The organism is Tomitella biformata AHU 1821, from assembly GCF_000524475.1.
GTDB classification, from domain to species: domain Bacteria; phylum Actinomycetota; class Actinomycetes; order Mycobacteriales; family Mycobacteriaceae; genus Tomitella; species Tomitella biformata.
The window spans coordinates 1-56,801 of the sequence record NZ_BAVQ01000035.1 but is presented as its reverse complement, the minus strand read 5'-3'; the positions used below and the strand labels follow the sequence as shown (position 1 = coordinate 56,801).

51 protein-coding genes (1 of these 51 running past the window's edge) are annotated in these 56,801 nt (G+C 69.5%); 30 read left to right on the top strand and 21 right to left on the bottom strand.

Annotation, left to right across the window (positions count from 1 at the left end):
* Positions 1-279 carry the 3' end of a phosphatase PAP2 family protein gene (locus tag TBIF_RS23490; protein ID WP_051461492.1) on the top strand. The gene continues 513 nt to the left of window position 1, outside the view, so 279 of the gene's 792 nt are visible here — the last part of the coding sequence; the start codon falls outside the window, past its left edge; its stop codon occupies positions 277-279.
* Here TBIF_RS23490 and TBIF_RS11640 read toward each other — a convergent pair.
* The 3 genes from TBIF_RS11640 to abmR form a co-directional block, all read right to left on the bottom strand.
* Entirely contained in the window at positions 276-647 is a 372-nt protein-coding gene (locus TBIF_RS11640; protein WP_024794972.1) for a hypothetical protein, read from the bottom strand. The genes TBIF_RS23490 and TBIF_RS11640 overlap by 4 nt on opposite strands.
* Before the next feature lie 95 nt (positions 648-742).
* Positions 743-1,240 (bottom strand): SRPBCC family protein, encoded by a 498-nt coding sequence (locus tag TBIF_RS11635; RefSeq protein WP_024794971.1) that lies wholly within the window; start codon positions 1,238-1,240, stop codon positions 743-745.
* Positions 1,241-1,354: 114 nt separating this feature from the next.
* Positions 1,355-1,900 (bottom strand): ATP-binding transcription factor AbmR, encoded by a 546-nt coding sequence (gene abmR / locus TBIF_RS11630; RefSeq protein ID WP_024794970.1) that lies wholly within the window; start codon positions 1,898-1,900, stop codon positions 1,355-1,357.
* Between the two features lie 121 nt (positions 1,901-2,021).
* Here abmR and TBIF_RS11625 point away from each other — a divergent pair, with 121 nt between their 5' ends.
* The 5 genes from TBIF_RS11625 to TBIF_RS11605 all read left to right on the top strand — a co-directional run bounded on the left by TBIF_RS11625 (position 2,022) and on the right by TBIF_RS11605 (position 6,300).
* Positions 2,022-2,798 carry an enoyl-CoA hydratase gene (locus TBIF_RS11625; RefSeq protein WP_024794969.1) on the top strand — a complete coding sequence of 259 codons (777 nt, stop codon included), beginning with the start codon at positions 2,022-2,024 and terminating at the stop codon, positions 2,796-2,798.
* Positions 2,799-3,084: 286 nt separating this feature from the next.
* Positions 3,085-4,263, top strand: coding sequence for an alkane 1-monooxygenase (locus TBIF_RS11620; RefSeq protein ID WP_051461496.1), 1,179 nt, complete (start codon positions 3,085-3,087; stop codon positions 4,261-4,263).
* A gap of 1 nt (position 4,264) precedes the next feature.
* The gene (locus tag TBIF_RS11615; RefSeq protein ID WP_024794967.1) at positions 4,265-4,453 is read left to right on the top strand and encodes a rubredoxin; all 189 of its coding nucleotides are present in this window, start codon (positions 4,265-4,267) and stop codon (positions 4,451-4,453) included.
* Positions 4,453-5,613, top strand: coding sequence for an NAD(P)/FAD-dependent oxidoreductase (locus tag TBIF_RS11610; protein WP_024794966.1), 1,161 nt, complete (start codon positions 4,453-4,455; stop codon positions 5,611-5,613). The genes TBIF_RS11615 and TBIF_RS11610 overlap by 1 nt, the downstream gene beginning before the upstream one ends.
* 57 nt (positions 5,614-5,670) lie before the next feature.
* Entirely contained in the window at positions 5,671-6,300 is a 630-nt protein-coding gene (locus TBIF_RS11605) for a TetR/AcrR family transcriptional regulator (RefSeq protein ID WP_024794965.1), read from the top strand.
* A 10-nt stretch (positions 6,301-6,310) separates the two neighbouring features.
* On the opposite strand, the gene TBIF_RS11600 is transcribed toward TBIF_RS11605, so the two are convergent.
* Positions 6,311-7,573, bottom strand: coding sequence for a PucR family transcriptional regulator (locus TBIF_RS11600; RefSeq protein ID WP_024794964.1), 1,263 nt, complete (start codon positions 7,571-7,573; stop codon positions 6,311-6,313).
* Between the two features lie 250 nt (positions 7,574-7,823).
* On the opposite strand from TBIF_RS11600, the gene TBIF_RS26260 reads away from it, so the two are divergent.
* From TBIF_RS26260 to TBIF_RS11525, 15 genes are all read left to right on the top strand, one after another.
* Entirely contained in the window at positions 7,824-9,068 is a 1,245-nt protein-coding gene (locus TBIF_RS26260; RefSeq protein WP_024794963.1) for a PucR family transcriptional regulator, read from the top strand.
* A gap of 194 nt (positions 9,069-9,262) precedes the next feature.
* Positions 9,263-10,786 carry a long-chain-fatty-acid--CoA ligase gene (locus TBIF_RS11590; protein WP_024794962.1) on the top strand — a complete coding sequence of 508 codons (1,524 nt, stop codon included), beginning with the start codon at positions 9,263-9,265 and terminating at the stop codon, positions 10,784-10,786.
* The gene (locus TBIF_RS11585) at positions 10,783-12,384 is read left to right on the top strand and encodes a succinic semialdehyde dehydrogenase (protein WP_024794961.1); all 1,602 of its coding nucleotides are present in this window, start codon (positions 10,783-10,785) and stop codon (positions 12,382-12,384) included. Before TBIF_RS11590 ends, TBIF_RS11585 begins: the two co-directional genes overlap by 4 nt.
* Positions 12,381-14,111, top strand: coding sequence for a GMC oxidoreductase (locus TBIF_RS11580; RefSeq protein ID WP_024794960.1), 1,731 nt, complete (start codon positions 12,381-12,383; stop codon positions 14,109-14,111). Before TBIF_RS11585 ends, TBIF_RS11580 begins: the two co-directional genes overlap by 4 nt.
* Positions 14,112-14,190: 79 nt before the next feature.
* Positions 14,191-14,916: an MlaE family ABC transporter permease gene (locus tag TBIF_RS11575; protein ID WP_235174686.1), complete on the top strand. Its 726-nt coding sequence runs from the start codon at positions 14,191-14,193 to the stop codon at positions 14,914-14,916.
* 19 nt (positions 14,917-14,935) lie between these two features.
* Positions 14,936-15,769 (top strand): MlaE family ABC transporter permease, encoded by an 834-nt coding sequence (locus TBIF_RS11570; RefSeq protein ID WP_235174677.1) that lies wholly within the window; start codon positions 14,936-14,938, stop codon positions 15,767-15,769.
* A 4-nt stretch (positions 15,770-15,773) separates the two neighbouring features.
* Entirely contained in the window at positions 15,774-16,943 is a 1,170-nt protein-coding gene (locus TBIF_RS11565; protein WP_024794957.1) for an MCE family protein, read from the top strand.
* On the top strand, positions 16,943-17,956 hold the full coding sequence (locus TBIF_RS11560; protein ID WP_024794956.1) for an MCE family protein: 1,014 nt from the start codon (positions 16,943-16,945) through the stop codon (positions 17,954-17,956). Before TBIF_RS11565 ends, TBIF_RS11560 begins: the two co-directional genes overlap by 1 nt.
* A gap of 14 nt (positions 17,957-17,970) precedes the next feature.
* Positions 17,971-18,972 carry an MCE family protein gene (locus TBIF_RS11555; RefSeq protein WP_024794955.1) on the top strand — a complete coding sequence of 334 codons (1,002 nt, stop codon included), beginning with the start codon at positions 17,971-17,973 and terminating at the stop codon, positions 18,970-18,972.
* Complete coding sequence (locus tag TBIF_RS11550) at positions 18,969-20,111, top strand: MCE family protein (RefSeq protein WP_024794954.1); 1,143 nt, start codon at positions 18,969-18,971, stop codon at positions 20,109-20,111. The genes TBIF_RS11555 and TBIF_RS11550 overlap by 4 nt, the downstream gene beginning before the upstream one ends.
* Positions 20,108-21,220: an MCE family protein gene (locus TBIF_RS11545; RefSeq protein WP_024794953.1), complete on the top strand. Its 1,113-nt coding sequence runs from the start codon at positions 20,108-20,110 to the stop codon at positions 21,218-21,220. Before TBIF_RS11550 ends, TBIF_RS11545 begins: the two co-directional genes overlap by 4 nt.
* Positions 21,220-22,665 carry an MCE family protein gene (locus TBIF_RS11540; RefSeq protein ID WP_024794952.1) on the top strand — a complete coding sequence of 482 codons (1,446 nt, stop codon included), beginning with the start codon at positions 21,220-21,222 and terminating at the stop codon, positions 22,663-22,665. Before TBIF_RS11545 ends, TBIF_RS11540 begins: the two co-directional genes overlap by 1 nt.
* Positions 22,629-23,198, top strand: coding sequence for an Rv1363c family protein (locus tag TBIF_RS11535; protein WP_024794951.1), 570 nt, complete (start codon positions 22,629-22,631; stop codon positions 23,196-23,198). The genes TBIF_RS11540 and TBIF_RS11535 overlap by 37 nt, the downstream gene beginning before the upstream one ends.
* A complete protein-coding gene (locus TBIF_RS11530; RefSeq protein ID WP_024794950.1) occupies positions 23,195-23,737 on the top strand; it encodes a hypothetical protein in 543 nt (180 codons plus the stop codon). The genes TBIF_RS11535 and TBIF_RS11530 overlap by 4 nt, the downstream gene beginning before the upstream one ends.
* Before the next feature lie 66 nt (positions 23,738-23,803).
* Entirely contained in the window at positions 23,804-24,817 is a 1,014-nt protein-coding gene (locus TBIF_RS11525) for an ABC transporter ATP-binding protein (RefSeq protein WP_024794949.1), read from the top strand.
* A 10-nt stretch (positions 24,818-24,827) separates the two neighbouring features.
* Here TBIF_RS11525 and TBIF_RS23485 read toward each other — a convergent pair whose 3' ends face one another.
* A complete protein-coding gene (locus TBIF_RS23485) occupies positions 24,828-26,027 on the bottom strand; it encodes an esterase/lipase family protein (protein ID WP_024794948.1) in 1,200 nt (399 codons plus the stop codon).
* A 243-nt stretch (positions 26,028-26,270) separates the two neighbouring features.
* On the opposite strand from TBIF_RS23485, the gene TBIF_RS11515 reads away from it, so the two are divergent.
* Both TBIF_RS11515 and TBIF_RS11510 read left to right on the top strand, forming a co-directional pair.
* Positions 26,271-27,428: a N(5)-(carboxyethyl)ornithine synthase gene (locus TBIF_RS11515; RefSeq protein WP_024794947.1), complete on the top strand. Its 1,158-nt coding sequence runs from the start codon at positions 26,271-26,273 to the stop codon at positions 27,426-27,428.
* An 84-nt stretch (positions 27,429-27,512) separates the two neighbouring features.
* Positions 27,513-28,844, top strand: coding sequence for a lipase family protein (locus TBIF_RS11510; protein WP_024794946.1), 1,332 nt, complete (start codon positions 27,513-27,515; stop codon positions 28,842-28,844).
* 3 nt (positions 28,845-28,847) lie between these two features.
* Here TBIF_RS11510 and TBIF_RS11505 read toward each other — a convergent pair whose 3' ends face one another.
* On the bottom strand, positions 28,848-29,603 hold the full coding sequence (locus TBIF_RS11505; RefSeq protein ID WP_024794945.1) for an enoyl-CoA hydratase-related protein: 756 nt from the start codon (positions 29,601-29,603) through the stop codon (positions 28,848-28,850).
* Between the two features lie 36 nt (positions 29,604-29,639).
* Positions 29,640-31,691, bottom strand: coding sequence for a 3-hydroxyacyl-CoA dehydrogenase NAD-binding domain-containing protein (locus tag TBIF_RS11500; protein ID WP_024794944.1), 2,052 nt, complete (start codon positions 31,689-31,691; stop codon positions 29,640-29,642).
* Positions 31,692-31,914: 223 nt separating this feature from the next.
* Here TBIF_RS11500 and TBIF_RS11495 point away from each other — a divergent pair, with 223 nt between their 5' ends.
* The gene (locus TBIF_RS11495; protein ID WP_024794943.1) at positions 31,915-33,441 is read left to right on the top strand and encodes a class I adenylate-forming enzyme family protein; all 1,527 of its coding nucleotides are present in this window, start codon (positions 31,915-31,917) and stop codon (positions 33,439-33,441) included.
* Positions 33,442-34,059: 618 nt separating this feature from the next.
* Here the strand turns inward: TBIF_RS11495 and TBIF_RS11490 are convergent.
* On the bottom strand, positions 34,060-34,887 hold the full coding sequence (locus TBIF_RS11490) for an SDR family oxidoreductase (protein ID WP_024794942.1): 828 nt from the start codon (positions 34,885-34,887) through the stop codon (positions 34,060-34,062).
* A gap of 190 nt (positions 34,888-35,077) precedes the next feature.
* On the opposite strand from TBIF_RS11490, the gene TBIF_RS11485 reads away from it, so the two are divergent.
* Positions 35,078-36,343, top strand: coding sequence for a PucR family transcriptional regulator (locus TBIF_RS11485; protein WP_024794941.1), 1,266 nt, complete (start codon positions 35,078-35,080; stop codon positions 36,341-36,343).
* Between the two features lie 111 nt (positions 36,344-36,454).
* On the opposite strand, the gene TBIF_RS11480 is transcribed toward TBIF_RS11485, so the two are convergent.
* The 3 genes from TBIF_RS11480 to TBIF_RS11470 form a co-directional block, all read right to left on the bottom strand.
* Entirely contained in the window at positions 36,455-37,873 is a 1,419-nt protein-coding gene (locus TBIF_RS11480; protein WP_024794940.1) for a phytoene desaturase family protein, read from the bottom strand.
* The gene (locus TBIF_RS11475; protein ID WP_024794939.1) at positions 37,870-39,654 is read right to left on the bottom strand and encodes a DUF3556 domain-containing protein; all 1,785 of its coding nucleotides are present in this window, start codon (positions 39,652-39,654) and stop codon (positions 37,870-37,872) included. Before TBIF_RS11475 ends, TBIF_RS11480 begins: the two co-directional genes overlap by 4 nt.
* A gap of 70 nt (positions 39,655-39,724) precedes the next feature.
* Complete coding sequence (locus TBIF_RS11470) at positions 39,725-41,185, bottom strand: class I adenylate-forming enzyme family protein (RefSeq protein WP_024794938.1); 1,461 nt, start codon at positions 41,183-41,185, stop codon at positions 39,725-39,727.
* A 331-nt stretch (positions 41,186-41,516) separates the two neighbouring features.
* On the opposite strand from TBIF_RS11470, the gene TBIF_RS11465 reads away from it, so the two are divergent.
* Positions 41,517-42,911, top strand: a complete 1,395-nt coding sequence (locus TBIF_RS11465) for an MFS transporter (protein ID WP_024794937.1) — start codon at positions 41,517-41,519, stop codon at positions 42,909-42,911.
* Between the two features lie 22 nt (positions 42,912-42,933).
* Here TBIF_RS11465 and TBIF_RS11460 read toward each other — a convergent pair whose 3' ends face one another.
* A complete protein-coding gene (locus TBIF_RS11460) occupies positions 42,934-44,184 on the bottom strand; it encodes a saccharopine dehydrogenase family protein (RefSeq protein WP_024794936.1) in 1,251 nt (416 codons plus the stop codon).
* A gap of 30 nt (positions 44,185-44,214) precedes the next feature.
* Positions 44,215-46,719: an aminopeptidase N gene (gene pepN, locus TBIF_RS11455; RefSeq protein ID WP_024794935.1), complete on the bottom strand. Its 2,505-nt coding sequence runs from the start codon at positions 46,717-46,719 to the stop codon at positions 44,215-44,217.
* 163 nt (positions 46,720-46,882) lie between these two features.
* Here pepN and TBIF_RS11450 point away from each other — a divergent pair, with 163 nt between their 5' ends.
* Positions 46,883-47,323 carry a hypothetical protein gene (locus TBIF_RS11450; protein WP_024794934.1) on the top strand — a complete coding sequence of 147 codons (441 nt, stop codon included), beginning with the start codon at positions 46,883-46,885 and terminating at the stop codon, positions 47,321-47,323.
* On the opposite strand, the gene TBIF_RS11445 is transcribed toward TBIF_RS11450, so the two are convergent.
* The gene (locus TBIF_RS11445) at positions 47,320-48,375 is read right to left on the bottom strand and encodes an AraC family transcriptional regulator (RefSeq protein ID WP_024794933.1); all 1,056 of its coding nucleotides are present in this window, start codon (positions 48,373-48,375) and stop codon (positions 47,320-47,322) included. The two genes, TBIF_RS11450 and TBIF_RS11445, sit on opposite strands and share 4 nt — an antisense overlap.
* A gap of 124 nt (positions 48,376-48,499) precedes the next feature.
* Here TBIF_RS11445 and TBIF_RS11440 point away from each other — a divergent pair, with 124 nt between their 5' ends.
* The 3 genes from TBIF_RS11440 to TBIF_RS23480 are packed head-to-tail and all read left to right on the top strand — an operon-like array spanning position 48,500 to position 52,426.
* Positions 48,500-49,990, top strand: coding sequence for a flavin-containing monooxygenase (locus tag TBIF_RS11440; RefSeq protein WP_024794932.1), 1,491 nt, complete (start codon positions 48,500-48,502; stop codon positions 49,988-49,990).
* On the top strand, positions 49,987-51,750 hold the full coding sequence (locus TBIF_RS11435; RefSeq protein ID WP_024794931.1) for a GMC oxidoreductase: 1,764 nt from the start codon (positions 49,987-49,989) through the stop codon (positions 51,748-51,750). Before TBIF_RS11440 ends, TBIF_RS11435 begins: the two co-directional genes overlap by 4 nt.
* The gene (locus tag TBIF_RS23480) at positions 51,737-52,426 is read left to right on the top strand and encodes an acetoacetate decarboxylase family protein (RefSeq protein ID WP_024794930.1); all 690 of its coding nucleotides are present in this window, start codon (positions 51,737-51,739) and stop codon (positions 52,424-52,426) included. Before TBIF_RS11435 ends, TBIF_RS23480 begins: the two co-directional genes overlap by 14 nt.
* On the opposite strand, the gene TBIF_RS11425 is transcribed toward TBIF_RS23480, so the two are convergent.
* The 7 genes from TBIF_RS11425 to TBIF_RS11395 all read right to left on the bottom strand — a co-directional run bounded on the left by TBIF_RS11425 (position 52,423) and on the right by TBIF_RS11395 (position 56,575).
* On the bottom strand, positions 52,423-52,788 hold the full coding sequence (locus TBIF_RS11425; protein ID WP_024794929.1) for a zinc ribbon domain-containing protein YjdM: 366 nt from the start codon (positions 52,786-52,788) through the stop codon (positions 52,423-52,425). The two genes, TBIF_RS23480 and TBIF_RS11425, sit on opposite strands and share 4 nt — an antisense overlap.
* Positions 52,789-52,896: 108 nt before the next feature.
* Positions 52,897-53,307 (bottom strand): YccF domain-containing protein, encoded by a 411-nt coding sequence (locus tag TBIF_RS11420; RefSeq protein ID WP_024794928.1) that lies wholly within the window; start codon positions 53,305-53,307, stop codon positions 52,897-52,899.
* A 16-nt stretch (positions 53,308-53,323) separates the two neighbouring features.
* On the bottom strand, positions 53,324-54,073 hold the full coding sequence (locus tag TBIF_RS24460; RefSeq protein WP_024794927.1) for a (2Fe-2S)-binding protein: 750 nt from the start codon (positions 54,071-54,073) through the stop codon (positions 53,324-53,326).
* Between the two features lie 62 nt (positions 54,074-54,135).
* Complete coding sequence (locus TBIF_RS23470) at positions 54,136-54,528, bottom strand: arsenate reductase ArsC (protein WP_038170838.1); 393 nt, start codon at positions 54,526-54,528, stop codon at positions 54,136-54,138.
* Entirely contained in the window at positions 54,525-55,577 is a 1,053-nt protein-coding gene (gene arsB / locus TBIF_RS11405) for an ACR3 family arsenite efflux transporter (RefSeq protein WP_024794926.1), read from the bottom strand. Before arsB ends, TBIF_RS23470 begins: the two co-directional genes overlap by 4 nt.
* The gene (locus tag TBIF_RS11400) at positions 55,574-55,912 is read right to left on the bottom strand and encodes an ArsR/SmtB family transcription factor (RefSeq protein ID WP_024794925.1); all 339 of its coding nucleotides are present in this window, start codon (positions 55,910-55,912) and stop codon (positions 55,574-55,576) included. Before TBIF_RS11400 ends, arsB begins: the two co-directional genes overlap by 4 nt.
* Before the next feature lie 24 nt (positions 55,913-55,936).
* Positions 55,937-56,575 carry a phosphoribosyltransferase gene (locus tag TBIF_RS11395; RefSeq protein WP_024794924.1) on the bottom strand — a complete coding sequence of 213 codons (639 nt, stop codon included), beginning with the start codon at positions 56,573-56,575 and terminating at the stop codon, positions 55,937-55,939.
* Positions 56,576-56,801: the final 226 nt, after the last annotated feature.

Genomic DNA, 56,801 nt, shown 5'->3' with positions numbered 1-56,801 from the left:
GCGTTGGTCGGGGTGGTGCTGCTGGTCTATATCGCTGGCCGGCCGAGCCGGGTCCGAGCTGGGATCGCCGCCGCGGCGGCCGTGCTGGTCGTCGCCGTCGTGGCGCTGACGCGGCTATACCTCGGCGTGCACTGGCTCTCGGACACCCTCGGCGGCGCGCTGTTGGGGACCACTGTGGTGCTGGCCGTCGCGGCCGTCGTCACGTCGGCGCCGGCCCTCGACATCCGCGCTCGGGCTCGGCGGCCCGGCGCCAGCCAAGCCCTGGCCCCCGCCGGCTAGCGGCTGAGGACCAGCAGGAATCCGCCGCCGCCCGGCTCGATCTTGGCGCTCAGCGTCAGCTCCGGCGCGAGGCGGGCGAGCCGGTCCAGCAGCCAGTCGGAGGCCTGCTGCGCGTCGTCCTTGGTTGGGCAGCGCGCGACGGCGACCCGGCCCGGCTTGCGGGTGAGCTGCTCGACGACGCCGATGATCGGCGCGGGGTCCACCACGAACAGCTCGTCGGACCATGGCACGACGGGCCTGACCGCGCCCTTCTTCGTGTTGCAGCCGCGGTGGGCCAGGCGCTCGGGGCCGCCCTTGCCCTTCTTCGCCGTGTTGATGCTGTCGATGCTGGGCCCGCGCGAGTCGTTGACCGACATCTCCGGGTCCACGGGCTCGTCACAGAGCCAGCATCGCCAGTTCTCGCGCTCGCCCACCTCATCCAGCTTGCTTGTCCGCATGGCACGACGCTACCGGGCGGGCAGGCTCAGCCGTCCAGCGCGCCGAACCTCGTGGTGGTGTCGGCGCCCAGCGAGGCGAACAGCAGGTTGTTCACCGGCGCGCCGAGCTTGAGCGCGAGGCCGAAGCCCCGCCGCGGCGCGGAGGCGAAGGTCCAGGTGAAGCGGCTGCCGCCGGAGATCTCCTCGACGAGGTAGTCCTCAGCGAACGCCTGGAACAGCGGCACGTTGGCGGTGGCCGCGTGGAACGCGTAGCGGCGGCCAGCCTCGTCCCAGTGGAAGAAGCGCTCCTCCATCCGCATGGCCCCGCCGACCTCCACGTGCCGGAGCGCGCCCGCGCCGTACGGCGGCTCGCCCTCGAATCGCACACTTGTCAGCATCCGGCACCACGAGAGCGGCCGCGTCGCCGTCAACGCGGCCCAGACCTCGTCCGGGCCGGCCTTGAGCTCGCAGATCTGCCGCGACACGTGCGGCGCGGTGTGGAAGAACGTGAGGTCGACGGGGTCCAGCACGAACCTGTGGGCCATCAGAGATTCCTCACGTAGTGGGTGCCGTGTTGTGCGCCAGACTACGGTGCCGGCGCACGAACAGGCTCCGCACGCGCTCGGGCAGACCGCGACCCCGTCCCTCCGCTCCCAGAACTAGAGCTTGGGCCCCTGCGCGCGCAGGTCCTCCACCTCGCCCATCGCGTCCCGCAGCTGCGCCAGCCATTCCTCGGCGTGCTCCCCGACCAGCCGCACGGACCAGGCCAGGGCGTCCGCCCGGGAACGCGCGACCCCGGCGTCGACGAGCGTGTCGAGCACTCGGCGCTCGGGCTGCCGCAGCCTGGTCATGACGGGAACGGCCAAGTGGGTGAACAGGATCCGCTGCTCTCCCACCCGCACGCCCCAGGAGAAGGTGCGGCCGTAGCGGGCCTGGCCCTCGTCGGCGATCGCCATGCGGGCGGCGCGGGTCTCCTCGCGGAACCGGGACGCCCGGCCCTCGCCCTCCGCGGCCGAGGTGCCCGCCGGCAACGGCAGGGTCCCGACGATCACGATCTCCTCCTTGTCGACGGTCACCTCCGCCGGGCCGTCGAACCACTCGGACGGCAGCCGGCCGCTCAGCCAGTCGGCGGCGTCCGCGGCGTCCGGCATGTGCGCGCTCTGCCACCCGCCGGGCCGGCCGAACTTGTTGTGTTGGTTTCTCATCATGTGCCTCCTTGGATAATTACATGATTACTCCGTTTCATCGGGCGCGCCACAATGTCCGCCCACGGCCAAATCACCACAGGTAGCATCGGGCACTAAACAGCCCACTTGGAGGTACGTGATGAGCGCGGTCAAGAGCGAGTTCGACGCCGAGTCCGGCATCGGCACGATCACCCTCGACAACCCCGGCCAGCGCAACCCGCTGTCGCTGGCCGCGATGCGCGAGGTGACGGAGAAGGTGCGGGCCCTCGGCGCGGACCCCGCCGTGCGCGTCGTGATCCTCACCGCGGCCGGCCCCGTGTTCTCCGCGGGCCACAACCTGTCCGAGATCATCGACCGCACCCTCGAGGAGGAGCAGGAGATCTTCGAGGTGTGCACCGCGATGATGGACGCCGTCCAGGAGATCCCGCAGCCGGTGATCGCGGCGGTGCAGGGCCCGGCCATCGCCGCCGGCTGTCAGCTGGTGGCCACGTGCGACCTCGCCATCGCGGCGGACACCGCGGCCTTCGGCACCCCCGGCGTGCGCATCGGCCTATTCTGCTCCACGCCGATGGTGGCGGTCAGCCGTGCGATCGGCCGCAAGCGCGCGCTGCAGATGCTGCTCACCGGCGAGACCATCGACGCCGCGACGGCCGCAGACTGGGGCCTGATCAACTTCGCCGTCCCCGCGGAGCAGCTCGACACCGCGGCGCGGGGACTCGCCGCCCAGATCGCCAGCGCCAGCCCCCTGACCCTGGCCATCGGCAAGCAGGCGTTCTACCGGCAGATCGACCTGCCCCAAGACGAGGCCTACGAGCTCATGGGCGAGACCATGGCCGCCAACGCCGTCACCTGCGACGCGCAGGAGGGCATGAGCGCATTCCTCGCCAAGCGCCCGCCGGTGTGGCAGGGGAAGTAACCCCCGTCAGCATTCCCGGGCCTCCCGGCGGGCCCGCAAGCCGCCATTGACGGCGGGCCCTCCTCAGGCGACGTCGACACCGCTATCGGCATGCCATTTTGACGGCCGCACCCCTTGCACCCGAGCCCCACACCCTGGACATTGTGAGCTGCCTCATTCAAAACATTGACATACTGCGCCTCTCTGTCTAGATTTCAGATCACTAACGATTCAATGTCCATTGGCCGCTCGCGCAGCAGCGGCCCCCAGGAAGGCGATCACCGTGTCTGAACTCGCACCGACCAAGATTCCGCGGTTGACCTACACCACCCCCGACGGCACCACCGCCCGCTGGCGGGACCGCAAGCGCTACCTCTGGATCATCGCGCTGATCCCCGCCATCGCGGTCTTCATCGCGGTGGGCCTCGTGACCGCCACCGGCCTGAATATCTTCTGGTGGGCCGGACCCATCATCTTGTTCGGGATCGTCCCTCTCATCGACATCCTCGCCGGCGAGGACGGAAACAACCCGCCGGAGGAACTGGTCGAGGAGCTGGAGAACGACCGCTTCTACCGCTGGACCACCTACGCGTTCGTGCCCTTCCAGCTCGCCGCATTCGTCACTGCCTGCTACATCTGGGCCAATTGGGACCTGAGCCTGCTCTCCAACCTCGGCCTGGCCCTCACCGTCGGCGTCACGGGCGGCATCGGCATCAACACCGCCCACGAGTTGGGCCACAAGAAGGAGTCGGTGGAGCGCTGGCTGTCGAAGGTCGTCCTCGCCCAGTCCGGCTACGGGCACTTCTACGTCGAGCACAACCGCGGCCACCACGTCCGCGTCGCCACCCCCGAGGACGCCGCGTCCTCGCGCCTCGGCGAGAACTTCTACCTCTTCTGGCCGCGCACCGTGTGGGGCTCGCTCACCTCGGGCTGGGAGCTGGAGAAGTCGCGCCTGCAGAAGCAGGGCAAGACCCACTGGTCCATCAAGAACGAGGTCCTCAACGCCTGGCTGATGTCGGTCGTGCTCTTCGGCGCCATGCTGGCGATCTTCGGCATCGGCATCCTGCCGTGGCTGCTCATCCAGGCCGTGTTCGGATTCTCCCTGCTCGAGGTCGTCAACTACCTCGAGCACTACGGGCTCCAGCGACAGAAGCTGCCCAGCGGCCGGTATGAGCGCTGCACCCCGCGGCACAGCTGGAACAGCGACCGCATCACCACCAACGTCTTCCTCTACCACCTGCAGCGCCACAGCGACCACCACGCGAACCCCACCCGCCGCTACCAGGTCCTGCGCAGCTTCGAGGAGTCCCCGCAACTGCCGCTGGGCTACGGCACCATGATCGTCGTCGCCGCCATCCCGGCCCTGTGGCGCAAGGTGATGGACGACCGCGTCGTCGCCCACTACGGCGGGGACATCACCCTCGCCAACATCCAGCCCGCCAAGCGCGAGAAGTACCTCACCCGCTACGCCAACACGGGAGCCTGACATGACCACGACCACCGCGTACAAGCTCTTCGAGTGCATGCAGTGCGGCTTCGAGTACGACGAGGCGCTCGGCTGGCCCGAGGACGGCATCGAGCCCGGCACCCGCTGGGACGAGATCCCCGACGACTGGTCCTGCCCGGACTGCGGCGCCGCGAAGGCCGACTTCCAGATGGTCGAGGTAGCCCGGTAATGGCCGTCGGCCGGATCGTCATCGTCGGGACGGGGATCGCCGGCGCCACCGCCGCCGAGACCCTGCGCAAGGAGGGCTACGACGGCGAGGTGGTACTGATCGGCGCCGAGCCCGGGCTGCCCTACCGCCGCACGATGGCCTCCAAGGAACTCCTCGCCGGGGACGCGCGGGCGGAGCTCAAGTCCGCGCAGTTCTGGGTCGACGCCGGCGTCGACCTGCGCTCCGCGGTCGAGGTGACGGCGATCGACCCGGCCGCGCGCGTCGTCGCCACCGATGACGGCCAGACGCTGACCTACGACGCGTTGCTGCTCGCCACCGGCGGTCGCCCCCGAGAGTTGGCGCTGGCACCGGCTGGCGTGCACTACTTGCGCACCATGGGCGACGCGGAAAAGCTGCGTGATTCGTTGGCCGCCGCCCACTCGGTACTCATCGTCGGCGGCGGCCTCATCGGCTGCGAGGTCGCCGCCGCGGCGGCCGCGGGCCGCGCGGTCACCCTGCTCGAGGCGGGCGGATCGATCCTCGAAAGAGTCCTCCCACCGCAGGTTTCGGCGATGCTCGCGGGCCTCCACGAGGCCAACGGCGTCGACGTCCAGACCGGGGTCGCGCTGACCGGCATCGAACGCGGGCCGGACGGGCTCACCGCGATCGCCGCCGACGGGCGGTCCTGGACCGCGGACGCGGTGGTCGTCGCCGTAGGCATGGCCCCCAACACGGAGCTGGCGCAGGCCGCCGGGCTAGAGGTCGCGGACGGGATCGTGGTCGACGAGTTCTGCGCCACCTCGGCGCCCGGGATCTTCGCCGCGGGCGATGTCGCCCGGCTGCCGAACCCGATCATTGGCGGTTCCCACCGCGTCGAGCATTGGAACCACGCGCAGGCGCACGGGGCCGCGGCGGCCCGGGCGATGCTGGGGCTAGGCGCGGCGTACGCGGATGTGCCGTGGTGCTGGACCACTCAGTACGGCAAGAACGTGCAGATCACGGGCTGGCCCGGCGCGGCGCAGGAGTGGGCGGTCGACGGCAGCGTCGCGGGCCACGATTTCACGGCGCTCGCGACCCGCGCGGGCGCCCCCATCGGGGCCGTCTCGCTGGGCCGGCCGAAGGATGTACGAGCCGCGCGGGCGGAGATCGCCGCCGCGCATGCCGCGGTCTCAAGGGTCTAACTCATGTACACGGCGGCCGAAATGGCGCAATCGCCGCGGGCCGTAAACAATGGCCACATGGTCCAATCCCCTGCCTCGGCACCCGCCCCTCCAGCCCGCGGCCCCTACCAACGGGCCGCGCGGGAACTGCTGCGTCAGACCGTCCTCCAGACGACGCAGCAGCTGCTGTCGGAGCGAGACTGGAGCGAGGTGACGATGACGGACATCGCGACCGCGGCCGGCATGAGCCGACAAACGCTGTACAACGAGTTCAAGTCGCGGAACGGCGTCGCGCAGGCCTACGTGCTGCGCCTGGTCGATGGCTACGTGGACCTGTTCGGCGCGGCGGTCAGCGGACACCGCAACGATGTCCAGGGCGGCCTCGAGAGGGGCTTCGCGGACTTCCTGCTCGAAGCGGCCAGCGACCCGCTGGTGCAATCGGCCATCGCCGGCACGGCCAAGCTCGACGTGATGCGCCTCGTCACCAGCGACGGCGGGATGATCCTCGACGCCGCCTCCGTGCGCCTGGCGAAGATCGCAATGGCCGCCTGGGGGCTCCGGGACTACGAGGCCGCCGCCCGGCTCGGCCGGCTAGTGGTGCGGCAGGCGATGAGCTTCATCACGCTGCCGCCCAGGCCGGAGGAAGATCCAGCCGGCGACCTGAGCCGGATGCTCGCGCCGCTGATCGAGAGCCTGCGCGCGGGCTAGGCGGGCACGACTACCCCGCCTCGGTGCCCCGCAACACGGAATGGCCCAGCCAGTGGCAGGCCTGCAGCGCGATTTGGATGTTCCAGATCTCGTCGGGGTCGGCCAGGCTCAACCCGCCCACATCCAGCGCCTGGCCCACCCGGTACTGAATGGTGTTGCGGTGCACGTTCAATAGCGCGGACGCAGCCGCGAAGCTACGGCCATTCATCAAGAACGAGCACAGGGTCTCCCGCAGCCGAGCCGACCGCTCGGTGTCGGCGGCGAGATCCCCGAGCACGTCGGAGACGAACTCTCGCAGACGGATGATGTCGCCGGCCATCAAGGCCACAGAGGCTATCTGCGAATACGCGACGACCGGGCCGCTGTCCTCTTTTGCCGCGACGACGGCCAGCACCTGCCGCGCGCTCTTGTAGCTGCGGCGAAACCCGGGCGCCCCACCCGCCGGCTTGCCGAGGGCCAGCCGCACGTCCACGTTTGCCGCGACGACGCCCTGGGCGACCGCGGCTACGTCGAGCTCGAAGTCGCCCGGAACCGTGAACCACATCCAGGATTCGCCGATGGTCGAGTCGACCAGCAGGGGCGGCGCGGTCACCGTGATGTGCTTCAGCAGCAGATCCCGGGTGTGCCGCAGGACGCTCTCACGCGCGGCGGAGTCCCGTGCGCGGAGCCCGAGGCCGCCGATGTGCACGCACACCGCCAGATGCCGCGCGTCCAGCCGGTAGCCGAGCGCACGCTCCGCGGCGGCCACGTCGACCGAGTTCCCGTCCACCAGTTGCGAGACCCATCCCCACCGCAAGCCGCTCTGGCTGCCGGCCCATTGGTCCCGCTCGTGCATATACGCCTGCTCGACCTCCTTGCACACCTTGTCGATGTACTGCGCGGCACGGTTCACAATCTTGATGATCGTCAGGCTGCCGTCCACGAGCTGGAGCATGCTGACGCGGCTCATCGCGGCCTCGAGGAACTCGGCGTGCCCAATCCGGTAGGCGCGGATCAGCAGTGATATCTCGATCTCCGACCGCGCCGCCTCTTGCGCATGCGCGATCGCGGCGGCCGGCACTTGCAGGTCCTTCACCTCGGCGTCAGTCACCAGGAAGTGCACCGCGGCCTTGATATTCGCGTCCACGCTGCCCTCGAGCAGACGTCCCAGGACCGGATCGTCGTCGAGTTCCGTGATCTCGTCCCTGAGCAGCTGCACGAGATTCCCGATGAAATTTCCCGACAGCATTTCCATCGCGACCTGTGACCCGACGTCCTGAGTCGGTGGGTTCATCACGTTTGCTCCTCACGGTTGTCAGCAGTTCCATCGATCCCCGGCATCCGTTGTGCGGAGCGCACAAAATGTGTCGCATACTTCATATCACGCGCCTATGGCCCCAGTCACATTCTGACCATACTGTGGTCCATACCGACGAGCCGATGACCAGGCGATCCTGCAGTCTCACGGCTCCCCATGTCGGTCCGCGATCACACCCCACCACGGTTCCCTGGTCGCCGACGCGAGTTCCGGAAAGGCTGCAGGAATGCTCGACACGTCACACAATCTAGGGATCCTCGACGCCGGCCTCGAACGCCCCGCGCGTGAGCAGCGGCAGTGGGACGCACTGTTCCTCACCCTGTTCTCCGACCTGAACACCATCGCGCGCCATGTGCGGATGTCCATCCGGCTGGAACTGCCCTCCTACCACCTGATGCCCACTGCCAGGCTGGACGCGGAAGTTCTGGACCAGGTCAGCAGCGTCCTGCGACGAGCGCATCAGGGCTCCGCCGCCGCAAGCGCCACGGCACAAGCTGAGCCGGCGACGGTGGGGGCCCTACGCTGCCGCCAGGGCATTCCGGTGGACGACATGCTGCGCGCGTGGACAATCGGTGTGCAGGTGGCCATCCGCCACGCACGCAGGCGCGCGGCCACGCTCGACCTTGACACCGAGCATCTGCTCGACTTCGTCCAATCCGCTCTGGAATGGTCCGATGCCGCCATGGCGACCGCCGCCGCCGCGCACCGCGACGCCACACCCGATCTCACCTGCCAGGACCGGTCCTCCTTCGTGCGCAAGGCCCTGACCAGCGCCTTGCCACCCGCGGAGATCCTGAGCCGCGCAAGCACTTACGGGCTCGACGCAAGGCAGCGGTACTTCGCTGTGCGGGCCCGGCCAGCCGAGGGCCTGGCCCGGCGCGAGGTGGACGGACTCCTGCCATTCCGGTCCGCCGACCACGGACGCGACAGCGCGGGCACGCACATCGACGGCGATGTCGCCGGTTTCGTCCGCGAGCGGCCGGCGGGCCAGACCGCGGCGACCATCGGAGTGGGACCCGCTCGCACCCTCGACCAGATCGACGAGTCCTTCCGCCTCGCCACCCGCGCGCTCGACACTGCGCACAAATTCGGCCTCGGCGGGGCCCACGACCTGGACAGCCTCGGCCTGCGTGTGGCTGTCGCCGCCGATCGCGACGTCGGGGAGGCGATGCACCAGCGTTACGTCGCCCCGATCTCCCTCAGCAACTCCGGGCCCGAGCTGCTGGCCAGCCTGCGCGAATACCTCGCGTGCGGAATGCACGTCGAGCGCACCGCAGAGCGGCTCTTCGTCCACCAGAACACGGTCCGCTACCGCGTGGCCCGATGCGAGGAGGCCATCCAGGCCAGCCTCCGCGATCCACGAGTCGCGATGGAGGTGTCGTGGGGGCTCGACTGGGCAATTGTCCAATCACGTCAGGCCGCCGAACCCCGGACCTCGCCGTTGGAGCAGTCTCCAAGCTCCTGGCCCTGAACCTCAGAACTCCCTCCGTAGCCAGCGCCCGGCAGCCGCGGAAGGATAGAGAACGACGACAGGCAGCGATCCTGCCAGCGGGAAACTTCGTCCCGCACCACTCCCCCGACACGCCCGCTGTGGCCCTGTCACGCCGCGATTCGGCTCCCACTCGACGAGAACCCGCGCCGCCCCGTTCCGCAATGGAGAAGACCTTGACCAATCTCGCGATTATCCTGACCGACACCAGCCGCCTACAGCCGGACGCCATCGCCCTGGAGCTCGGCGAGACCGCGATCCCTTACACCGCATTGGATTCCGCGTCCGCACGGTTCGCGGGGCTGCTCATCGAGCGCGGGCTGCGGCCCGGCGACCGGGTGGCGCTGATGCTGCCGAACGTCCCGCACTTCGCCATCCTCTACTACGGGATCCTCCGCGCAGGCGGCGTCGTGGTGCCGATGAACGTGCTTCTCAAAGCCCCCGAAATCGCCTTCCACCTGACGGACTCCGGCGCCCGATTCCTCTTCGGCTGGCCGGATTTCGCCGAGCCCGCACAGGCCGCGGCGCAGGAGTGCGGCGCCGAATGCGTCGTGGTCCAGCCCGGCGAGTTCGAGCGGCTCCTCGGCTCTGCGGACCCGTTCCCCGCCGTCGCGTGGCGCGACGACGAGGACACCGCCATCATCTTGTACACCTCCGGCACCACCGGCCAGCCGAAGGGCGCGCAGCTGACGCACGCGAACATCCGCGAGAACGTGCGGGTGGTGACGGAAATGCTCGAGTTGGGCCCCGCCGACGTCGTGCTGGGGGCGCTGCCGCTGTTCCACGCCTTCGGCCAGACCTGCGGCCTCAACGCCGCCGTCGCCGTCGGCGCGAAGCTCGTGCTGCTCCCCCGCTTCGACCCGGCCGCGGCGTTGGCCGCGATCGAGGGCGCGGGCGTGACGGTATTCGAGGGCGTGCCGACCATGTTCACGGCCATGCTCGACACCCCCAGCCAGGCTGCCACGGGCTCGCTACGGTTGTGCGTCAGCGGCGGCTCCGCCCTGCCTGTGGAGGTGATGCGCGGGTTCGAAGCCAGGTTCGACTGCGCGGTCCTCGAGGGCTACGGCCTGTCCGAGACCTCTCCCGTCGCGTCCTTCAACCACCCGGACCAGCAGCGCAAGCCCGGGTCCATCGGAACTCCGGTGCGGGGCGTGCGGTTCAAGCTCGTCGACGACCACGGCGCCACGGTGCCGGCGGGGGCGATCGGGGAGATCGCGGTCCACGGCCCCAACGTCATGAAGGGCTATTGGAACAACCCCGCCGCCACCGCGCTCGCGATCCAGGACGGGTGGTTCCGCACCGGCGACCTCGCCCGCGCCGACGCGGACGACAGTTACTTCATCGTCGACCGCAAGAAGGACATGATCATCCGCGGCGGCTACAACGTGTACCCCCGCGAGGTCGAAGAAGTCCTGTACTCGCACCCGGCGGTCCTCGAGGCCGCGGTGGTCGGCATCCCCGACCGCGAGCACGGCCAGGAGATCGGCGCCGCGGTGGCGCTGCGGGCCGGCCACGACGACGTGACCGAGGAGTCGCTCGTCGCCTACGTCCGCGAGCGCGTCGCCGCGTACAAGTACCCGCGCCAGGTGTGGTTGCTGGACGCGCTGCCTAAGGGCCCCACCGGCAAGATCCTCAAGCGCGGCATCGCCATTCCCGCCGCGACCGCGGAGTCCAACCACGCCGAGTCGGTGCTCCGGTGACCGCGGCCGGCCCACGCCTCGCGAGCGTCACCACCCTGCACCCGGCGACCCCGGACTGGTTGGACGCCGACGTCATCGGTCGCCTTGCCGACCAGATCAACGCCGCGGACAGCGCCGGGACCCTCACCGCCCTCGCGCCCTACTCGCTGGCGCCCATCACGCCCCTCCCCCGCTCGAGCGCCGTCGACGTCGCCGCCGCCTACCGGTCCGCCCGCGTCGCGCAGCACACGTGGCGCCACACCAGCATTCGGTTCCGCGCCGCCGTCATGCTCCGGTTCCACGACCTGGTTCTCGCCCGCCAAGAGGAGGTGCTCGACCTGATCCAGCTCGAGAACGGGAAGTCCCGCAAGGACGCCTTCCTCGAGGTCGCCGACGTCGCGATCACCGCCCGCTACTACGCGCGCCAGGCCGAGTCGCTGCTGCGGCCACGGCGGCGGCGCGGCGCGCTGCCGCTGCTGACCAAGACCGCCGAGCTCCGCCAGCCCAAGGGCGTGGTGGGCGTCATCTCGCCGTGGAACTATCCGTTCTCGCTGGCCGCCGGCGACGTGATCCCGGCCCTGCTGGCGGGGAATACCGTCGTGCACAAGCCGGACAGCCAGACGCTGCTCACCGCGCTGTGGGCCGTCGACCTCATGCGCGAGGCGGGGCTGCCGGCCGCCGCCTGGCAGGTCGTGGCCGGCTCGGGCGCCGAACTCGGCGACGCGCTGATGGCCGGGGCCGACTACCTGATGTTCACCGGCTCCACCGACACCGGCCGCCGTATCGCCAGCGACGCCGGGGCGCGGCTCATCGGCTGCTCGCTGGAGCTGGGCGGCAAGAACGCCCTCCTCGTCCTGCCCGACGCCGATCTGGACCGGGCCGCGGAGGGTGCGGTGCGCGCCTGCTTCGCGTCGAGCGGGCAATTGTGCGTTTCGGTCGAGCGGATCTACGTGCCGCGTGAGCTCGAGGCCGCATTCCTCGACAAGTTCGCCGCGCGGGTGCGGCTGATGACGATCGGCGCCGCTCTCGACTACTCCTGCGACATGGGCTCCTTGACCTCGCCCGGCCAGCTCGACGCGGTCCGCGGACACGTCGACGATGCCGTCGCGCACGGCGCCGTCGTCGTCGCCGGCGGGCACGCGCTGCCCGAGGCGGGACCGCTGTTCTTCGCGCCGACGGTGCTGACCGGGGTCACCGAGGCGATGGAGTGCCACGCGGAGGAGACGTTCGGCCCGGTGGTGTCCCTCTACCCGTATGGCGATGTGGACGAGGCGGTCCGGCTGGCGAATAACTCCCGCTACGGCCTCAACGCCAGCGTGTGGACCCGCGACCCCCGGCGCGGCGCGCAGATCGCGGCGCGGCTGCGCGCGGGCACGGTGAACGTGAACGAGGCCTACGCGGCGGCGTGGGCGAGCGTCGACGCGCCGATGGGCGGCATGGGCGATTCCGGCCTGGGCCGACGCCACGGCGCCGAGGGGCTCCTCAAGTACACCGAATCGCAAACCATTGCCCAGCAACGGATCTTGGGCTTCACGCCCCCGCGCGGCATGTCCTATCCCGCCTGGGCGGGGCTGCTGACGGCGGCGCTCAAGTTGATGAAGAAGGCGAGAGTCTCATGACTGAGTTCGACAATGACTACGACTACGACGTCCTGATTATCGGATCCGGGTTCGGCGGCGCCGTGTCCGCCTTGCGGCTCACGGAGAAGGGGTACCGGGTCGGCGTCCTCGAGGCCGGCCAGCGGTTCGAGGACGAGGATCTACCCAAGACCTCCTGGGACGTGCGCAAATTCCTCTGGGCGCCGCGGATCGGCTGCTACGGGATCCAGCGAATCCACCTGCTCAAGGACGTCACAATCCTCGCGGGCGCCGGCGTGGGCGGCGGCTCGCTCAACTACGCCAACACCCTCTACGAGCCCACGGACCCGTTCTTCAACGACCCGCAGTGGGCGCACATCACCGACTGGCGCGACGAGCTCTCCCCGCACTACGACCAGGCCCGCCGGATGCTCGGCGTGACGCAGAACCCCACCACCACCGCCGCCGACGAGGTCATCCGTGAGGTCGCCACGGAGATGGGCGTCGGGCACACATTCCGACTCACTCCGGTCGGCGTGTACTTCGGGGCCGACGGCGACGCGCCGGGCACCGAGACGGCCGACCCCTATTTCGGCGGTGCCGGGCCCGCGCGGCGCACCTGCATCGACTGCGGATCCTGCATGACCGGCTGCCGGCACGGCGCAAAGAACACCCTCGTCAAAAACTACCTCCACCTCGCGGAGCGGGGCGGGGCCGAGATCCACCCGCTCACCACCGTCACCGGGGTCGCCTCGCTGCCGCAGGGCGGGTACCGGGTGGACGCGGTGCGCTCGGGAGCCTCGGGCCGGCGGCGCAAGAACCGCCGGCAGTTCACCGCCCGACATGTCGTGTTCGCCGCGGGCACCTACAACACCCAAAAGCTGCTGCACCGACTGCGCGAGGACGGGTCGCTGCCGCGTATCTCGCCGCGCCTCGGCGCGCTCACGCGGACCAACTCGGAGTCGATCCTCGGCGCGAAGTCCGTACGCAATGACACCGACTTCACCCGGGGCGTCGCGATCACCTCCTCGTTCCATCCCGACGAGCACACCCACATCGAGCCGGTGCGCTATGGCAAGGGCAGCAACGCGATGTCGCTGCTGCAGACCGCGTTGACGGACGGCGACCAGGGCCGCCCGCGCTGGCTCAGCTGGCTGGGCGTGATCGCCGCCAACCCGCGCCACCTCACCTGGCTCTCGCCGCGGCGCTGGTCCGAGCGCACGATCATCCTGTTGGTGATGCAGACACTCGACAACTCCATCACCGTCTCCACCCGCAAGGGCATGTTCGGTAAGCGGAAGCTAACCTCGGGCCCCGGCCACGGCGAGCCGAATCCCACCTGGATCCCGGCCGGCAACGACGCGGCCCGCCTCGTCGCGGAGAAGATCGACGGGGTGGCGGGCGGCGCGCTCGGCGATCTCGCGAACCGTCCGATGACCGCCCACTTCCTTGGCGGCGCGGTCATCGGGGACTCCCCCGCGACCGGCGTCGTCGACCCCTACCACCGGCTGTACGGGCACGACGGGCTCCATGTGATGGACGGCTCCACCGTCTCCGCAAACCTCGGCGTCAACCCCTCGCTGACCATCACGGCGCAGGCTGAGCGCGCGATCTCCCTGTGGCCCAACAAGTCTGAGGCCGATCCTCGGCCAGCTGTCGGAGCGGGCTACACGCGCGTCGACGCCGTGCCGCCCCTGCGTCCCGCCGTGCCCGCCCACGCGCCCGCCGCGCTGCGCCCGAGGGGGTCGACACATGGCCACCAGTGTTGACGCGCAGGTTGATGAGCAAGCGGAGGCGCAGCCGTTGGTCTCCGCCAAGGCCCGGGCCAAGCTCGCCGCGGTCCCGAAGATGTTCGGCGATTTCTACATCACCGCATGGGAGACCTTCCGGTACATGTTCAAGCGCCCGGTCCAATGGCGCGAGTTCCTGCACCAGGCGTGGTTCATCGCCAGCGTCTCGATCGTCCCCACCCTGCTGATGTCGATCCCGTTCTGCGTGATGGTGATCTTCCAGATCAACCTGATCCTGTCCGAGATCGGCGGCATCGACCTCAGCGGCAGCGGCGCCGGCGTCGCGGTGATCCGCGAGATCGGCCCCATCGTCACGGTGCTCGTGGTCGCGGGCGCCGGGGCCACCGCCATCTGCGCGGACCTCGGATCCCGGAAGATTCGGGAGGAGCTCGACGCCACCGAGGTCCTGGGCATCGACCCCATCCAGCGGCTCGTGGTCCCCCGCGTGCTCGCCGCGACCGTCGTGGCCCTGTTCCTCAACGGCCTGGTCACCGCGGTGGGCATCGTGGGCGGGTACATCTTCAGCGTCTACCTGCAGGGCGCGACGCCGGGCCAGTTCGTCAGCAGCCTCTCGCTCCTGACCGGCACCTCCGACCTGGCGATCGGCACCCTCAAGGCCGCGATCTTCGGCCTGCTGTCCGGGCTCGTGGGTTGTCACCTCGGCATCCGGGTCAAGGGCGGGCCCAAGGGCGTGGGCGAGGCCGTCAACCAGACCGTCGTCGTGAGCTTCATCCTGCTGTTCCTGGCGAACTCCGTCATCACCACCCTCACCCTCCACAGCTGACTACGAAAGGAGATGGCAGATGAGCCACGCAATCACCCGAATGGCCCGCAAGCCGGTCGACTCGCTCGCCGACCTGGGCAAGCAGCTGCGGTTCTACGGATCCAGCATCGCCGCGATCCCCAAGACCCTCCGCCGCTATCGCAGCGAGATCCTCCGCCTCATCGCCGAGGTGAGCCTCGGCACGGGCGCCCTGGCCGTGATCGGCGGCACCGTCGTCGTGCTGGGCTTCCTGACCGTCGCGGCGTCCTACGAGGTTGGTCAGCAGGGTGACACCTCGCTGGGCCGCATCGGCATCGGCGCGCTGTCCGGCTTCGTCTCCGCCTTCTTCAACACCCGCGAGGCGGTGCCGCTGATCGCCGGGATCGCCCTGACCGCCACCGTAGGGGCCGGTTTCACCGCGGAGCTGGGGGCGATGCGCGTCAGCGAGGAGATCGACGCCCTCGAGGTCATGTCGGTGCCCTCCACCTCCTTCCTCGTGACGACCCGCCTCATCGCCGGCGTCATCGCGGTGATCCCGCTCTACGCGATAGCGCTGATCATGGGCTACGCGTCCACCCGCGTGGTGGCGATGTTCTTCAGCGGCCAGTCCAGCGGCACCTACGACCACTATTTCAACGTGTTCCTCATCCACTCGGACGTGTGGTGGTCACTGCTCAAGGTCATCGTCATGGCCGTGGTGATCATGTGCGTGACCTGCTACCACGGGTACAACGCCTCCGGCGGGCCCGCGGGCGTGGGCGTCGCGGTGGGCCGCGCGGTGCGCACCTCGCTAATCGCAGTAATGGTCATCGACCTCTTGGTCGGGATCGCCGTGTTCGGTGGACCGGGTGCCGGCGTGCACATCTCAGGGTGATGACATGACTGACAACCACCGCGTGTCGCGGACTCAGAACGCCCTGCTGGGCACGGCGCTCCTCGTGCTCGTCATCGCCCTGGCCGCCGTGTCCGTGGGCCTGTACAGCGGCGCCTTCACCAGCACCGCGAAGGTGCTGATCCGCACCGACCGCGCCGGCCTGCTGATGGACTCCGGCTCCGACGTCAAATTCCACAGCCGGGTGGTCGGGCGCGTCGCGGCCACCTCCTACAACGGCGACGACGCCGTGCTGACCCTGGAGATGCAGCCGGAACAGCTCGACCGGATCCCGCAGAACGTGGGCGTGCAGCTCAATGCCACGACGCTGTTCGCCCGCAAATACGTCAACCTCGTCCCGCCGGCGAAACCCTCCGGACAGCGGCTGGCCGCCGGCACCACCATCTCCGGCGCCGAGGTCACCGTCGAGGTCGAGAGCGTTCTCGGCGACCTGCTCGCCGTGCTCGACGAGGTCGACCCGTCCCAGGTGAACACCGTCCTGGCGCAAGCCGCCGCCGCTTTGAGCGGCCGGGGCGAGGACCTCGGCGCCACGTTGGAGGGCCTCAACGAGTACCTCGCCGAGTTCAACGGCTCCATCCCGACCCTGCAGCGCGATATCGCCCTGCTCGCGGACAACGCCGAGACGCTCGGCGACCTCTCCCCGGACCTGCTCGCCGTGCTCGATCAGCTGAGCGTCACCGGTGAGACCCTGACGGCCAAGCAGTCCCAGTACGGTGCCTTCCTCGCCAGCCTGACCGGCCTCGGCGATGTCGGCCAGGACGTGCTGGACGACGCCGGGGAGCCGTTGATCCGGGCCGCCGGCGAGTTGAACCCGGTGCTCGGCCTGCTCGCCGACTACTCCCCCTCGTTCCAGTGCCTGTTCTCCGGCCTCACCCAATCGGACCAGTACCTCCGCCGCGCGTTCGGCGGCGGCCGGCCCGGGCTCAATATCCTGGCCGCGCTTCCGGTGGGCGACCCCTTCTACCAGTTCCCCAGCAATCTCCCCCAGGTCGGCAACGTCACCAACGCGCCGAGCTGCCACGGAATCGAGGGCACCGTGACCACCCGGGACCCCGGCCACACCGATTTCCAGGACGGCAGCTCGGCCTATCAGGTCCCGCCGAACCCGTTCGCCGACGGCGGCCGCCTGGCAGCCCTATTGTTTGGAGCCCCGTAATGAATGTGCGCGGACCGGCGATCAAGCTGTCCATCTTCGTGCTGGTCACCAGCGTCGTCACCTTCCTGCTCGCGACCGTCGTCGGCAACATCCGCTTCGGCCCGCAACATTCCTACTCCGCCGTCTTCAGCAACTCCTCCGGCCTCAAGACCGGCGACGACGTCAAAGTCGCGGGCGTGCCGGTGGGCAAGGTGAAAAAAGTCGAGCTGCGCGGCGCCCACGAGGTGCTGGTGCACTTCGGCGTCGACACCGACCGCCCCGTGTCGTCCACGACCACCGCGCGGGTCCGCTATAAGAACCTGCTCGAGGACCGCTACCTCCAACTGGCAGAGGGCCCCGGCGCGGCCGTCCCGCTTCCGCCCGGCAGCGTCATCCCGATCGCCCAGACCACGGGCTCGCTCGATATGGACAAGCTGGTCAACGGCTTCCGGCCCCTGCTGCAGGGGCTGGACCCGGCGGCGGCCAATAAGCTGACTGCCTCGCTGGTCCAGGTGATCGGCGGCGAGTCCACCAATATCGCCGAACTGGTCCGCGACATCGGCACGCTGAGCACCACCCTCGCCGACAAGGACGAGGTCATCGGCCAGGTCGTCCAGAATCTCGGCACCGTCGTCGAGACGGTCGACGACCGGGGCGAGGACCTCTCCACGATGGTCTTGACCCTGCAGCAGCTCGTCAGCGGGCTCAGCGACGACCGCGCGACGATCATCACGGCCGTCGACAGCCTGGACGGGGCCACCGCCTCCATCGCCGACCTGCTCACCAAGGCGCGCGCCCCGCTGACCGCGGATATCGGCCAGCTCGGCCAGCTTGCGGCCAACCTGAATTCCCGCTCGGCTGAGTTGGACCAGCTCCTCGGGGACCTCCCCGGCGCGTACCAGAAGATCTCCCGCGTCAGCAGCTACGGGAACTTCGTGAATTTCTTCCTATGCGGGGTCGCCTTCCGCTACCCGGGTCTCGGCGGCGCCGACGAGACCCCCATGTTCACCGCGCCCGCAGATCGGTGCCAATGATGAGGAGGACCACAATGGCGAGAACGCCTATGCGGGAACGCAATCGCACGCTCGTGGGGCTTGTGGGCACCGCCCTGGTGCTCGGGTTCCTGATCACGATCTTCAACTACAAGTCCATTCCCGGGGTCAGTGACACGGTGGCCTACCAAGCGGAGTTCGTGGACGCGAGCGGCCTGGCCGTCGGGGACGACGTCCAAATCGCCGGCCTGGTGGTCGGCGAGGTCAAGGGCATCGAGCTCGAGGACGCCCATGTGCTCGTGCGCTTCGCCGCCGACAGCCACGGCATCCACGTCGGCGACAAGTCCACCGCCGCCATCAAGGTCGGGACGGTGCTCGGCAAACGCTTCGTCGAGCTCGCGCCCGCCGGCGACGGCGATCTCGCCGCTGGCCGGCGGATCCCCATGGCGCGCACCACGTCCGGGTACGACATCACGCAATCTCTTGCCGAAGTCACGACCAAGGTCGCGGAGACCGACAAGGCGCAGCTCGACGACGCCCTGCTCGCGACGTCCGAACTGCTCGCCGAGCTCTCCCCCGACCTCGCGGACTCCTTGACCGGGCTGACCCGCGTGTCCGACACCGTCGCCTCCCGGGACCAGGCGGTGCGGGACCTCGTCGCGCATACCAGCGGAGTCACCGACGTGCTCGCCGGGCGCAACGCCCAGTTCACCGCGCTGCTGACCGACGGCCAGGCCCTCTTCCGCGCGCTCAACGAACGGTCCGAGTCCATCCACCGGGTCATCGTCGCCACCACATCCGTCTTCGACCAGCTCGGCTCCATCGCCCGAGACAACGAGACCGCGCTGCCCGCGACCTTGGAGCAGGTGGGCACGACCCTCGAGTTGCTGAACCGGAACTACGACAACGTCAACGCGTCGATCAAGGGGCTGAAGACCTTCTCCATCCAGCTCAACGACGTGCTCGGCAGCGGGCCGTTCTTCAACACACTCCTTGCCAACGTCACCCCAGTGAACCTCGACGGACAACAGCCTTGGAGCCCAGGAGCCCCGCGATGAAGAAACTCCCCCGTCTCGCGCCCCTCGTCATCGGCGCGGTGGCGCTCGCGCTGGTCGCCATCGCCGGCGGCGCCTGGCACGCCCAGAGCTCGACCAAGCACGTGATCGCCTACTTCGACAACACGACCGGACTCTACCCGGGCGACCCCGTGAATGTTCTGGGCGTCAAGGTCGGCGCCGTCACCGCCATCACCCCCGAGGGCGACCGCGTCAAGGTCGAGATGACCTACGACAAGGGCCGCAAGATCCCCGCCGACGCCCAGGCCGTCATCATCGCCCCGACCCTGGTCAGCGGCCGGTACGTGCAGTTCGCCCCCGCGTACACCCAGGGCGAGGTGCTCACCGACCACGCCATCGTCCCCCTCGAGCGGACCATCGTGCCGGTCTCCTTCGATGAGGAGAAGCAGCAGCTGACCGAGCTGGTGGACCAGCTCGGGCCGAATGGCACCGACAGCCTCAACCCCGACGGCACCCTCAACTCCGTGCTGGCCGCGTCCTCGGACGCGCTACGCGGACACGGCGAGCTGGCCAACGGCACCCTGAAGAGCCTGTCCGCGGCCGCGGAGACCCTCGCGACCTCCGGTCCGGACCTGTTCACCACGGTCCGTAATCTGCAGTCCTTCGTTAGCGAACTCGCCGCCAACGACCGCCAAATCGTCGGCTTCAGCGACCAGTTGTCGCAGGTCTCCCACCTGCTCAACAGCAACCGAACCGAGCTCGACGTCCTGCTCGGCACACTCGCCGCCGAGATGGGGCAGGTCCAGAGCGTCATCGGGGACAACCACGAGAAGCTGGTCTCGGATGTGATCGAGCTGCAGAATATCTCCCAGCTGCTGGTCAACCGCCAGGACGACCTGGCGCAGATCCTGCACACCGCGCCGACGACGCTCGGGAACTTCTACAACATCTACGACCCGCAGACGAAGTCGCTGACGGGTGGGCTGGCGCTGCCCGACCTGCCCGACGCCCGCTCCCTGTTCTGCGTCCTCGCGACCACCGTCAACGCGCCACAGGAGGCTTGCGCCACGGCTGGAAAGTCCCTTCAGGATCAGCTGACCGCGGGCCTCGTCGAGCGCGACGGCGCGGGACAGACCCTCGCCTCCCTGCTGCTCCCGCCGACCGACGGAGGACCCCGATGAGCAAGAAATCCAGTGCCCAGGTCCTGGCCGGCGCGGCTCTCGTGCTGCTCACGGTGACCGGCTGCCGCTTCGACGGCGTCAACTCGCTGCCGCTGCCCGGGACCGCCATCAGCGGCGACACCATCGAGGTGACCGTAGAGATGGCGGATATCCAGAACCTGGTGAACAACTCGGTGGTCAAGGCCGGCAACGTCAACGTCGGGGCGATCCGCCGCGTCGACGTCGACGGCTGGCACGCGCGGCTCACCGTCCAGCTCAACACCAGCGCGAACCTGCCCGCCACCGTCACCGCGACCCTCGGCCAGACCAGCATCCTCGGCGCCCAATACCTCGAACTCGAGGTCCCCCAGGGCGCGGACATCAGCCGCCCGCTCCGTGACGGCGACACCGTCGCGCTCCGCAACACGAGCGAGCACCCGTCCACAGACCAGGTGCTCTCCGCGCTCTCCGCCGTGCTCAACGGCGGCGGTCTGCAGCAGCTGCAGACGATCACCCTGGAGCTGAACCATGTGATGGACGGGCGTGAGGAGTCGCTGCGCAGCCTGATCGGCAATCTCGAGACGTTCGTCGGCGGGCTCAACGACCAGCGCGAGAACATCCTGCGCGCCATCGACAACGTCGACCGGCTGGCCGGCACGCTCGGCGCCCAGACCGAGACCATCGACACCGGTCTGTCCACCATCGCCCCGGCGCTCGCGGTGCTGGCCGATCAGCAGACCCAGCTCACCGGGATGTTGGAGAGCCTGGGCGAGTTCGGCGCGGTCGCGGACCAGGTCCTGTCCAGCAGCCACGACGACCTCATCGCAGACCTGACCCAGCTCCAGCCGGTACTGACGGAGCTCGCCGCGTCAGGCACCAACCTGCCCGACGCGCTCGACCTCATGCTCACCGTGCCATTCCCGGTCTCCACGATCGACCGCACCGTGCGAGGGGATTTCATCAATCTCTATCTGACTGTCGACCTCAGCGCCGACGGCATCATGAACAAGGTTCTGCCGAGCATCCCCAAGGGCATTAACGAGCAGATCTTCTCCGCGACGCAGGCGGCGAACCCCCTGCTGGCCCCGCTGCTCCCCGCGGCGCCCACCACAGAAGAGGGAGGGAACTGATGCACAAGACTCGACTGGTCAAGGTCCAGCTGAGCGTCTTCGCGGTCCTCACCGTCGTCGCCCTGCTGTACGCCGGGGTCAATTACTCCGGGCTCCAGCGGATGACGGGCATCGGCCTGTACAAGGTCACCGCGGAGTTCAACGACGGCTCCGGGATCTATGAGAACGCGATCGTCACCTATCGCGGCGCCGACATCGGCACCGTCGAGGCGATCGACCTGATCGACGGCGGGGTGGCGATCACCCTCCAACTGGACTCCGGCCAGCCCGTCCCGGCCGCGACCACCGCGGTGATCAAGAGCGTCTCCGCGATCGGCGAGCAGTACGTCGACCTGGTGCCAGCCTCCGACGCCGGCCCGTTTCTGACGGCGGGCAGCACGATCGTCATGAGCCGGACGTCGGTGCCGACCTCCGCCGGCACGCTGCTCGACAAGGTGCACGCGCTGCTCGCGTCGGTGCCCGACGGCTCCCTGCAGGAGACCCTCGACGAGGGCGCCCTCGCGCTCGACGACGCCGGCTCCCACCTGCGCTCGGCCATCGAATCCGCGGACGAGCTCGTGCGGCTCGCCAAAGAGGATCTGGCACAGACGATCACGCTCATCGACGATGGCGAGGTGCTGATGGAGGCCGGCAATATCGCCGCTGGCGACCTCACCTCGGCCACTCGGAATCTGGCGTCGTTCACCACCCAGCTCGCGGCCAGCGACGGCTACCTGAACTCCGTCCTCGACCTCGGACCCGGCTTCGCCGACACGACGAGCGCGCTCCTGACCGGGCTCGCCCCGACGCTGCCGACGCTGCTGGCCGACCTCCAGACCGTCGGCCAGGTGCTGCGGGTCAATATCCCGGGCCTGCAGCAGATCCTGGTGACTTATCCGGCGGTCTCGGCGTCCGCCAATTTCAGCGTCCAGAACCAGGGCTTCCAGCTCACGGACGACCAGATGGTCGCCCAGGCCCCCCTTGACGTGAAGCTGCTGGACACCTTCGGGCCCGTGGCGTGCACGGAGGGCTACCAGGGTACGCAGCGCCGCGACCCGCTGGACACCACCGACGAGCCCGCCAACATCGACGCCAGCTGTGCCCTTCCCCAGAGCGACCCCCGCGACGTCCGCGGCTCGCGGAACATCCCCTGCGTGTCCAACCCGGCCGTGCGCACCAAGCTCATCGAGGATTGCCCGGGCGGCGCGCCCTCGGCCTGGCCGGGCCTGTTGTCCGCCCCCGCCGGTCACACGCGGACCCCGGCCTCGGCGGCCCCGATCACGGCCCCGCCGACCGACGGCGAATCGCCCGCGGCCGGCTCCGTCGAAGCGGTGCCCTACAACCCGGCCACCGGCCGCTTCATCGCACCCGACGGCCGCACGTACACCGCCGGAGCCCTCGCCAACACCACCCCGAAGGAGGATCTGAGATGGGAACGACTACTGACCTCGCCCCTGGAGCCATAGCGCCCCCGGAGCCCGAGATCGCCCCCGAGCCCGAGGTTTCCGCCGCTCCCGCTAAGGGCGTCCTGGTCTGGGTGCTTGCGCTGTCGTCGCTGGTGATCGTCCTCGCCGCGGCCGCCATCGCCCTGCTCCTGAATGTCCGCGGCGCGGACGCCGCGGACCGGCGTGACGCGCTGGTCGTGGAGACGGCCCGCGAGGTCGTCGTCAACCTGACCACCCTCGACTTCGCCTCGGCGGACGCCGATATCGAGCGGATCCTGGCCGGCACGAGCGGCGCGTTCCGCGAGCAGTTCGCGAGCTCGTCGAGCAGCTTCCGCGAGGTGCTCGAGCGCGGCGAGGTGGCCTCCACCGGCGAGATCCGTGAGGCCGGTCTGGTGCGCGCCGACGGCGACAGCGCCGAGGTGCTCCTCGCGGTTACCTCGATGGTGAAGAACACCGACATACCTGGCGGTGAGGGCCGGGTGTACCGGATGAAGGCCAGCCTAGAGCGCGCGGGCGACGCGTGGCTCGTGTCAGATGTGGAGTTCGTGTCATGACCGGAGCGCAGCAGAGCAGGTTCGCCCGCGCAGCGGCGAGGACGACCGGCTGGAGCCGTCGGCAGCGGCTGGCCGTCCTGGCGCCGCTGGCCGCCACGGCGATCGCGCTCGCGACGGCCGTCGGGTTGCTCGGCATAGCGGCGCACAGCGACGGCGCGCAGGCTGCCGCCGGATCCGCGGCGCTGTCTGCGGCGAACGCCAACGTGCCGAAGATGCTGTCCTACAGCGCCGACTCGGCGGAGTCGGATTTGGTGAACGCGGCCGAGCAACTGACCGGCGACTTCAAAACGCAGTTCATCGCGCTGACCCGGGAGGCGATCATCCCGGCCGCGTCAGAACAGCGGATCACCACCTCCGCGGCCGTCGCGGCGGATGCGGTGGTCAGCGCCTCGCCAGAGAAGGTCACGGTCCTCATGTTCCTCAACCAGACGACCACTCACGCCGACTCCCCTGACATCAAGCTCGACTCGAGCCGGGTGCGCGTGCAGCTGAGCAAGGTCGGCGACGACTGGCTTGTCTCGGACCTCCAGCCGGTGTAGGACCAGCCGCGCTGGCGACCCCATCCCGACAACTCGACGAACAATCTGACATTGCGGAGGAAAATCATGGCCGGTGTGGAAATCGCGGTGGACGGGCTGACGAAGTCGTTCGGCGCGCAGAGGATCTGGCAGGATGTCTCGCTGACCTTGCCCCGGGGCGAGGTCAGCGTCCTGCTCGGCCCGTCCGGCACCGGCAAGTCGGTGTTCTTGAAGTCGCTCATCGGCCTGCTGCGGCCGGAGGAGGGCTCGATCATGATCGACGGGACCGACATTCTGACGTGCACCGCCAAGGAGCTGTACGAGATCCGCAAGATGTTCGGGGTGCTGTTCCAGGACGGCGCGCTATTCGGGTCGATGAACCTCTACGACAATGTCGCGTTCCCGCTGCGTGAACACACCGCGAAGTCGGAGAGCGAGGTCCGCAAGGTCGTGATGGCGAAGCTGGACATGGTCGGACTCACCGGCTCCGAGGACAAGCTGCCGGGTGAGATCTCCGGCGGGATGCGCAAGCGCGCCGGCCTGGCCCGCGCGCTGGTGCTCGACCCCCAGATCGTCTTGTGCGACGAGCCCGACTCCGGACTCGACCCGGTCCGCACCGCATACCTGTCGCAGCAACTTATCGATATCAACGCCGAGACGGACGCGACCATCCTCATCGTGACGCACAATATCCAGCTCGCCCGCACCGTCCCCGACAATATGGGCATGCTCTTCCGCAAGGAACTCGTCATGTTCGGCCCGCGGGAGGTGCTGCTGACCTCGGACGAGCCCGTCGTCGAGCAGTTCCTCAACGGCCGGCGCATCGGTCCCATCGGTATGAGCGAGGAGAAGGACTCCGCCCAAATGAGCCAGGAGCAGGCGATGGTCGAAGCCGGCCACAGCGACGGCGGAGCGCCGGAGGACGTGCGCGGCGTCGTGCCCCAATTGGAGCCGACCCCCGGACGCCCGATCCGGACGGCCGTCGCCCGTCGGCAGGCCCGGGTGGAGGAGATCATGCACACGCTGCCGCCATCCGCCCAGGCCGCGGTTAGCGAATCGCTGCGGTCCGAGGGCCGGCACAGCGCCCTGACGCCGGCCTGACCCCGCGCGATCAACCGAAGAACGGCGGCGCGAACCCGCAGGGCACCTTCTGCTGCTCGACGTCGTCGAGCGCGTTGAGCACCATCGTCGCCGCCCGCTCCGAACCGCAGATCCCCAGGTGGTCGCTGTGGTCCTCGGGGCAGCCGTCCTGCACGACGACGTTCGTCACATCCATCCCCGGACCCCCGGGCACCTGCCCGTTTGTGTAGGGGTTCACGAACTCGTCGTGGCGGGTGGAGATGTTGGTGTACTCGATGCCCTCGACATAGGGCCCGCCGCCGGCGTTGAGCTTGGCCAGGAACGCCGAGCCGGCGATCATCTGCGGGATGGACACGCTGGACGCGATGCCGCCGCCCACCCCGAAGCGCATGCTGACCGAGCCCAGCGCGCCGCGGACCGCGCCGAACGCCTCGGTGCCGTGCCACAGCGGCGCGAGCGAGACATAGCGCCGGATCTTGCCCTGACCGCCGAGGTACTTCGCCCAGTAGTTGGGCACGATGGTGCCCTGGGAGTGCCCGACGACGTCGATCTGCGCCGCCCCGGTCGCGGCGAGGACCCGTTCCGCGAACTCGCCGAACTCCGCCGCGCTGTCCTCGATCAGCCGCATGCCGCCCATCGCGGAAACCGGCCACTTGGATCCGGGGATCGCGCCGTAGGTGAGGGTGAAGACGGAGAAGCCGTGGTTGGTGAGCAGCGGAACGTAAGGGCCCCAATTGGTTTGGCCGCCGCCGCCCGTCCCGTGCACGAGGACGACGGGGATGGGGCGCTCCGCGCTGAGCGGGGTGTCCCAGCGATTCGCGCCGGGCAGCGCGCCGCCCGGGTGCCGGATCTCGGGGGCGATGCCCGAGAAGAAGTCGTAGTCGACCCGGCGCTGGTGCATGGCCGGCGCCGCCACCGTCGTCGTCTCCCCGCTCGCGCGGACGCTCACATGCGGGACCCGGGAATCGCCGGCCGCGGGCGCGTCACCGTGCGGCAGGCTCACGGACACGTGGGCGAGATCGGGCCGCGGCGCGGGCAGCCGCGCCCCCACCGCGCCGGCCGCCACGACCGCCGCGCGCACCGTCGCCGCCAGCGCCAGCGAGGCCGCGTCCACCGCCGCGTCCCCCGCGACCACGTCCAGCGCCCCGACGGACTTCTGGAGCACGGTGGCGACCCGCACGGGCACCGCCATCGCGTCGCCGAGCATGTGAATCAGGTCGAGGTTAGGCATTTCCGCAGCATACAAGAGCCGATTTGACCGCACCGCCCTTCTCCCATAGGTGCTAGCCTGGGGAAATCGCGGTCGCCGGCATCTAGTTCTGGCCCCGCAGAGATGGTCGGCTTCTGGCATCTCGCCGCCGAATTCCATCCCTGGATCCATCGATCCCACTCGACCGACATTTAGCCGTCTCCCGCCGCGCATGGTCAGCGGCCTCTTTCGCGATCGAGACGACGCAACCGCAAGGACTCTTCCGTGCAGCACTTAACCCTCGGCGTCATCGCCAACTCGAGCAAGACCGACGAACAACGCCTGCCGATCCACCCGCTCCACCTGGACCGGGTCGACGCGGACCTGCTCGCCCGCATGCATTTCGAGGCCGGCTACGGCGAGCCCTTCGGCATCTCCGACAAGCAGTTGGCGCTGTCCGTCGCGGGCATCCGCACCCGCGCCGAGCTCATCGCGGAGTCCGACGTGATCCTGCTGCCCAAGCCGCAGGCCGCGGACCTGGCCGAGCTGCGCGTGGGGCAGGTCCTGTGGGGCTGGCCGCACTGTGTGCAGGATCAGGAGCTGACTCAGCTGGCGATCGACCGCAAGCTGACGCTCATCGCGTTCGAGGCGATGAACTACTGGACGTCGGAGGGCTGGTTCAGCCTGCACGTGTTCCACAAGAACAACGAGCTCGCGGGCTATTGCTCCGTCCTGCACGCGATGCACCTGCACGGCTCCACCGGCCACTACGGCCGCCGCCTGAACGCCGTCGTCATCGGCTTCGGCGCCACCGCCCGCGGGGCCGTCACCGCGCTGAACGCGTTGGGCATCCACGACGTGCACGTGGTCACCCAGCGCGGGGTCACCGCCGTCGGCTCGCCCATCCACTCCGCGGAGATCGTGCAGATGGACAGCTCCGACGACGCCGACGAGGCGGACACCGGGCTATATGTCACCACCGACGACGACGGCCGCATCCCCCTCGCCGGCTTCCTCACCGGCCACGACATCATCGTGAACTGCGTGCTGCAGGATCCGAACTCGCCGCAGATGTTCCTGGACGAGGCGGATCTGGCGGAGATGGCGCCGGGCAGCCTGGTCGTGGACGTGTCCTGCGACGAGGGGATGGGCTTCAGCTGGGCGCTGCCGACGACGTTCGCCGATCCCACGTTCATCGTCGGCGAGGACGTCCGCTACTACGCCGTCGACCACAGCCCGAGCTACCTGTGGAACTCCGCCACCTGGGAGATCAGCGAGGCGCTGCTGCCGTTCCTGCGGACCGTGCTCGACGGCCCCGCCGCCTGGGCGGAGGACCCCACCCTGAGCAAGGCCGTCGAGATCCGCGACGGCGTGATCGTCAACCCGGACATCCTGGAGTTCCAGCACCGCGGCGCGGAGTATCCGCACGCCATCGGCGACTGAGGCCGCGCCCGGTCCGCGCGTGGGGACCCCGCCCCCTAGGCTGACTCATCATCTGACGAGTTGGACCAAGGAAGCGGGTCGGCAATGGGCACCCCCCACATCGGCGACAAAGAGCGGTTCGACCAGCGCTGGGACGCCGAGCCCGCCCTCACCGACGAGCGCGCTGTCCGCCGGCCGCCGCACCCCGACGCGGACCCGTTCTACCTCCCGCCCGCGGGCTTCGAGGCCGCGGCGCCGGGGACCATCCTGGCGGCGCGGGCCGTGCGGACGGCGATATTCGGGCGGATCCCCCAGCGGTTCCCGGCCTGGCAGCTGCTCTACCGCACCTCCGACCTGCACGGGGCGCCCGCCGCCGCGGTGACCACGGTGCTGCTGCCCGCGGGCGGCACGCCGGACGCGACCCGTCCGCTGCTGTCCTTCCAGTGCGCCATCGACGCCGTCTCCGCCACCTGTTTCCCGTCCTACGCGCTGCGCCACGGGTCCCGGGCCGGCGGCTCGGTGCCCCAGCTCGAGTTCCTGTTCCTGGCGTCGGCCCTGGCCCGCGGCTGGGCCGTCACCATCCCCGACCATGAGGGCACCCGCGGCCGCTGGGGCATCCCCCGCGAGCCGGGCTATATCGCCCTCGACGGCATCCGCGCCGCGCTCGCCTTCGAGCCGCTGGGCCTGACGGAGAACACGCAGATCGGACTGTGGGGCTACTCGGGGGGCGGGCTCGCCTCCGCGTGGACCGCCGAGATGGCGCCCGAGTACGCGCCGGAGCTCGACATCGTCGGGGCCTTCCTCGGCTCGCCCGTCGGCGACCTGCCCTCGACCTTCCTGCGGCTGAACGGCACCCTGCACGCCGGGCTGCCCACGCTGGTGATCGCCGGGCTGCGCCGCGCGTACCCCGAACTGGAGACGATCATCGACCAGAACGTCAACGCGAAGGGCCGCAGACTGCTGGCCGCCGTGGAGCGCCAGAGCACCGTCTCCGCCGTCGCCCGGCTGGCACGGCACGACCTCGACGACTACCTGACCATCCCCCTCGCCGACCTGCTGGCGATGCCCGCGGTGGTGGAGGTGTTCGACGACCTCGCGGTGGGCACCCGCAAGCCGGCCGCGCCGCTGATGATCGTGCAGGCGGTGCGCGACCAGATCATCCACATCGACGACGTCGACGGCCTGGCCCGGCGCTACCTCGACCTCGGCGCGCACGTGACGTACCTGCGGGACCGGTACAGCGAGCACATCTCGCTGCAGCCGCTGTCCGCGCCGCTGGCGGTCGACTGGCTCGCGGACCGGTTCAACGATCGCCCGCTGCCCGCGTCGGATATCCGGACCGTCCGCTCGGTCGCGCTCGTGGCCGGGCTGTTGGCGAACGGCCTCACCGTCCTGAAGATGCTGCTGCGCCAGCCCATCCGCCCCACCGCCCGGTAGCGCCTACTTCCCCAGGAATCGCGCGAACGCCGCCTGCGCCTCGGGCGAGCGCTTGCGCCGCCCGAAGTGCACCGCCTCGACCTGAAGGGTGTCCAGCACCTCCTCGAGCTGGGGCCTGCGCAGCAGCATCTTCGTCAGCTCCACCGACTCCGCCGGCGACGACGCGATCCGCTCCGCACGTTCCAGCGCCACCTCGAGCGCGGCCCCGTCGGCTACCGCCCGGTTGATGACGCCGGCCTCGGCGGCCTCCGCCGCGGAGAACATCTCGCCCAGCATCAGCAGCTCCGTCGCCCGCTTGAGCCCCGCCGACTGGGGCAGCAGGAGGCTCGACGCGCCCTCGGGGCACAGGCCCAGCGGCACGAAGGGCACCCGGAACCTGGCGCCGTGGCCCGCGTAGGCGAGGTCGCAGTGCAGCAGCAGCGTCGTGCCGATCCCCACCGCGAAGCCCTCCACCGCCGCGATGATCGGCTTGCGCGCGGTGGCCAGCGCGAGCAGCAGCTCCATCGCCGGGCCCGGAGCGGCCTGGTCAGCGGCGGCCGCCGCGCCGTCGGCGTGGAAGCTCCCGATGTCGTTTCCGCTGGTGAATACTCCACCCGCGCCGGTGAGAACGCTGACCCGCGTCTCCGGGTCCTCATCCGAGGCCCGCACCGCGGCCGCCAGCGCGCTGTACGTGGCGTGGTCCAGCGCGTTGCGGCGCGCCGGCCGGTCGATGGTGATCAGCCGGATGCCGTCGGCTGGGGTCTCGATCCGAATACTCACGTGTGTCTCCGTCAAGTGGGTGATGAGGAACCTGGCTCAGTTGAAGGTCTTGCCCTCTGCGGCCAGGCTCGCGAGCAGCGGGGCCGGCTCTATGCCGACATCTCGCAGGGCCTGCGCGACGACGGGCAGGCCCACGGTGTCCGCGTAGAACATCGGCCCGCCGTGGTGCCGGGGGAAGCCGTAGCCGGCGAGGTAGACGACGTCGATGTCGGAGGCGCGCAGCGCGATCCCCTCCGCCAGGATCCGCGCGCCCTCGTCGGCCAGCGCGTAGACCAACCGGGCGACGATCTCGGCGGCGGCGAACTCGCGCCGGACGGTCCCGCGCTCCCGGTGGTACTCGGCGAGCAGCTCGTCCACCACCGGGCTCGGCAGCGCGTCGCGCTTGCCCGGGGCGTAGTCGTACCAGCCGGCGCCGGTCTTCTGCCCGTACCGGCCGAGCTCGCAGAGCCGGTCCGCGATGACCTCGCGCGGGGCGTCGGGGTGCTCCGCGTAGCGGCGCTGGCGGATGGCGTGGCCGATGTCGTTGCCGGCCATGTCGCCCATCCGGTACGGGCCCATCGCGAAGCCGAATCCCTCGATGGCGGCGTCGATCTCGGCGGGCGTCGCACCGGCCTCGAGCAGCTCGCTGGCCGCGCCGCGGTACTTGGCCAGCATCCGGTTGCCGATGAAGCCGTCGCAGACGCCGGAGACCACGCCGACCTTGCCGATCCGCTTGGCCAGCGCCATCGCGGTCGCGAGGACCTCGTCGGACGTGGCGGCGCCGCGCACGACCTCCAGCAGCGGCATCACGTTCGCCGGGCTGAAGAAGTGCAGTCCCACAACGCTTTCCGGACGCTTGGTGAATCCGGCGATGGCGTCGAGATCCAGCGTGGACGTGTTCGACGCGAGGATGGCGCCGGGGCGCAGCGCCTTGTCGAGGCTGCCGAACACCGCCTCCTTGACGCCCATGTCCTCGAATACCGCCTCGATCGCCAGGTCGACGCCGCCGAGGTCCGCGTAGTCGGTGGTCGGGGTGAGCAGCGCGAGGCGGGCCTCGAGCGCGGCCGCGGAGAGCCGGCCCTTGTCCACCTGGGATCGGTAGTTGCGGCGGATGGTGGCCAGGCCGCGGTCGAGGGGCTCCTGCGCCGTCTCCAGCAACGTCACCGGGACCCCGGCGTCGAGGAAGGCCATCGCGATGCCGCCGCCCATCGTGCCGGCGCCGACCACGGCCACGGAACCGATCTCGCGGGGGGTCGCGGCCAGGCCGGGGATCCGCTGCGCCGCGCGCTCGGCGAAGAACGCGTGCCGGCGGGCCGCGGACTGGGGGCCTCCGACCAACTCGAGGAAGACCTCGCGCTCCGCCGCCACGCCCTCCTCATATGGCAGCGTCAGCGCCTTCTCCACCAGGTCCAGGGCGAGCAGCGGGGCGAGGAAGCCGCGCGAGCGCTTCGTCAGCGGCCCGCGCAGGCTCGCGACGTCGGCCGCCGCGGCGGGGTCGGGGGTCAATTCCCGCACCTTCGGGGTCGCGCCGCCGCAGCCCCGGGCGTACTCCACCGCGGCGGCAATCACGTCGCCGTCGACCACGAGGTCCAGGATCTTCTGGCCCGGGGCCTGGGACAACGCCCTGGCCGTGCGCGGCGCGCCACCTGTGATCATGTCCGCGGCGGTCCGCGCGTCGAGCACGCGGGGCAGCCGCTGCGTGCCGGTCGCCCCCGGCACCAGTCCGAGCGCCACCTCTGGCAGACCGATCCGCGCGGCGGCGTCGGCCACCCGGTAGTGCGCGCCCAGCGCCAGTTCCAGGCCGCCGCCCAGGCACGAGCCCGCGATCGCCGCGACGACCGACTTCGGGGAGTCCTCCACAGCGGCGATGACCTCGGTCAGCCGCGGCGACGCCAGCGCGGCGGGCGTGCCGAACTCGGTGATGTCCGCGCCGGCGGAGAACGCCTTGGCGCTGCCCGTGAGCACGATCGCGCGCACCTCCGCGTCGGCGAGCGCGCGCTCAAGGTCGGCGACGATCCCCGTCCGGGTCGCCAGTCCCAGCCCGTTGACCGGGGGGTTGGTGATCTCGATGATCGCGATGTCGCCGTCCAAGCGGTACTGCGTAGACATGGGGGTGCTCCTTGTTCGTGGTGCCACGGCGGCACAGCGGTCCTGTGCATATCGAACCCGACGTTGCGCGCCGCGTCCAAGTGGAAATTCGTTCCGATGCGACAGCGAATTCGTATCAATACGCGCCAGCTCCACATCCGCAACCCCGCATGCCGATGGACGAGCGCTGGAATACTGGTGACGAGCGCCACAGTGTTCGCAATTCGACCCCTCGGAGGATCCCATGCCGACCATCGCCGGAACCCTGCGCTCGTCCGCCGCCCGCGTCCCGGACCGCGAGGCCCTGATCTTCGAGGACGCCGCCTACACCTACGCCGAGCTCGACGCCCAGGTCGACCGTGCCGCCGCCGTCCTGCTCGAGCGCGGCGTCGCCAAGGGCGACCGGGTCGCGCTGATGTCCACGAACACCGATCGCTTTGTCATCGCCTTCTACGCCGCGGCGCGGGTCGGCGCGGTCGTGGTGCCCGTCAACCCCGCCTCCGCCGCGCCGGAGCTGGACTATCTGATCCGCGACTCCGGCGCCGCCGCGCTGATCTTCGACCCGGCCCTGCACGTCGCCGTCCGCAAGGCCCTGGCCAACGGCCTGCCGGACGGGCTGCGGATCTTCTCGACCTACGCCGTCGACGGCTTCGAGGACCTCTTCGCCCTCGCGGCCGAGCAGCCGGGCGGACCCGTCGAGGTCGAGGTCGCCGAGTCCGACAACGCGCAGATCCTCTACACCTCCGGCACCACGGGCAACCCGAAGGGCGCGCTCTTCGACCACTACCGCGTCCTGTGGGAGGCCACGGCCTGCATCGCGACCGTCGGGCTCAAGGACGCCGACCGTCTGCTGCACGTCGCCCCGCTCTACCACGCGGCCGAGCTGAACATCCTGCTCGTCCCCGGCACCCTGATCGGCGCCACCCACGTGGTCCACAGCTCCTTCGACCCCGCCAAGGTCATGGAAACCATTGAGCGCGAACGCATCACGATGTTCTTCGGCGTGCCCACCATATTCCAGTTCCTGCTGCGTCTGCCGAACCTCGCCGACCGGGACGTCGCCGCCTGGCGCACCGGCTTCTACGGCGCCGCGCCGATGCCCGCCACCGCGGTGCAGCAGCTGGTCGCCGCCTTCCCCACCGTCGAGTTCATGAACCTGTGCGGGCAGACGGAGGCCGGCCCCGGCGGCATCTTCCTCAATCACGAGCAGGTGGTCGCCCGGCCCGACGCCAGCGGCCGGCAGGCGCTGATCACCATGGAGGTGCGCGTCGTCGACCCCGAGGGGAACGACGTGGCCGCCGGCGAGGTCGGCGAGATGATCCTGCGCGGGCCCACCATGATGAAGGAGTACTGGAACAAACCGGAGGCGACGGCCGAGACCATGCGCGACGGCTGGATCCACACCGGCGACCTGACCCGCCTCGACGCCGACGGCTACATGACGCTCGTCGACCGGCTCAAGGACATGATCATCACCGGCGGGCACAACGTGTACTCGATCGAGGTGGAGAACGCGATCGCCGCGAATCCCGCCGTGCTGGACTGCGCCGTCATCAGCCGCCCGCACGAGGACTACGGCGAGTCCATCGTCGCGGTCGTGACGCTCAAAGACGGTGCGGCACTGGATCTTCAGGAGCTACGCGAGTTCTGCGGGGAGCGGATCACGCACTATAAGCTGCCGCACGACCTCGTCGTCGTGGACGCGATCCCCCGCAATCCGTCGGGCAAGATCCTCAAGCGGACGGTGCGGGAGAAGCTCCTGTCCTCGTAGGATCCGGCTACGGCTGCACCACCGACTGCCCACCCTCACATTTCAAGAGTCCATAGACTGAAGTCCCGTAGGCTCCCTCGTCTGTGCACGGTCCTATCACGGTGCCGGCGTCCGGATTCGTCGGCGGTGTCACCCTGCCGAGAGCAGCATCGTGCTGCGCCGCGCACTCCGCAGACCAATTGGTGGTGCCATCGGTATAGAACGTCGTGCCGCGTTCATAGCCGTCCAGGCCACAGCGTTCGATAACCGGCGCCGCCCGTTGCGTGGGCGCCGGAGGCGGCTGCCAGGCGCTGGTGCGGACGGGCGCCAGGACGCTTGGCTGGATAGGGGGTGCGACCTCCTCCGTCGAGGTCTCCGCAGCCTCAGGCAGAGCGCTTTCCGGCTCAGCCGACGGTTGCGGTGGCTTTACGCTGGTCGTCGGCGCCAGGGACGGGGTGCCTGGCTGGTCGTTTGTGGCGCATCCGCCCAAAATTAGTAGCCCCGCCGCCAAGCCGACCACGCACGCAACATGTCTCATATCCACTGCCTTTTCTCTACCGCCGGCGAAGGACAGCGAGAGCCGCAGTCCGTATGCGGCCGAACCCTACTCAGCCGGACTGACAACAAGCGGATCTCGCATCAGTCCAGGAAGATGTCGATCTCGAAGTCGGTCGCGCCGGGCGTGACGGCGTAGCCGCTGAAATCGGTCATCCCGGCCTCGCGCAGCACGTTGTCGTCGATCAGCGTCTCGCCGGTGCGCGCGCTCGTCAGGACCAGATGCGCGGCGTCCGCCATGATCTCGGGTTTGCGGCCCTTCGCCGCGGCCGCCTCCCCGCCGAGGAGGTTCTCCACGGCGGCAGTGGCGATCAGGGTGCGGGGCCACAGCGTGTTCGACGCGATCCCCGCGGTCCGCAGCTCCTCCGCGAAGCCCAAGGCCGCCAGGGTCATCCCGTACTTGGCGAGGAGGTATCCGGGGTGCGCGCCGAGCCAGTGCGGCGCGAGGTTCAGCGGCGGCGAGAGCGTGAGGACGTGCCCGCCCTCGGCCGCGCGCAGATGCGGGATCGCGGCTTTGGTCAGCGCGAAGGTGCCGCGGACGTTGATGTCCTGCATCAGGTCGTAGGCCTTCATCGGCAGGTCCTCGGTGCCGGCGAGGTTGATGGCGCTGGCGTTGTTCACGACGATGTCGATGCCGCCGAACCGCTCCACGGCCGCGGCCACCGCGCGGTCGATGTCGGCGTCATTGCGGACGTCGCCCACCAGCGGCAGCGCCTGCCCGCCCGCCGCCTCGATCTCCGCGGCGGCGGTGAACACGGTGCCGGCCAGCTTGGGGTGCGGTTCTGCGGTCTTGGCCAGCAGCGCGATGTTGGCCCCGTCCCGTGCGGCGCGCAGTGCGATCGCGAGGCCGATGCCGCGGCTCCCGCCGGAGATCAGCAGGGTCTTGCCGGCCAGCGTTCCAGTGTTCGTCATGCCCTCCATCAGACCGCCGCCGCTTTCCGTTGTCAATGGTCCCCAGCCGACGGCGATGTCATTTCCGATTGTCCGGTCAGGACAATCGGACGGCCGCCCGCGAATAACGCGCGGCATCCCATATCCGCAGTTCAAGACCGGATATAGCAAACCCCCACGCCGTGTTGCCGACAGCCGATACTGTCCTGACATGCCATTGAGTGCGGAGCGCATCGAGCAGGAGGCGGCCCAGATCGCCCGGTCCCTGGACGTGCGGCGGATAGAGCTGTTCGAGTCCGTGGTCGACGTCATCCGGACAGAGATCGTCGAGCTCCACGCGGAGGGCCCGCTGCTGGATCTGTTGCGCGCCAGCGTCGAGGCCAATGTCGACACGATTTTGCACAACATCGCCAATTCCATCGCCCCGGAGCACTTCGACGCGCCCCCGGCGGCGCTGGAGTACGCCTGGCGGTTGGCCCAGCACGGGGCGCCCGTCAACGCCCTGGTCCGCGCCTATCGGCTGGGGCACTCCAATCTGACCAACGCCGTGTTCGAGGAGCTGCGCCGCACCCATGCCGCGCCGGAGCTGGAAGTGCCTGTGGTGCAACACATCATGGCGGTGATGTCGGACTATATCGACCGGGTCTCCCTGCAGGTGGTGGACGCCTACGAGCGCGAGCGGGAGCGGCGGCTCGCGAACCAGAGCAGTGTGCGGGCCGTCCGCGTGCAGGAGATCCTGGCGGGCCACGCGCAATCGAGCACCGGCGCGGACATCAACTACCCGCTGGCGCAAACACATGTCGCCGTGATCGCTTGGGACACAAGCGATCGCCGTGTCCGAGGCCAGCAGGACGCGCTCGCCAAACTGGAGCGGGCGGCCCAGGATTTCGCGGAGTTCGCCGAAGCCGCCGGCGATCCCCTGTTCATCGCCTCCGACCGCGCCACCGCCTGGTTCTGGGCGCCGCTGGGGCAGCGCACCGACACCCGCGCCGATCTCGAAGCCTTCACCGCCGGGCGGGTCGACCAGGTCGCGCTCGCCGTCGGCACCGCCGGCCAGGGCATCCAAGGCTTCCGCGATTCCCACGCCCAGGCCCAGCGCGCGTATTCGGTGGCCGTCGCGGACCCGCACCGGCCGCCATCCGTCACCTCTTATTCCACGCCCGGCGTCTCCACGGTCTCGCATCTGCTGGGCGACCTGCCGGCGACCCGGATCTGGCTGCGCCAGCAGCTCGGCGGCCTGGCCGCGGACACCGAGGCCGCGGCGCGGCTCCGCGAGACCGTGCGGGTCTACCTGGCCAGCAATATGAGCAACACCGCGACGGGCAAAGTGCTGCACCTGCACTACAACTCGGTGAAGTACCGCATCAAGCGGGCCGAGGAGCTCCGCGGCGGCCCGCTGGCCCACGACCGACTGGGCCTCGAGCTCGCCCTACTGGCATGCCACTGGCTGGGCCCCGCCGTGCTGCCACCCGCCTGACGGCCGGCGTCCTTGCACGGCCCCGCCGCCGAGAATGCACATCTGCAGAAACCGCCCGGCGTGTCGCCTGCATTTGCGCATTCTCGAGCCTCGGCAAAAGCGAGCAGCGGGTCAGCCCCGGCGCAGGTACTTCAGCGCCGACTCGGCCGCGTTGTACCCGCACATCCCGTGCGCGCCGGCGCCCGGCGGTGTGGACGCCGAGCACAGATAGGTTCCCGGCACCCCGGTGGCATACGGGTCCAGCGCGATGCGCGGTCGCAGCACCACCTGCGTCTCGTTGTTGGCGCCGCCGATGATGTCCCCGCCCACGTAGTTGGGGTTGGCCGCCGCCAGCTGGGCCGGGCTGGACGAGGCCGTCGCGCGGATCCGGTCCCGGAAGCCCGGCGCGAACCGCTCGATCTGCGCCGTCACCGCCGCGGTCGCGTCACCCGTATAGCCGTGCGGCACATGGGCGTACGCGTAGATCGGGTGCAGGTCGCCGTGGGAGCGGCTGGGGTCGGCCACATGCTGTTGTCCCAGGAGCGTGAACGGGCGCGCCGGCATCCGGCCGGCGGCGACGTCCTTCTCGGCCTGCGCGATCTCCGCGAAGGAGCCGCCCAGGTGGACGGTCCCCGCGCGGCCGCAGGCGGGGTCGGCCCAGGGGATGCCGCCCTCGACGGCGTAGTCGACCTTGAACGCGCCGGGCGCGTGCTTGAACCGCCGGTAGGCGCGGGCGACCCGGTCCGGCATCCGCGAGCCCAGGATGCCGAGCGCGGCGGCGGGGGCGACGTCGAGCAGCACGACGTCGGCGGCGGGGATGTCCGCCCAATCCCGCACGCGCACACCGGTTGTCACCTTCCCGCCATGCTCCTCGAGCTCCGCGACGAGGGCGTTGGCGATGGCCTGGGAGCCGCCCTCCGCCACCGGCCAGCCGTAGCGGTGGCCGGCGGCGACGATCATCATCCCCACCGCGGACGTCGCCGGGCGGTCGAGGCGGTAGTAGGCATGCGCCGCCACGCCGCCGAACAGCGCCTGGGCCTTGTCCGTGCGCCACCAGCGGGCCGCGACGGTGGCGGGTAGCAGCGCCCTCGGGCCGAACGAGGCCAGCTTGAGGGGATGCCGGGGGATGTTGGCGATCGGCCGCATGAGGTCCGCGGCCAGGTCGTCGAAGTTCGCCGACAGCGAGCCGAACATCTGCCGCCACCGCTTGCCGTCCGCGCCCAGCCCGGCCGCGGTCTCCCCGATGGAGCGGTGCAGCAGGGCCGCGTCCGCGCCGTCGAGGGGGTGCGCGCAGTCGACGTCGGCCCACCGCCACCGCAGCCCATGCCGCGCCAAGTCCAGGGTCTGCAGGTACGGCGAGCCGGCGCCCATCGGGTGGAAGGCGGAGCACTCGTCGTGCAGCAGGCCGGGCAGGGTGAGCTCGGCCGAGCGGGTGCCGCCGCCGATGGTGTCGGCGGCCTCGAGGACCTGCACGTCGACCCCGTTGCGGGCCAGGTGGACCGCGGCGGCGAGCCCGTTCGGCCCGCTGCCGACGACGACTGCGGTGGTCACTGCCGCACCTTCCCCTTCGAGACGTTGTGGTCCAGTCGCCACCGCACGTCGAACGGGATGGGCCCGTTCGGCAGCCACGGCTGCTCGTTGACGGCGTCGGCCACCTTGTAGGTGCCGCGCTCGATGACGCCGAGCGCCGCGTCGATCACCTTGTACTCCTGGACGCCCTTGTGGATCGGCTGCGACTCGATCCAGGCCACGACCATCTCGGCGGGCGCGAAGTTGCAGCGCTGCTGGATGGCCTCGATGAGGTGCTCGTCGTGCAGGTGCCCGTCGCCGAAGTTGAAGCCCATCACCGAGTTCGACGCGAACTCCGCCTCGCGCAGCGTGTAGGTGTCGATGTCCGCGCCCAGGTGGTTGAGCATCAGCGAGTACAGCGCGCGGCCCTGGCTGTGCAGTGCGCGGAAGGAGAGCAGCTGGTGCATCACGACGTCGGCCACTGCCGGCGGGTAGGAGGCGAGCAGCTGCGTCCGGGTGTTCTGCGAGGGCCGCTTGATGAACTCGTCGATCTTGTCCTCGGCGCCGGGCGCGAAGGCCCAGGTGCCCGCCGCCCAGTTGCCGGCGTACTGGCGCATGGACGGCAGGAACGAGACGAGGTCGGGCCGCAGGTTGCCCAGGATCGGGAAGATCAGCAGCGCGGCGACGATGAGCACGGTCAGCCACGGCGATGACATGTCCGTGACGGCGTAGCCCTCCCACGCCGGGAAGCCCATGAAGAGGAAGACGCTGAGGTAGGCGAACAGGATATTCCACTCCAGGGGCACCGCCAGGGGGAACGTCGAGAGGATGAACAGGTGGAAGGCGACCATCAGGATCACGGCGAGCAGGGTGAGGGTGCGGCTGGTGGAGAAGAGCAGGATCAGCGGGGTGACGACCTCGACGACGGTGCCGAGGATGTGCGCGACGCCGCCGCCGACCTTGGACGGGCGCAGGTCGGTGGGGTGGTTGCGGTAGTGGGCGCGCTTGATCGTTTTGCTCCACAGCCACGGGGTGTTGCTGATCATCGGGGGCACCACCATCGAGAAGTGCCGGCCCAGCTTGGACACGCCCGCGCCCATCCAGACTATGACGATCAGCAGCTTGAGCGCGATGATCATGTCCACGAACGGCAGCGCGGCGAAGAACACCATGGCGGGCAGGTACTGCTCGCTGCGGGCCGCGATGAAGATCGTCTTGTCCCGCAGGCCGATGAGCACCAGCAGCGCGATCATCGGAAAGATCAGGGCCGGCCGCACGAGGCCGCTGTTGCCATCTATGGCGGCGTCGATCGAGGCCGTGTGCACCCCAGGAAGGATCAGTGCCGCCACGATATTGGCGAGCAGCGCGACGTAGAGGACGACGTCGCCGACCGTGCGGGAGTCACCGGCGGTCAGCGGGACCCTGCCCGGCCACGGTGGCAGCCGGATGGTGCCGGGCCGCAGCCAGAACAGCAGCCCGCCGGTCATCGGCTTGAAGTGGCCGGCGAGAGGGCCCCACGAGCCTGCGACGCCGAGGGCCTCCAGCAGCACCGTCCAGAGCAGCAGCTTCTGGTAGACCACCGGCTGGTTCCACCAGGAGCCGATGTCGAACACCCCGTACCCCGAGGTCAGCGTCGCGATTGTCACGCCCGCCCCGATATAGAGGAACAACAGCTTCATGATGTAGACGGTGTGCACCATCTTCGGGGTGCCGAAGCCGTGGTCCACCCAGTGCAGCGACAGCACGCGCAGCCGCTCGAGGAAGGGCCGCTCGAGAAAGGTCTCGGGGTCGACGTCGGGGAAAGGCCCGGTTTTGAATCCCATCTTGCACTCCTGATGTGGGTAGGGGTCATCGCCCCGGGTGGTGGCCGGGGTGTTGGCGAATCGGATTGGGTTAGACGGCAGGTATGCGGCGGCGCAGGCCCGGCTTGTCGATCTTGCCGACGGGGTTGCGGGGCAGCTCATCGAGTATGTGGATCATGGTGGGCCGCTTGACCTTCGCCAGCTGGTCCTCGAGGTGTGCGGCAAGCTGGGACTCGCTCACGGCCGCGTCGGGGTACGTGACGACGAAGGCGATCGGCACCTCGCCGTACACCTGGTCCGGCGCGCCGACCACCGCGGCCTCAAGCACCGCCGGATGGGTGGCAAGCGCGTTCTCGATCTCCTTGGGGTACACGTTCTCGCCGCCACGGATGATCATGTCTTTGATGCGGTCCACCAGCGTGAGGTAGCCGTCCGCGTCGAGTCGGCCGACGTCGCCGGAGTGCAGCCAGCCGTCGACGATGGTCCGCGCGGTCTCCTCCGGCATCCCCAGGTAGCCGCGCATCACAGCCGGGCCGCGGATGACCACCTCACCGTCGGTCTCGGCGGGGAGGATCCTGCCCTCCTCGTCCATGATCGCGACCTCCTGCCCGGGCAGTGCCGGGCCGACGGTGCCGAGCTTCCGGGGTCCGTCGACCGGGTTGCAGGTGGACGCGCAGGTGCCCTCCGTGAGCCCGTAGCCCTCCACGATCACGATGCCGAATTGGCGTTCTGCCTTGTCCAGCAGCTCCTTCGAGATCGGTGCGGCCCCGCAGACGGCGACGCGCAGCGAGGCGAGGTCGGTCTCCACCCTCTCGGCCTGGGCGACCAGCATCGCGTAGATCGTCGGCACCGCGGAGAAGTAGGTGGGCCGCAGCCGGGCAACGTCGGCGAGGAAGCGCGCGGGCGAGAAGCGCCCGGTGATGCTGATCTGCGCGCCCGCCAACAGCGAGGACAGCACGCTCGCGCAGATGGCGTTCGCGTGGAACAGCGGCAGGATCAACAGGCAGTGGTCGGCGGGGGTCAGCGACAGGTGGCGGGCCATCGAGGATCCCATGAACTGCAGGTTGTCGTGGTCGACCATCACACCCTTGGGCCGGCCCGTCGAGCCTGACGTGTAGATCAGCAGGGCCAGGTCATCGCCAGCCGGCTTGGGGAACGCGGGGCCGGAGCGCTCGGCGGACGCCATCTCGCCCACCCCGATTGCTGGCAAGCCCCCGGTGGGCGCGTCGGGGCCCGCGTTGACGACGAGGACCGCGCCCGCGTCCGCCATCTGGTGCGCCGCCTCCACCTCGGTGAACACCGGGTTGACGGGAGTAGCGGCCGCGCCGATGCGCCAGGACGCCATCATCGCGATGAGGAGCTCGACTCGGTTGGGGAGCATGATCGCCACGACGTCCCCGGCCACAGCCCCGCGGTCTCGCAGCTGATTGGCGAACGCGTCCACGCGCACGGCGAACTGCCGGTAGGTGAGCTCCAGCCGATCGTCCCGCACACAGACGCTATCGCCGTGCCGGGCCGCGAGGTCCCACGCGAAATAGCCGATGTCCGCCATCTTGAGGTCCGCCTTTGTGTCGAGGTGTGAGCTACGACACTAGGCTGGGCCAGCGGATAAGAGTACATGCCGAGCGGCCCAACTTCATGCGCCGCCTTGTCCCCTGCGGACAGTTCCCAGCACCACCGGAATCGCCCGTTTGAGTTGCGAGGTCCGCCAGGATGCCGCAAGGTGGAAGTAATGGGCGGTGCGGAGCACCACCCCCAGCCCTGTGCATCGACGGCCTTATCGTCGCGTATCACCTTGCGCGGAGCCGGGTTTCGACGCGCCTAAGCGTGCTCCGGTCGCGCCTGCGCAAGCCGATTCGGCCTAACAAGGAGGCACGACAAGCATGAGCGCACCAACTGCGGATGACCAGCCCGCAACGCATCCGCCCGCAGGTCCCAGCACCGAGATCCCGGATCCCGAGACCCCTGAGGGCCGCCGGCTGCTGCGTAAGGTCATCGCCGCCTCGGCCATCGGCAACGCGACCGAGTGGTTCGACTACGGCGTCTTCGCCGCCACGGCCACGTACATCGGCGACGCGTTCTTCCCCGGCGACCTCTCCACCCTCGCCACGATGCTGACGTTCGCGGTCTCCTTCCTGCTGAGGCCGCTCGGCGGCATGGTGTGGGGTCCGCTCGGCGACCGCCTCGGCCGGAAGGCCGTGCTGGCGGCCACCATTCTGCTGATGTCCGCGGCCACCGGGCTCATCGCGTTCATCCCCACGCACGCCAGCATCGGCGTGCTCGCGCCGATCCTGCTCGTCACGCTCCGCGTGGTGCAGGGCTTCTCCACCGGCGGTGAGTACGGCGGGGCCGCGACGTTCATGGCCGAGTACTCCCCCGACAAGACCCGTGGAAAGTACGGCAGCTACCTCGAGTTCGGCACGCTCGGCGGCTTCGTGATGGGCGCGGCCGTCGTCCTCGTGTGCCAGCGGACGATGACCGACGAGTTCATGGCGCTGTGGGGTTGGCGCCTGCCGTTCCTGCTGGCGCTGCCGCTGGGCCTGATCGGCTGGTACCTGCGCTCGAAGCTCGACGACACCCCCGTGTTCACCGAAGCCGCGCAGGACAAGGTGGTCGAGGGCACCGCCTGGGGCCGCTTCGTGGATCTGCTCCGCAACTACCGCCGGCCCATCATGACGATGTTCGGCATGGTCATCGCGCTCAATGTCGTCAACTACACGCTGCTGACCTACCAGCCGACCTACTTGGAGAAGAACCTCGGCATGGACCCCGACTCCACCATGCTGGTGGTGCTGCTCGGCGAGCTTGCGATGATGGCGGTAATCCCGTTCATCGGCCGGTGGTCGGACCGCACGGGCCGCAAGCCCATGTGGTGGGGCTCGCTGATCGGGCTCTTCATCATGGCTATCCCCATGTACTGGCTGATGTCCAAGGGCGTCGGCTGGGCGCTGCTCGGCTTCGCGGTGCTCGGGCTGCTCTACATCCCGCAGCTGGCGACGATCTCCGCGACGTTCCCAGCGATGTTCCCCACCCAGGTCCGGTATGCGGGCTTCGCGATCAGCTACAACGTGGCGACCGCCGCGTTCGGCGGCACCGCGCCGTACGTCAACACCCAGCTCATCGAGACCACCGGGCTCGACATCTTCCCGGCGATCTACATGATGGGCGCGTGCGTGATCGGCATGGTCTCGCTGCTGTTCCTCCGCGAGACCGCCGGGGTGTCGCTTCGCGGCATCGAGGTCCCCGGCGAGAAGGGGTTGACGCCGGCCCGGGTCTGATCGGGGCACCCGGGCTACCTCGTCAGCGCCGCCGCTCGACCTCGATGGTCATCCCCGCCGCCCGCAGCCTGCGGGCAAGGGGCTCCGCCATCACCGGCGCGGGGGTCAGCACCCCCGCCAGCTCCGAGAGCTCGCCGCGGTCGAGCGCCAGGCACAGCCCCACCTCGCCGAGGATCACGGCGGTGGCCTTATAGCCGGGGTCGCCGTCCGCGGCGAAGGTGGCGAGATAGCGCGCACCGCCGCTGGTGCGGGTGAACGTCTTCATCGAGAACCAGCCCGCGTCGCGGGCCTTCTCGTCGGGTCCGGTGCCGGGCTTGGGCGCGATCGCGTCGATCACCTTGTCCCCGAACCCCTTGTGCGCCAGCGGGCCGAGCGCATTCTGCGCCCACAGCACCGCGGAGACTCCCGCCGCCATGATCGGCGCGGCGGCCGAGCGGCCCACGCTCATCACCTCGCGGTAGCGGAAGTCCTTGCCGTAGGCCCAGCCCAGCAGCGAGTTCGAGCGCCGCACGATGCGCGAATTATGCTGCGCCATGATGAAGGTGGTCACCCAGCCCGGCAGCGACGCGTCGATGCTCGAGGCCTTGGCCAGCGCCCGGTCCGACTGCTCCCCCGGCCGCGACTCGAGCTCGCGGTCCGCGCTGAGCAGGTAGGGGTCATCCAGCTCGGCCTGCAGGGACCGGTCTCCGGCTATCGCGCGCATCTGGCCCCGGCCCGACGCGACGGTGCCACCGCTCATCCCGCCGCGCAGGCTCGCCACCAGCGTGGACTCCGCCAACTCGCCGGTGTCCTCCGCGAGCGCCTGCCGATAGGTGAGGAACACGCTCAGATCAGAAGGGACGGAGTCGAATCCGCAGGAGTGCACGATGCGGGCGGAGTTCTTGACCGCCAGCTCATGCGCGGCGTCGATGCTCTCGCGCACGAACAGCGGCTCCCCGGTCAGGTCCGCATAATCGGTGCCCGCGGCCGCGCAGGCCAGGACCAGCGGCAACCCATAGTCGGCGTAGGGCCCCACGGTGGTCACGACGACCCTGGTGGAATCCGCCATTTGCCGCAGGGAGTCCGCGTTCGCCGCGTCGGCCTGGATGAGCCCCCAGCCTGCCGCGGCGGCGGGCAGCCGCCCGCGCGCCGCCTCCACCCGACCGAGGTCCCGGCCGGCCAGCGCGATCTTCGTGCCGGCCGGGGCCGCGTGAGCGACATAGCGCGCGGTGAGCTCACCGACGAAACCGGTGACGCCGTACAGGACCAGGTCGTACTCGCGGGAATTCTGCATGCCCGACGGTACCGCCCCGGCCCCCGCCCGTCAGCGCTTGTTGAACCGCCGCACGCCCAGGTCCCGCGCCAGGTGGTCGCGCTGCTCGATCATCAGTCGCTGCAGCGCGGCCGGCGCGGTGCCGAAGTCCTCCAGCCAGTGGTTCACCGACTCCAGGCTGCGGCCCGCCGGGAACAGGCCGATCACGATGCGGCGCGCGATCTCGATGCTGCGCTCGTCCCACACCTGGCGGATCTCCGCGTAGTAGTCGCCGTCGAGCATCGCGATCAGGTCGCGCCGCCCGCCCGCGCGGAAGCCCGCGATGACCGCGTCGAGCTGGTCGTTGGACAGGTTCGTGTTCGTCATCGCGGCGGCCCAGGCCTTCGCCCGGATCTCCTCGGTGGGGCGCGAGGCGAGCGCGCGGGCGTGCGCGGAGCGGCCGGAGCCGGTGTCATCGCGGGCCAGCTCGGCGTCCAGCGCCTCCTGGTCCGCGTGCCCGGTGGTGGCCAGCGCCGTCCACAGGGCCCAGCGCAGGTCGGGGTCCAGGGCCAGGCCCTCGGGACCGGGAGCCTCGCCCAGCAGGATCGCGCGGATCTCGGCGGCACGCGTCTCATCGAACCCGGCGGCCGTGGCCATCGCCCGGGCCCACGCAAGCTGCGTGCCAGAGCCCGGCTCGGCGGCGAACAGCGTCGTCCAGGCGGTCTCCAGCCACTCCGCGCGGCGCTCCTGGCGCTCGGCGTCGGGGCAGTAGTGCTCGATGGCGAAGGACGTGTTCGCGAGCACGGTCGTCAGCAGCGCCAGGTCCGGCTCCCCCGGCGCGAACTTGCGGGCCATCGCGAGGTAGCGATCGGCGTGGAGTTCGGCGTCGCGCACGGAGTTCCACAGCATGGACCAGATCAGCGCGCGGGCGAGGGGGTCGACGACGCGGTCCAGGGACTGCTCGACGGTGCGCAGCGAGAAGCCGCCGAGACGGGCCTTGGCGTAGGTGAGGTCACCATCGTTGAGCAGCATCAGCGGGGTCTCCCGCAGCTTGATGGCGGTGCGGGCGTAGGAGATCTCGACGGGCACGGACTCGACGAGGACCAAGTCGCCGGACTCGTCGAAATCGTAGAGCCCGATGGCGAGGGTGTGCGGGCGAACATCGGTCTGGACGATCTCGTACCGGCCGCCCTTCTTCAGCCGCCCCAAAGTCAGCGTGGAGACGCCGCTGCGGTGCAGCCAGGCTGTGGCCCAGTCCTCGAGATCGCGGCCCGACGTGGCAGAGAGCTCCGTGAACAGGTCCTCTAGCGTCGCGGTGCCGAACTCATGGGCCTTGAAATAGCGTCGTGCGCCCTCGAAGAACGCGTCCTGGCCAACGTGCGCCACCAACTGCTTGAGCGCGCTCGCGCCCTTGGCGTAGGTGATGCCGTCGAAGTTGAGCTTGGCCGCCTCGAGGTCGACGATGTCCGCGACGACGGGGTGCGTGGTCTGCAGCTGGTCTTGGGTGTACGCCCAGGCCTTGCGCTGGATCGCGAAGGCGACCCACGCGTTGGTGAACTTGGTCGCCTCCACGCTGGCGAGGGCGCCCATGTAGTCCGCGAAGGACTCCTTGAGCCACAGGTCGTCCCACCAGCGCATCGTCACGAGGTCGCCAAACCACATGTGCGCCATCTCGTGCAGGATCGTGTTCGCCCGGCCCTGGTGCTGCGCGGCCGTGGCGGCCCCGCGGAACACGTACGCCTCGGTGAACGTGACCGCGCCGGGGTTCTCCATCGCGCCGAGGTTGTATTCGGGGACGAAGACCTGGTCGTACTTGCCCCACGGGTAGGGGTAGTCGAAGTGCTCGGAGAAGAAGTCCAGGCCCTGCTTGGTGATCTCAAAAATCTCGTCCGCGTCCAGGTACTGCGCGAGGGACTCCCGGCACAGCACGCCCAGGTCGACAGTCAGGTCGCCGCGGCTCCATGAGTTGGCGACGCGGCGGTACGGGCCCGCGATGACCGTCGTGATGTAGGTGGAGATGGGCAGGGTCTGCGCGAACTCGACGGTCTGAACGCCGTCGGACTCCTCGCGCTGCGCCGCGATCTGGTTGGACACGACCTCCCAGCCGGTGGGTGCGGTCACGATGAAGGTGAAGCGCCCCTTCATGTCCGGCTGCTCGAAGCACGCGAAGACCCGACGGGCGTCCGAGGGCTCGTACTGGGTGTAGAGGTAGACCTGCTCGTCGACAGGGTCGCGGAAGCGGTGCATGCCCTCCCCGGAGCGGCTGTACTCGCCCGTCGCGGTGACGACCACGGTGTTCGGCCCGTCCAGCGCCAGGCCGGTGACGGCCACGCGCGCGCCGTCGTAGGCCACCTCGATCTCGCGGCCGTTCACGGTCACCGACTGCACCGAGAGCCCGATGAAGTCGAGCCAGGTCTCGGCAACATTCGAGGTCAGCTCGATGGTGGTCGTGGTCGGGAAGCCGATCATGTCGGTGTGCACCGAGCCCGACAGGTCCAGCCCCACCTCGTAGGTGGCGACGGTGATCGCCTCGGCGCGGGCGGAGGTCTCGGTACGTGTCAGATTCGCGGAGGTCACGTCATCAATCCTGTCACGTCCTGTGCCCTCGACCTCGTCACACCGTCCTCCCGTGCTAGCCCGGCATCGCCACAGCGCCGGGGCCGCCCCCAAGCGATGCCCACTGCGAGGGCGCTCATTGCTACCGTCGTGCCACCACACAGTCGAGCTAAAGGAGTGCGCGATGCCAGATTTCCCCAGTTCATCCGGCGTCTCCGAGTGGCCTGACATGGCGGATTGGCTCGCGGACTCGATGGCTGGCAAGCCGGTGGCGTTCATCCTGGAGCTCGGCCCGAAGGCCTTTATCGAGGGCCGCGGCGTCGACGATCCGGTGTGCGCCCAGATCCAGGTGCTCGCCGACGGCGTCCTCATGCTCCGCAGGTCCCGCACCGTGCTCGGCCACCTGATGCTCGCCGACTACTCCAGCGCAGACTTGGACCTGGACCTCTGGCACACCGACGGGCACTTCGACGACTGCACCGACGGCTATATCTTCAGCCGCGACGCGCACCTGATCGCAGATATCGCCGTCGCCTGGTTCCGCGACAACTGGGCGACGGCCGCCCCCGACGAGCTCGGCTGCGACTACCGGTTCCCGGATCAGCTCCGGCCGCAGACCGGCTAGGGCCGCCGGTAGCGCGCCCGCCGCGCGCGCAGGTGCGCCGTCGGAGTCTGCCCCGTCCACCGCTTGAACGCGTGGATGAAGCTCGACGCCTCGGCATAGCCCAGCCGCACCGCGACATCATCGACGGTCAGCACTCCGGTCTCGAGCAACTCCACGGCCAACGTGGAGACGACCTCCTCGCGCAGCGCCCGGAAGCTGGTGCCCGCCTCGACAAGGTGGCGGCGCAGGCTGCGGACGCTCATGCCCATCTCGCGGGCCACAGTCTCCATATCCACGGCCGCACCGCCCACGCGGGTCACGTGATCGCGGACATCCTTGGCGATACCGGTGCGCTCCCGGCGACGAGCCACGAGCTCTCGGCATTGCGCCTCGCACAGCGCGACGGTGTGGTCATTGGCCTGCGGCAGCGGCTGGTCCAAGTACTTCGCGTCGAACACACCGATATTCGCGGGGGCGCCGAACACGGGCGCAATCCCGAAGATCTGCTCGTAGCGCCCTGCGGAACCGGAGTCCGACGCGCGCAGTTCTAGCCGCCGCAGCGTGATTCGTGCGCCGAGCAGATCGCCGACCACACTGAAGATCGCCGCCAGGTCCCGATCCACGAGGAACCGGCGAACGTCCGCCGGCACGCGGTCATCCGCCAGCTCCAGCACTATCTCATCGGGGCCCAGCCGGATCGTCGGCGTGCAGAAGGCGAAGCTCAGGTCCAGATAGCGCAGGGCCAAGGCCATCGCGTCGCGGAGGGTGGGGCTGCTGACCCAGGCGAAGCCGAAGATCCCGAAGGTGGTCGGCCGGTATCGCTGCCCCAGCTCAAGCCCTAATCCCGGCGGATCGTCCAGCGCGCGAACGACGTTGCGGACCACGGCGAGCTCCTGGTGGGCATCCACCTGCGCACCGGGATCTGCCATCGCGTCCGGGGAGACGGCCGTGCCTCGTAGGAGGGCCTCCGGCGTAATGCCTCGCTCGACAGCGAAGTCGACGAGCAACGCGATCCCCGCGGCACTGCGGGGGAAGTCCCAGTCCCGCACACCAGGCTCCGCAATCTCCTCCATGGCCAAAATTATGGACTATCCCGCACCCTGGCCGAAATTCTCAATTCGGCGACCGCTTCTGTCTTCGCCGAGAGCGGGGCCCCACCTAGCGTTGACCGCACACGCACGACACGAGAGGACTCTGGTGCCCCACAATTCTGCCCAACCTTCAGTCATCATCATCGGCGCTGGATTCGGGGGCCTGGCGATGGCGCTCGAACTCCAGCGGGCGGGGTTCGACAACCTCCTGATTCTCGAGAAGTCCGACGCTGTCGGCGGCGTCTGGCGGGAGAACACCTATCCCGGCGCCGGCTGCGACATTCCGTCCCCGCTGTACTCGCTCTCCTCGGAGCCCAATCTGTCCTGGACCCGGCGGTTCTCCCGGCAAGGGGAGATCCTGGCCTACCTCCAGACCATCGCGGACCAGCGCGCGATCACACCGCGGATCCGATTCGGCCGCGAGGTGGCGGAGGCCAAGTTCGACGAGAGCACGGGTCGCTGGCAGGTGTGGACAACAGCCGGCGAGCACCTCGAGTCCGATGTCCTCGTGCACGCCGTGGGCCAGCTGTCCCGGCCAGCTCTGCCGCGTATCGCCGGCATCGACTCCTTCGACGGCCCCGCCTTCCACTCCGCCGAGTGGGACCACACGGTGGAGCTGACCGGAAAGAGGGTCGCGGTGATCGGCACCGGCGCGAGCGCCATCCAGCTGGTTCCGGCCATCGCGCCAGAGGTCGCGGAGCTCACGCTGTTCCAGCGCTCAGCCGCCTGGGTGCTCCGCAAACCCGACACCGAGTACAAGCCGTGGCAGCAGACCATGTTCCGGCGGCTGCCGGCGACCCGCCTCGCCGAGAGGTTCGGCATCTGGCTCGTGTGCGAGGGGCTCTCGCTCTCCCTCGTGGACGTGCCGGTCATCCGCACATTGATCGCACGGCTCGGCACCCGGAATCTGCACGCGGAGATCTCCGATCCCGCGCTGCGGGCCGCGCTCACGCCGGACTACACCCCGGGCTGCAAGCGTGCGCTGTTCTCCAACGACTACTACCCGGCCCTGGCCCGGCCGAACTCCAGGGTGGTGACCGACCCCATCGCCGAGATCACGCCGACGGGCATCCGCACCGCCGACGGCGTCCTGCACGAGGTCGACGCCATCGTCTACGGCACCGGCTTCAGGGCCAGCGAGTTCCTGGCGCAGATCAGCATCGAGGGTGCCGGCGGCGTGTGCCTCGATGCGCAGTGGCGGGACGGCGCTCGCGCCTATCTCGGCATGGCGGTGCCGGGCTTTCCCAACATGTTCATCCTTTATGGCCCGAACACGAATCTCGGCGGCAACTCGATCGTCCACATGCTCGAGTCGCAGGCCCGCTATATCACCGCGATGGTCAGCGTGCTGGCGGAGCGGCCCGGCCAGTTCCTCGAGGTCCGAGCCGAGGTCGAGGAGCGATTCGACGCCGGCCTGCAAAAGCGCCTGAACAGGTCGGTGTGGACGCTGTGCTCAAGCTGGTACCGCACCGCGTCCGGGCGCATCTCGAACAACTGGCCGGGCACCGTCAGCCACTACCGGCTGCGGACGCGTCGTCCTAAACTCGCCGATTATCACCTCCACGCCCATACCCCTCTCGAAACAGGTGCACGATGACGGCATTCGACTACGACGTGCTGGTGATCGGCTCCGGCTTCGGCGGCAGCGTGAGCGCCCTGCGGCTAACGGAGAAGGGCTACCGCGTAGGGGTCTTCGAGAGCGGCCGCCGATTCGCCGACAAGGAGTTCGCGAAGAACTCCTGGCATGCGCGGCAGTTCCTGTGGGCGCCGAAGCTGGGCTGCTACGGCATTCAACGGCTGAATCTGCTCAAGGACACGTTCATCATGAGCGGCGCCGGCGTCGGCGGCGGGTCGCTCGTCTACGCGAACACCCTCTACGAGCCGCCCGAGGTGTTCTACCAGGATCCACAGTGGGCGCACATCACCGACTGGCGCGCGGAGCTGGCCCCACACTATGACCAGGCCAAACGCATGTTGGGCGTCACAGCCAACCCGATGACGACACCCACCGACGAGGTGATGCTCGAGGTGGCCCAGGACATGGGCATCGCCGACACCTACCAGCCCACGCCCGTCGGAGTCTTCTTCGGCGGCCCCGACGCCGCACCGGGCCAGGAGGTGCCCGATCCGTTCTTCGGCGGCGCGGGCCCAGTCCGCAGCGCCTGCCGCAACTGCGGCGAGTGCATGACAGGTTGCCGGCACAACGCCAAGAACACCCTCGTGAAGAACTACCTCTATCTCGCGGAGAAGGCCGGCGCCCGCGTCCATCCGCTGACCACCGTCGTCGACGTCCGCCCCAGGCCGGGCGGCGGCTACGAGGTGCACACCGAGCGCACCGGACGCTGGGTCCGCAAGATCCGGCGGGTCTACACCGCAGAGCAGGTGGTGTTCTCCGCCGCGGCGCTGGGCACCCAGCGGCTACTCCACCACCTCCGAGACAGCGGATCCCTCCCCCACGTCTCGCCGCGATTGGGCATCCTGTCCCGCACCAACTCCGAGGCCCTGCTCGCCGTCCGCTCGCGCGATGCGGACACCGACTTCACCCGGGGCGTGGCGATCACCTCCTCGATACACCCCGACGCGGTGACCCACGTCGAGCCCGTCCGCTATGGCAGGGGCAGCAACACGATCGCGCTGCTCAGCACCGTGCTCGTCGACGCCGAGAGCGGCAAGCGCCGCTGGGCCCTCGGCCTGCGCGAGCTCGCGCGCAACTGGCGCGAGCTCGCCCACATCCACAATCCACGCCATTGGTCCGAGCGCTCAATCGGCCTGCTGGTGATGCAGACCCGCGACAACTCGATCACCACCTACACCCGCGCGGGCCTGCTCGGCCGCCGGCTCACCACCAAGCAAGGCGATGGTGAGCCGAACCCGGAGTGGATCCCCGTCGGCCACGAGGTCGCCCGCCGAGTCGGGGAGAAGATCAACGGCTTCCCCCAGGGCTCGTGGGCCGATCTGGCCAGCATTCCCATGACCGGCCACTTCATCGGCGGTTGTGCCATCGGCGACTCGCCAGAGCGCGGCGTCGTCGACCCGTACCACCGGATGTTCGGCCACGACGGGCTACACATCATCGACGGCTCGACGATCTCCGCGAACCTCGGCGTCAACCCCTCCCTGACCATCACCGCGCAGTCCGAGCGCGCAATCGCACTGTGGCCCAATAAGGGCGAGCCGGACCCGCGGCCGCCCGTCGGCACCCCCTACCGGATGATCCCGCCCACCGCGCCGCGGTTCCCGGCCGTCCCGGGCGACGCTCCCGCGGCCCTGCGGCTTCCGCTCTTCCCCATCACCACCGACCACCCCCGCGGCGGCTCGCCCCGCCCAGAAGGAAAGGCCGGCCATGCCGCGCACTGAGATCACCGGAGTACCCGGCGTGCTCGAAACACTGCTCACCCAGGAAGTTCTGGACCAACTGCCCCTCGAGGCCCCCGGCGCGCCGTGGGAGTGCAGGGGCCAGGCGATCCTCTGGACGGCGCGCGGCGGCAAGGCCGCGGCCCAGGCACTGCCGCCGGGCCTCCGGCAGCGAACCGCACTCGCCGCCGTGGGCGGCATGGTCCGCTACCTCGACACGCCGGCGGGGACCTATGACGAGGTGCTCGGGGCCGTCGCCTTTCGGGAAGGCCGCAGCATCCAGGGCAGTGTCACGTTCATGGCGGTCGACTCCGCTGTCAGCCTCGTCGGCGGCCGCGTGAACTGGGCCATGCCGAAGACGCTGGCCGAATTCGACGGATCCATCGCGTCCGGCACCCCGATGAGCGCGACCAGTGCCACCGACACCCCCTGGCGAGTGAAGGCGACCCCGCGCGTGTTCGGGCCGTCGATCCCGGTCGCCGCGGCGTTCACCGTCCAGCAGCAATTCCCGGGCGGGGACGTGCGCCCGGCCCGGCTGCATGCGCGCGGGCGCGGGCGGGCGGCGGTGGTCGCCGTCGAGGTTTCGGCCGAGACCGGATTGTCGACGTGGTTACGTCCTGGTCGACGACTAGGCGCGGTCATCGACCAGATGACGTTCACATTGGGGTCGCCGGACTAGGCCTTCTTCACGACGCTGGACTTGAGCTGCATCGGGCCGAAACCGTCTACCTTGCAGTCGATGTCGTGCCCGTTGACGGGCTCGACCAAGCGGATGTTGCGGACCTTCGTGCCCGCCTTGATCCCGGTGGCGTTGCCCTTGACCTTGAGGGTCTTGACGACCGTGACCGTGTCGCCGTCGGCGAGGACGTTGCCGACGGCGTCACGCACCTCGGCATCGACCCCGGAGCCCGCGGGCCCGTCATCGGATGCGCCGTCGCCGGGGGACCATTCGTGCGCGCATTCCGGGCACACCAGCAGCGCGCCCAGCTCGTAGGTGTACTCGCAGGAGCAGTGGGGGCACGGCGGCAATGTCGAATCCATGTCGGCAGCCTATCCAACCTGCGGAAACTCGTCGAAACCACAACATGGGGACACGGTCCGCCCCCACCTCGTGCCATGATGCGGACAAACACAGGTGAGCTGGGAATCTCAGCCCTGGTAGACCACTCGCATACCGGCCGGGACCTGGCCGCTCGGGACAATCGACTTGCCGAACGGGAAGCAGGTCACCGGGATCATCTTGATGTTGCCGATCGCCAGCGGGATCCCGATGATCGTGATCGCCAGCGCGAGCGCCGTGAAGATATGGCCCATCGCCAACCACAGCCCCGCGATCAGAAACCAGATCACGTTGAGGATGCCCGCGCCGACGCCGGCGCTCGGCTTGACGACCACCGTCCGGCCGAACGGCCACAGCGCGAACCCCGCCATGCGGAATGACGCGACGCCGAACGGGATGGTGACGATGAAGATACAGGCGACGATGCCGAAAACGACATAGCCCAGTGCCAGCCAGAAGCCGCTCAGCACGAGCCAAATGACATTCAGGAGTGTTTTCATCCTTCAGGTCTAGCAGCTACGGGATCTCTGTGGGCCGTTCCGCCAGCACGCAATCTCCGCAGAGCCCGCCGCCGGGCACCCGATAGAACAGGCAGCAGCTGTTGCGAGAGAACCGGTCCGCATCCCATTCGTCCGGGAGAAAGCGTCCCGCCGTCGCCAGCCGCCCGTGTTCGAGGATCGCGTGCAGAACCTCGTGCGCCCGGTCCTCGTCGTCGGGGCGCTGGCCGCGCAGCACCAGGAAGGCACCGTTGAAGGCGGATGCGACGTTGCCCCACAACACTTTCTGGGACAGCCCCGTCGCCTCGTGGATGCCATCGCCCAGCTCGGCCACAGCGTCCAGCGGGGCGGCGTGGACGCGTTCGACGATCTGCTCGTCGGTCAGCCCGGCCCCGCCGACGGCCGCGCGCACCCCCACCTCGAGCACATGGGAGGGGCCCGGCAGCCAGGCGAGGTTCTGGGCGGACAGGTCCGGCACCGCATCCGCGAGCACCGCGCAGCCGAACACCGGGGACAGGACCTTCGCGACGGAGTTCAGGTGGAACGACGACGCCGCGGCCCGCAGCTCGATCTCGTCCTCGGGAAGCCCGCGCCCGACAGCGAGGATAGCGCGGGTCCGGCGCACCAACTCCTCGATATCGGCCGCCGAGTTGGCGAGCTCGGCGAACGGCCGCCATTGCGGGCCGTCCACGACCCGCAAGTCGAAATACGCGCCGACCCGCTTGCTCGCGGCGATCGCAGATCCAATGTCTGACAGTTCAGGGCTCACAACGGGCATTCTCACACAGCCGCGGTGGGCCGCTACCAGTGCTCGCGCTCCGCCGCGTCCATCTAGAGCTCGGCGACCAGGGCCTCGACGCGGCGACGGATCTCATCTCGGATCGGGCGCACCGCCTCGATGCCCTGGCCTGCTGGATCGTCGAGCGCCCAGTCCAGATAGCGGACGCCGGGGAAATATGGGCACGCGTCGCCGCAGCCCATCGTGATCACGACGCTCGAGCGCGCCACTGTGTCCGCGTCGAGCACCTTCGGCGAGGCCGCGGCGATGTCGATGCCCACCTCGGCCATCGCGGCCACCGCCACCGGGTTGATCTCCGCCGCAGGGACGCTGCCGGCGGAGCGCACCTCGATCCGCCCGCCTGCGAGGTGCGCGAGGAAGCCGGCCGCCATCTGGGAGCGCCCCGCGTTGTGCACGCAGACGAACAGCACGCTCGGCCCGCTCATGCCGCGCTCCGGAACCGCTTGCGCAGGGTGAGCGAGAAATAGGCGAGGCCCACGAGGATCGGCACCTCGATCAGCGGCCCGACGACGCCGGCGAGGGCTTGCCCGGACGCGATGCCATAGGTGCCGATGGCGACCGCGATCGCGAGCTCGAAGTTGTTGCCGGCCGCGGTCATCGCCATGGCCACCGTCCGCCGATAGCCCAGCCCGATCGCCGCACCGACGCCGAACCCGACGCCCCACATGATGACGAAATAGAGCAGCAGCGGGACGGCGATGCGCGCCACGTCGAGGGGCTTCGACGTGATCTGCTCGCCCTGCATCGCGAACAGCAGCACGATCGTGAACAGCAGCCCGTACAGCGCCCAGGGGCTGATCCGCGGCAGGAACGTCTCCTCGTACCACTGCCGGCCCTTCGCGCGCTCGCCGTAGTGGCGGGTCAGGAAGCCCGCGAGGAGCGGAAGGCCAAGGAAGATCAGGACGGATTTGGCGATCTGCCATGGCGAGGTCGCGATTGTGGTCTGTGTCAGCCCCAACCAGCCGGGGAGGACATCGAGGTAGAACCAGCCCAGAACTGCGAACATCACGACCTGGAACAGCGAGTTGATGGCGACGAGCACCGCGGTGGCCTCGCGGTCCCCGCACGCGAGGTCGTTCCACACGATCACCATCGCGATGCAGCGGGCGAGGCCCACGATGATCAGGCCGGTGCGGTACTCGGGCAGGTCGGGCAGGAACGTCCAGGCCAGCGTGAACATCAGCGCCGGGCCCACAATCCAGTTCAGGGCTAGCGAGCTCACGAGCAGGCGGCGGTCCCCGATCACGGTGTCCAGGCGGTCGTAGCGGACCTTCGCCAGCACCGGGTACATCATGATCAGCAGACCCAGCGCGATCGGCACGGAGACGCCGTCGACCTGCACCCTGTCCAGCGCGGTGTTCAGGCCCGGGATGGCACGCCCCAGCAGCAGGCCCGCCGCCATCGCGACGCCGATCCACACCGCGAGGTAGCGGTCGAGGGCGGAGAGCTTGGGCGGGATTGTCGCGGTGGTCATGCCACCGCCCCGGCGCCAATGGCGAGTGCGCCCGAGAGCTGTTGCAGCGCGCCGGGGACCACCCAGTAGTAGACCCAGGTGCCGCGCCGCTCGCAATCCAACAGCCCCGCCTCACGGAGCACTTTGAGGTGGTGGGAGATCGTCGGCTGGGACACGTCGAAGCCGTCCGAGATATCGCAGACGCACGCCTCCCCGCCGGGATGCTCCGCCACGAGGTTGAGCAGCCGCAGTCGGACGGGGTCGCCCAGCGCCTTGAACTTGCGGGCCAGGTCGACCTCGTGCGCCGGCTCCGGCGCGGCGACCGGCGGGCAGCATGGACCGTCTTGGTTAGGCATTGGTCTATATTGACAAATTTCGATTCAGCGCGCAAGCAGGGCACGGACCTCATCGTCGCCGGTCTGGTCGAACCGGTCATACGACCCTCCGACGGCCGCGAAGTCCACCGGCGAGGACGCGCACACCACCTCGTCTGCCAGCAGTTCCAGCTCCGCACATACCTCCGCCGGGGCTACTGGCACCGCGGCCACCAATCTGGCCGGTTCCGCGCGGGCGATGGCGAGCAGCGCCGCCCGCATCGTCGCGCCGGTCGCCGCTCCGTCGTCCACCACGATCACGGTCTTGCCCGCAAGCGCTGCCGGCGGCCGGTCCCCGCGATAGGCCCGCTCGCGCCGCACCAACTCCGCCTCCTCCGCGCCGACCACGCGCCCAAGCGCCTCCTCATCGACGTCGAAGACGCGCACCACATCCTCATTGAGCACGAGCACCCCGCCGCTGGCGATCGCCCCCATCGCCAGCTCCGCGCGGCCCGGCACTCCCAGCTTGCGCACCACGAACACATCGAGCGGGGCAGGCAGGCTGGCCGCGACGACCTCCGCCACCGGCACTCCGCCGCGCGGCAGGGCCAGGACCAGGAGGTTCGATTGGCCGCGATAACCCGCGAGCAGCCCGGCCAAAACCCGCCCGGCGTCCGGGCGGTCGCGAAATCGCGTGGCAGCCATGGTTATCACCCTTCCGCCATCCTGCCATCGGTCGCAGCGTCTGACCAGCGGCGACGGCAGCGGGATCGGCCGAGGTGGGTGAATCTGTGATCGATGGCCGCCTACTCCCCGCAGCAGAGCTTCGACAAGCTGTACGCCAGAAGGCATTACACCCAGGGTGCCGTCAAAGTCGTCTAGATAGCGTGTGAGCTGGCGGTTTGGGGAGAGACACGCCAATAGTCGTAGA

What these genes read in the sequence shown, in the direction of transcription:
- TBIF_RS23485 (WP_024794948.1), bottom strand. Translation starts at nt 26,027, where the DNA reads ATGCCTAACCTCGACCTGATTCACATGCTCGGCGACGCGATGGCGGTG.
- abmR (WP_024794970.1), bottom strand. Translation starts at nt 1,900, where the DNA reads ATGAGAAACCAACACAACAAGTTCGGCCGGCCCGGCGGGTGGCAGAGC.
- TBIF_RS11615 (WP_024794967.1), top strand. Translation starts at nt 4,265, where the DNA reads ATGACCACGACCACCGCGTACAAGCTCTTCGAGTGCATGCAGTGCGGC.
- TBIF_RS11420 (WP_024794928.1), bottom strand. Translation starts at nt 53,307, where the DNA reads ATGAAAACACTCCTGAATGTCATTTGGCTCGTGCTGAGCGGCTTCTGG.
- TBIF_RS11450 (WP_024794934.1), top strand. Translation starts at nt 46,883, where the DNA reads ATGCCAGATTTCCCCAGTTCATCCGGCGTCTCCGAGTGGCCTGACATG.
- TBIF_RS11545 (WP_024794953.1), top strand. Translation starts at nt 20,108, where the DNA reads ATGAGCAAGAAATCCAGTGCCCAGGTCCTGGCCGGCGCGGCTCTCGTG.
- TBIF_RS11495 (WP_024794943.1), top strand. Translation starts at nt 31,915, where the DNA reads ATGCCGACCATCGCCGGAACCCTGCGCTCGTCCGCCGCCCGCGTCCCG.
- TBIF_RS11475 (WP_024794939.1), bottom strand. Translation starts at nt 39,654, where the DNA reads ATGGGATTCAAAACCGGGCCTTTCCCCGACGTCGACCCCGAGACCTTT.
- TBIF_RS11580 (WP_024794960.1), top strand. Translation starts at nt 12,381, where the DNA reads ATGACTGAGTTCGACAATGACTACGACTACGACGTCCTGATTATCGGA.
- TBIF_RS11610 (WP_024794966.1), top strand. Translation starts at nt 4,453, where the DNA reads ATGGCCGTCGGCCGGATCGTCATCGTCGGGACGGGGATCGCCGGCGCC.
- TBIF_RS11535 (WP_024794951.1), top strand. Translation starts at nt 22,629, where the DNA reads ATGGGAACGACTACTGACCTCGCCCCTGGAGCCATAGCGCCCCCGGAG.
- TBIF_RS11560 (WP_024794956.1), top strand. Translation starts at nt 16,943, where the DNA reads ATGAATGTGCGCGGACCGGCGATCAAGCTGTCCATCTTCGTGCTGGTC.
- TBIF_RS11625 (WP_024794969.1), top strand. Translation starts at nt 2,022, where the DNA reads ATGAGCGCGGTCAAGAGCGAGTTCGACGCCGAGTCCGGCATCGGCACG.
- TBIF_RS11465 (WP_024794937.1), top strand. Translation starts at nt 41,517, where the DNA reads ATGAGCGCACCAACTGCGGATGACCAGCCCGCAACGCATCCGCCCGCA.
- TBIF_RS11400 (WP_024794925.1), bottom strand. Translation starts at nt 55,912, where the DNA reads ATGCCTAACCAAGACGGTCCATGCTGCCCGCCGGTCGCCGCGCCGGAG.
- TBIF_RS11635 (WP_024794971.1), bottom strand. Translation starts at nt 1,240, where the DNA reads ATGGCCCACAGGTTCGTGCTGGACCCCGTCGACCTCACGTTCTTCCAC.
- TBIF_RS11510 (WP_024794946.1), top strand. Translation starts at nt 27,513, where the DNA reads ATGGGCACCCCCCACATCGGCGACAAAGAGCGGTTCGACCAGCGCTGG.
- TBIF_RS11525 (WP_024794949.1), top strand. Translation starts at nt 23,804, where the DNA reads ATGGCCGGTGTGGAAATCGCGGTGGACGGGCTGACGAAGTCGTTCGGC.
- TBIF_RS11470 (WP_024794938.1), bottom strand. Translation starts at nt 41,185, where the DNA reads ATGGCGGACATCGGCTATTTCGCGTGGGACCTCGCGGCCCGGCACGGC.
- TBIF_RS11565 (WP_024794957.1), top strand. Translation starts at nt 15,774, where the DNA reads ATGACTGACAACCACCGCGTGTCGCGGACTCAGAACGCCCTGCTGGGC.
- TBIF_RS11575 (WP_235174686.1), top strand. Translation starts at nt 14,191, where the DNA reads ATGTTCGGCGATTTCTACATCACCGCATGGGAGACCTTCCGGTACATG.
- TBIF_RS11490 (WP_024794942.1), bottom strand. Translation starts at nt 34,887, where the DNA reads ATGACGAACACTGGAACGCTGGCCGGCAAGACCCTGCTGATCTCCGGC.
- TBIF_RS23480 (WP_024794930.1), top strand. Translation starts at nt 51,737, where the DNA reads ATGCCGCGCACTGAGATCACCGGAGTACCCGGCGTGCTCGAAACACTG.
- TBIF_RS11395 (WP_024794924.1), bottom strand. Translation starts at nt 56,575, where the DNA reads ATGGCTGCCACGCGATTTCGCGACCGCCCGGACGCCGGGCGGGTTTTG.
- TBIF_RS11445 (WP_024794933.1), bottom strand. Translation starts at nt 48,375, where the DNA reads ATGGAGGAGATTGCGGAGCCTGGTGTGCGGGACTGGGACTTCCCCCGC.
- TBIF_RS11570 (WP_235174677.1), top strand. Translation starts at nt 14,936, where the DNA reads ATGAGCCACGCAATCACCCGAATGGCCCGCAAGCCGGTCGACTCGCTC.
- TBIF_RS11605 (WP_024794965.1), top strand. Translation starts at nt 5,671, where the DNA reads ATGGTCCAATCCCCTGCCTCGGCACCCGCCCCTCCAGCCCGCGGCCCC.
- TBIF_RS11530 (WP_024794950.1), top strand. Translation starts at nt 23,195, where the DNA reads ATGACCGGAGCGCAGCAGAGCAGGTTCGCCCGCGCAGCGGCGAGGACG.
- arsB (WP_024794926.1), bottom strand. Translation starts at nt 55,577, where the DNA reads ATGACCACCGCGACAATCCCGCCCAAGCTCTCCGCCCTCGACCGCTAC.
- TBIF_RS11555 (WP_024794955.1), top strand. Translation starts at nt 17,971, where the DNA reads ATGGCGAGAACGCCTATGCGGGAACGCAATCGCACGCTCGTGGGGCTT.
- TBIF_RS11435 (WP_024794931.1), top strand. Translation starts at nt 49,987, where the DNA reads ATGACGGCATTCGACTACGACGTGCTGGTGATCGGCTCCGGCTTCGGC.
- TBIF_RS11485 (WP_024794941.1), top strand. Translation starts at nt 35,078, where the DNA reads ATGCCATTGAGTGCGGAGCGCATCGAGCAGGAGGCGGCCCAGATCGCC.
- TBIF_RS11550 (WP_024794954.1), top strand. Translation starts at nt 18,969, where the DNA reads ATGAAGAAACTCCCCCGTCTCGCGCCCCTCGTCATCGGCGCGGTGGCG.
- TBIF_RS11460 (WP_024794936.1), bottom strand. Translation starts at nt 44,184, where the DNA reads ATGCAGAATTCCCGCGAGTACGACCTGGTCCTGTACGGCGTCACCGGT.
- TBIF_RS11425 (WP_024794929.1), bottom strand. Translation starts at nt 52,788, where the DNA reads ATGGATTCGACATTGCCGCCGTGCCCCCACTGCTCCTGCGAGTACACC.
- TBIF_RS26260 (WP_024794963.1), top strand. Translation starts at nt 7,824, where the DNA reads ATGCTCGACACGTCACACAATCTAGGGATCCTCGACGCCGGCCTCGAA.
- TBIF_RS23470 (WP_038170838.1), bottom strand. Translation starts at nt 54,528, where the DNA reads ATGAGCGGGCCGAGCGTGCTGTTCGTCTGCGTGCACAACGCGGGGCGC.
- TBIF_RS11540 (WP_024794952.1), top strand. Translation starts at nt 21,220, where the DNA reads ATGCACAAGACTCGACTGGTCAAGGTCCAGCTGAGCGTCTTCGCGGTC.
- TBIF_RS11500 (WP_024794944.1), bottom strand. Translation starts at nt 31,691, where the DNA reads ATGTCTACGCAGTACCGCTTGGACGGCGACATCGCGATCATCGAGATC.
- TBIF_RS11600 (WP_024794964.1), bottom strand. Translation starts at nt 7,573, where the DNA reads ATGAACCCACCGACTCAGGACGTCGGGTCACAGGTCGCGATGGAAATG.